The organism is Mesorhizobium sp. M1078 (assembly GCF_040318615.1).
Taxonomy (GTDB): domain Bacteria; phylum Pseudomonadota; class Alphaproteobacteria; order Rhizobiales; family Rhizobiaceae; genus Mesorhizobium.
The window spans coordinates 1-57,671 of record NZ_JAMYMP010000035.1; the positions used below are offsets into that span (position 1 = coordinate 1).

Consider the following 57,671-nt stretch of genomic DNA (forward strand, 5'->3'; position numbering starts at 1 on the left):
ATCGTCTCGGCCCAGCCGTCATCAACAAGCGATTCGTGTGTCATCGCAGTGTAGAATCACACCCGATTCCGCAGGGCAATACCTATCTTAGCGCCTATGCCCTGAAGGGGGAGATTAGCTGCTAAGCCGCCGCCGTTCCGGCTCGCTATCCAGCCACGCCACATCCTCCGCCGACAGCTTGATATCCAGCGCCTTCAAACTGTCCTCCAACTCGTCCAGCGTGCGCGGGCCGATCAACGGCACCGACGGAAAAGGCTGCGCCAGCACATAGGCGAGCGCGATGTGGATCGGACTTTTGCCCAGGCGCTGCGCCAGCTCGATGGCACGGTCGCGGCGGCCGAAATTTTTCTCCGAGTACCAGACCCGCACTAGCTCCTCATTGTCCTGCTTGTCGCGGCCGGCGCGGTCGGTGAAGAAGCCGCGGCCCTGGCTCGACCAGGCGAAGTTGGGCATCTGCCTTTTCGTCAGCCAGGATTTCCAGTCGTCGGTGGACGAGGTGATGCAGCCGGCCCAGATCGGTTCCAGCATCTCGGCCAGCGAGAAATTGTTGGAGAGCACGCCGGGCTTCTGCTTGCCGGTGCGCTCGGCATAGGCAATCGCCTCGTCCATGCGCGCCATCGTCCAGTTCGAGCCGCCGAACGGGCCACGGATGCGGCCGGCCTTGACCTCGGCGTCCATCGCATCGACGAATTCGCCGACCGGCACATCCGGGTTGTCGCGGTGCATGAAATAGAGGTCGACATGGTCGGTCTGCAGCCGGTCCAACGACTGGGCGAGCTGCTTGCCGATGACATCGGGATAGCAGAGCGGCGAGTGGGCGCCCTTGGCGATGATCACCGACTGCTCGCGCACGCCGCGATTCCTGAGCCACTGGCCAAGCAGCGTTTCGGTGTAGCCGGCGCCGTAGACATAGCCGGTGTCGAACAGATTGCCGCCGGCCTCGAAGAAGGCGTCGAGCAGGATTGCGCCCGACGAGAAGGTGCGGAAATCCTCGAAGCCGAGCGCCACCACGGAGGTCGGCTTCGACAGGCCCGGAATCTTGCGCTTGCCGATGGCGGTGCCGCCGGTGCGCAGCGGCCGGCCCGAAAGGGTGTTCGTTCGCTTAGCCGGCTTTTCGATCTCATATTCGAGCCCGACGGCAGCGCGCCATTTGTCGAGCACACGCAGCGTGCCGAGACTGTCGGCCCAGCCCATGCCCGGCCAGGCGAATTCCTGTTTGCCGGCCAGGATCGCCTCGCCGGCGGCGTCGACCTCGAAGGAATAGAGATGGCGGGTTTCGTTGACGCTGATGGTCTCGCGCGTGTCGTCGGCGAGAGTTACATCGATCCGGCCAGGGCCGCCATCGCGGTTGCCGCCGCCGGCGAACCAGAAATCCGGCACCTCGATGCGGCCCTTGGTGCCGAGGATGCGCAGGACATTGTCCTGTTTCAGCGAGATGCTGCAGGACACCTCGGCGACGACGCCACCGGGGAAATGCAGCAGCGCCGAGGCCCACTCGTCGACGCCGGACTTGCCGAGATGGGCGGTGCCGACAACCTTGTCCGGCTCGGCAAAGGGTTTTCCAGTCGCAGCCCCGGCAATCAGCCGCACCATCGAGACGGGATAGCCGCCGACATCTAGGATGCCGCCGCCGGCGAGATCGTTGGCGTAGAGCCTGTGCTCGGGCATGGAGCCCGGCATGGCGAAGCCGAAGCTCGACTTGATCAGCCTGACATCGCCAATGACGCCCGACTTGATCAGATCGACCAGCTTCGCCGTCTGCGGGTGAAGCCGGTACATGAACGCTTCGCCGAGGAAGGTGCCGGCCTTGCGCGCAGCATGGATCATGGCGTCGGCCTCGAAGGCGGTCAGCGCCAGCGGCTTTTCGCACAGCACATGCTTGCCGGCTTCCGCCGCCTTGATTGCCCATTCGGCATGGCCGGGATGCGGGATGGCGATATAGACGGCGTCGACCTCGGGGTCAGCGAGCAGCGCGTCGTAACCGTCGAGGATGCGGGCGCCGGGAAACGTCTCGGCCAGGCCTGCCTTGCCGGGATTGCGGGCGCCGAGCGCCACGATCGTGCCGGTGCGCGAGCCTGCCACGCCGCGGGCGAACGCTTTGGCGATGTCGCCGGGCCCGAGTACCCCCCAGCGGATGGGCGCGGTTGCAGTCATGGTCATTCTCCTTGCATAGCTGGAAGGTCAGCGCAGCCGCTGGCCGTTTTCATCGAACAGATAGGATTTGCGGATGGACACGGTGATCGCCTGGGTGTCGGGGACCTTTGCCGCGTCGCGCTGGATCACCAGGTCTTCGCCATGGGCGGTCCTGGCATAGATGAAGCTGGTGCCGCCGAGATGCTCGACCACGTCGATGCCGACGGTGAGGTCGGCGTCGCCTTCGCCGCCATTGCCGAAATGTTCGGGCCGCACGCCGACAATGACCTTGGCTCCTGTTTGCGGCACGGCGCCGGTCAACGGTTGCATAATGCGGGTCATTTCCTCGCCCACCAGCTCGACGGTGACGCTGCTCGTGTTGCGCCCGACGACGCGGCCCTTGATGAAATTCATCTTCGGCGAGCCTACAAAGCCGGCGACGAACTGGTTGTCGGGATTGTCGTAGAGATCGAGCGGCCTGCCGATCTGCTCGACATGGCCGCCGCGCAGCACGACGATCCGGTCGGCCAGCGTCATCGCCTCGGTCTGGTCGTGGGTGACATAGATCATCGTTGTGCCGAGTTCCTTGTGCAGGCGCGAGATCTCGACCCGCATCTGGACGCGCAGCTCGGCGTCGAGATTGCTCAACGGCTCGTCGAACAGGAAGACTTGCGGTTCGCGCACGATGGCGCGGCCGATGGCAACGCGCTGGCGCTGGCCGCCGGACAATTGCCTCGGCCGCCGCGCCATCAACTCTGTGATGCGCAGGATTTCGGAGGCCCGCTTCACCCGCCGCTCGGTGTCCTCCTTGGGGTTGCCGGTCATCCTGAGGCCAAAGCTCAGATTCTGCTCCACGCTCATGTGCGGGTAGAGCGCGTAGGACTGGAACACCATGGCGATGCCGCGCTCGGCCGGCTCGACATCGTTCATCACCTTGCCGCCAATGGCGATCTCGCCGCCGCTGATATCCTCCAGCCCGGCGATCATCCTGAGCAGCGTCGATTTTCCACAACCCGACGGGCCGACAAAGACGACGAACTCGCCATCGGCGATATCGATATTGGCGTCATGGATAATCTCATAGACGCCGAAGCGTTTTACGACATTGGTGAGGGTGACTGCCGCCATATCGCTGTTGTCCCTACTTGACGGCGCCGGCGGCGATGCCGGCGATGAAATGGCGCTGCAGCAGAACGAAGACGACCAGCATCGGCACGGTCAGCATGACGGCGCCGGCCATGATGCCGCCCCATGAGACCTTGGTCAGGCCGATCAGCGTGCCGAGCGCCACAGGGGCCGTCATCGCGCCGGGCTGGCTGTTGATCAAAAGCGGCCAGAGATAATTGTTCCACGAGGCGAGGAACAGGATGATGGCGAGCGCCGCCAGCATCGGCCGCGCCAGCGGCAAAGCGACGAACAGGAAGATACGCCATTCCTTGACGCCCTCGACACGTGCCGCGTCGAAAAGGTCGGCCGGCATCATCGAGAAAGCCTGGCGCATGAACAGCACGCCCAGCGAATTGAACAAGGGTGGCACGATCAGCGCAATCCAGGTGTTGGCGAGCTGGAAGTCGCGCGCCACCATGATGAATTGCGGGATCAGCACCACCGCATAGGGCAGCGTGATGGTGCCGAGGATGATCGCCACCACCGCGCCCTTGCCGAAGAACTGATAGCGGGCGAGCGCCCAGCCGGCCATCGAGGTCAGCAGCACCGAGAAGAAGGTGTAGGTCACCGCCACCGCCACCGAAATACCGATAGCGCCGACGAAATTGGTGTCGCGCTGCAGGTTGTTGAAATTGTCGACGAAATTGCCGTGCGGCAGAAGCTCGATGCCGGGGCTGAAAATGCCGTTGTCGGGCATGGTCGAAAACACCACCATCATCCACAGCGGAAACAGCCAGATCACCGCCAGCGGCGTCAGGACCAGATGCAGCAGGACGCTGCGGCCGAGCCGTCGTTGCGAGAGCGAACTCATTTCGCCTCCCCTCTCATTTGGGCTCTCGTGTCAGCCACAGTTGCACCAGCGTGATGGCGATTGCCAGCCCCGCCATGGTGTAGGCGACGGCCGAGGCGTAGCCGAAATTGAGCGAGCGAAAACCCTGGCGGTAGAGCAGCAGGCCAAGCGTCTCGGTGCCGCCGCCGGGGCCGCCGCGCTCGGTGATCAGGAACGGCTCGGTGAACAGCTGCATGGTGCCGATGATCGACAGCACGGCGCAAAACACGATGACCGGCTTGAGCAGCGGCAGCGTTATGTAGAAGAACTGCTTGAGCTTGCTGACGCGGTCGAGCGTCGCTGCTTCATAGACATCCTCGGGGATCGACTGCAGGCCGGCGAGCAGGATGATGGCGTTGTAGCCGGCCCAGCGCCAGGTTACCGCGATCATGATCAGCGCCATGGCCGGTGTGACGTTGGAGAACCAGTCGATCTTGGACAGGCCGACGCCGGCGAGCAGCTTGTTGATGATGCCGAAATCGAGATTGAACATCAGCCGGAACACGGCGGAATAGGCGACCTCGCCGACCACCACCGGAGCGAAGAAGGCGAAGCGGTAGAGGCCACGTGCTTTCAGCAGCGGCGAGTTCAGCAGCACCGCCATGACGATCGCCAGCGAGATCATCACCGGCACCTGGATGACGAGGATGAGCAGCGTGTTCTTCAGCGCGTTGAAGAAAGCGGGGTCGCCGATCAGGCGGCCCCAGTTGAACGTCGGCGCAAAGCGCCAGGGCACCGTGCGCGTCGCCTGGAAGGAAATCATGAACGAGGAGATGATCGGCCACACCCAGAAGATGGCGAAGATCAGGAGGTAGGGCGTGAGGAAGCGATAGGCCGTGGCGTTCTGGTAGCGCATGGTTCCTCCTCCTTCCTCTTTCCCGGCTGATATCCGGCGTGTTGTTAGCCGGCGGACGCCGCCGGCAATTGGCGATCTGTTGGGCGAGAGCGTCCCTTTCCCCGCCACTATACGGGGAGAGGATGCCGGCAGGCAGGTGAGGGGCAGCGCCAACGGTCCGGCAAATTGCCCTATATCTGGCCCGCCAGCATCACCGCCTTGGTCACTTGATCGGCAGTCCCGTCGCCGAAGCGATCTGGCTGGCGGCGTCGTCGAGGGCGGCCTTGGCATCGGGATAGCCGCCGCCGAGATATTTGGTCTGCACGGCGCGCATGATGATTTCGGCGTCGCTCTGGAACGGCGTGCCGCGGCTCGGCACCACCTTGGGCAGCGTGGCGAGAATGTCCTTCCACACTGCCTGGCCGCCCCAATAGGGCAGGCCTTGCGAGACATAGGGATCGTCGAGCGCCGAGATCAGTGACGGCACCAGGCCGAAATCCCTGAGCATGGTGATCTGGCCTTCATTGGTCTCGAGCGTGTATTTCAGATAGGCGTAGGCGGCCTCCTTGTTCTTCGAGGCTGAGGTGATGGCGAGCGACGAGCCTCCGAGATTGGCGGCGCGCGGGCCGTCGGCGGTCAGGCTCGGCATCAGATAGACACCCCATTTGCCGTTTTCGCCGGCGGATTCGGTGCGGATGGTGCCCTCATACCAGCCGCCATAGACCTGGGTGGCGACGGTGCCGGCGGTGTTGTTGGTGATCTTGGTGCCCCAGTCGGCCGACGAGATGATGCCGGCGTCCTTCATGTCCTTGATCTTGGCCAGCGTGTCGACGCATTTCGGCTGGTTGACGGTGATCGACTGCCCATCGGCGGCGAAATAGCCGCAGCCCTGTTCGTTGGAAATCATGCGGAAGAATTCGGTGTCGCCGTTGAAATCGGCATTGGTCATGGTGACGCCGGGATTGGCGGCCTGGACCTTCTTGCCGGCGGCGATGAAATCGTCCCAGGTCTTGATCGAGGCCGGATCGACCCCGGCCTTCTCGTAGAAGTCGCGGCGGTAGAAGGCGGCGACTGGGCCGGAATCCCACGGCATGGCATAGGCCTTGTCGCCGACCTCCAATTCGGTGCGCTTGAAATCCGGGAATTTCTTCTGGTCGTCGGCGGTGTAGCCCAGCGTGTGCAAATCGACGAAGCAATCGGGGAACTGGCTCCAGTAGTTCTCGGCCTCGCCGTTTTCGATCGAGACGATATCGGGCAGGCCGACGCCGCCGGCCGCACAGCCGGCGATCGACTTGTCATAGGTCGGCTGGTTGCCGAGATCCTGAACGGTGACCTTGACGTCGGGATACTGCTTGTTGAAGCCGGCCACCGTCGCCTTCAGCGACGAAGCGGCGATATTCCAGCTCCAGATCGTGATTTCGCCGGACTGCGCCAAAGCCGGGCCTGAGCCCAGGCCAAGCGCCAGCGCGGCACAGATCAGTGTCGTGCGCATTGAAATCCTCCCATTTCATTTGCTCTCTCTTCGCGAGCATGGCTAGACTAGGCGGCGCGGAAGGCTTGTCCCTGACAACGGGAATAAAAGATGGGCGGAAAGTAAGATGCCGGAACGGCCGTTTTACCAGCCTGGCGCCAGCAGCGTCGAAGGCCTGCCGATGGCTTTGCAGATGTTTCACAACCATCCGCTGGTGATGCTGAAGCCGCACTGGCATGCCCAGGTCGAGGTCAATTTCATCGTCCGCGGCAGCGTGCATTACCGCATGAACGAGCACGAGATCTCGCTGTCGGCCGGCGACATGTGCCTGTTCTGGGGCGGGCTGCCGCACCAGATGGACGATCTCTCCGACGACGCCATCTATGCCGGCGCGCATCTGCCGCTGGTGCATTTCTTCCGCCTGCATCTGCCGACGGATGTCCGCCACAGGCTGATGACCGGCGCCACGCTGGTGACATCGGCGACCGACCAGGCCGACCATCACAATTTCGAGCGCTGGAACCGCTATTTCCGCTCGGGCGATGCGGCGATAACCGAGCACGCCGTGAACGAGCTGCTGCTGCGGTTGGAGCGGGTGCGCTTCGAGCCCTACCGGCTGGTGCCGGAAACCGCCATCGGCCAGGAACCCGGCGGCCCGTTCGACCAGCAATCGCTGCGCAATGTCGGTCGCATGTGCGACTTCATCGCCGAGAATTTCCTCTACGACATAGACTGCGTCGACATCGCGGCGGCGGCCGACATCCATCCCAAATACGCCATGAGCATTTTCAAGAAATCGACCGGCATGACGCTCAACGAATATATGAATCTGCTGCGGCTGAGCTACGCGCAGGCGCTGCTGATGCATGAAGACGCCAATGTGCTGCGCGTCGCCATGGATTCAGGCTTCGGCTCGCTCAGCGCCTTCAACAAATCCTTCCGCAAGCTGGCAGGGATGTCGCCCTCGGATTTTCGCCGGGGTGCGGTGGGCCGATAGGTTCAACGGTCATCTTGATCAACCCGCAGCCGTTCCGGGTGGAAACATGTGCAAGGCTAATCGCGACCGCCTTTGTCGGATGCGATCATCAACTTGGAGAAAGTTGTCAGCGACTTGGCGTTTCATGAGCGCCTTCCCCCACTCCGTCGCTGCTTCGCTCGACGGAGTGGGGTCGACCTGGCTCTGGCGTTGTCATTTCAAGCCGGGACCGGTGCCCTCCGCCCGAGGAAACCCGACAATTACCGCCAGCCCAGGCCGGCGATCCTCCAGCGCAATCGTTGCACCATGCAGGTCGGCGATGGCCCGCACAAGGCTGAGGCCCAGGCCGCTGCCGGGCGTGGTGCGGCTGGAGTCCAGCCGGTAGAGCCGCTGGAACACTTTTTCGCGCTCCTGCGCCGGGATGCCGGGGCCATTGTCGGCGACCTCAGCCAGAATGCGGTCGCCTTGCCGCCGCACCGATAGAAGGATTGCCGTGCCATCGGGGCAATGCCGCAGCGCGTTCTCAACCAGATTGGCAAACAATTGCGTCAGCAGGTCGCGGTCGCCGTGGACCAGGCATGGGGTGCCGTGGACGATCGTGGCCGACAGCGACTTGCCGTCATCCTCGGCGACACCGGCGTAGATTTCGGCAATGGCATCGATGACGCCGGTGAGGTCGAGATCGACAAAGCGCGACTTGCGGGCGCCGGCCTCGATCTGGGCAATACGCAACAGCGCATCGAAAGTATCGTTGATCTGCAGGCTTTCCCCACGTGCCTCCGCCAGCTCATCGGCAACGGCCTCACCCCGCGCGGTCCTGTCGGCCGCAGCTTCCAAAATCATCTGCAGCCGGTTGAGCGGCGTCTTCAGATCATGCGCGATGTCGGCGCTGACCTGGCGCATGCCGTCCACCAGCGCCGCCAGCCGCTCCAGCGCGGCGTTGACCTGGCGCGAGACGCCGTCAATGTCGTCGCCATTGCCGAGCAGTGGAATGCGGGCGTCGAGCCGGCCGTTGGAGACATCGTCCATGGTGGTGGCAATGCCGTCGAGGCGACGCTGCACACGCGACGCCAGCAAGGCGCCGCCAGCCACCGCCAGCCCTGAAATGATCAGGGTGGCCCAGCCGAAGCTCATCAAAACGATGCGTTCCAGCTCCTCAGTTTCGGAGAGCGAGAAGGCGATTGTCAGGCTGTTGGGCCCGACCGAACCGGTCCAGGCGCGGTACATAGTGTCCGGCGCAACGCCTGGCAGGGAAGCGGCAAAATCCGAAAAGCCATCGGGAAGGTCGGCGGCGGTGAAATTCCCGGCCAGGCGATTGCCGGCGGGATCGGTGAGCGAGAACAGCTGTTCCTTGCTCGGGCTGAGCGCGGCGTGGCTGTCGACTGCCGAAACCAGATCCTCCCGGTCGTTTCCGGCATAGGTCACCGCCACGACCGAATAGGTCTCCTTGACCGACTGGTCGAGCTGCTCGGCAAGATCCGCGCTCATCAGCTGGTAGACGATGGCGCCTGACAGGATGAAGGCGAGCACGAACAGCAAGGCGAAGGTCAGGGCCAGCCGAAACGGCGTGCTGCGCAGCAGGCGAGAGCCTGTCTCAGTCATAGTGCGTTTCAGTCATGGCAAGCTTCAGTCATGGCAAGTTTCTGTCATGCCGCGCCTCAGTCGTGAACACTGTAGCCAGTGTTGCGCACGGTGTGGATCAACGCGGTTTCGAACGGCCTGTCGATCTTGGCGCGCAGCCGGCTGATATGGGTTTCGACGACGCTGGTCTTGGGGTCGAAGTGAAAATCCCAGACCCGTTCCAGAAGCATGGTGCGGGTGATGACGCGGCCCTCGCCGCGCATCAGCACTTCGAGCAGGCTGAATTCGCGCGGCTGCAGGTCGATCGCCTGGCCCTGCCTGGTGACGCGGCGCTGGATCAGGTCCATTTCGAGGTCTGCGATGCGCAGCGTCGTCTTCAGCTCCTGCACCGCAGGGCGACGGCCGAGCGCGTTGATGCGGGCGAGCAGTTCGGAAAAGGCGAATGGCTTGACGAGATAGTCGTCGCCGCCGGCCTCGAGCCCTTCAACCCTGTCGTCGACGCCGCCGACCGAGGTCAGAAAGATCGCCGGCGTGCGCACGCCCGCCGCCCGCACCGCCTTGATCATCGACAGGCCGTCGAGGCCGGGCAGCATGCGGTCGACGACGATCACGTCATAGGCGTCGCGTGTCGCGGCAAACAGCGCGTCATGCCCGTCGCGCAGCAGATCGCAGACATGCCCGGCTTCGCTCAGGCCCTTGACGACATAGTCTGCGGTCCTGGGGTCATCCTCAACAAGGAGAAGTCGCATCTCTGTTCCGGTCTGTTGCCGAGGCTTTGCCAGAGCGGCATGCTAGCACCGGCGGCGGTCCGTTCCTAGAATATCCGCCGGCGCCTGGTCGCTCGTGGTCGTTGCACATGTCCATAAGTGTCATCCGACCGGATCGCGCGCAGGGACAAGCATCCTGCGCAGCACGGCGTCTTTCAGAATAAAATGATGGAAGAGTGCCGCACCGGCATGAATGCAGATCAGAACGATGAATACCGGCTTTGCCCAAGTATGGACATCGCCCAAGGCAATCGTGGTGGTTTGCAGACGGACGCCCAAATTGTCGACCAGATTGTCGGTGATCAAGGTGCCGACGACGCTGATCAGCACCACCGCCAGCCAATAGGCATGGCACATAACGCTTCTGCGCGAATTGCAGCGCCAGCGCGACGACAAGGATGCCGGTCATGATCAGCGAGGTGACGGTCAGTCCGAAGCCAAGATTGACGGCCAGATAGTCGGCCGCCGTCTCGCTAGTGGGTGGCGAGACACCGGCGCTATGAGCCCCTGCCGGGGTGCAGGAACTATGATGAGCTACGCTCCCCCCAAGCCGGCAGCGAAGGCGTTCGACCAGCACAAGCGCCTGCTCGTCATACAAGTGGCGGCAGCCCTCGCCGTCATGCTGTTGCTGTTCACCAAGCCCTTTCTCGTCGAAGGCTCGGACGGGCACGAATACATTGAGGCGCTGGGCATCGGCTTCGTGCTGGTCTGCTTCCTTGGCCGTCTGTGGAGCATTCTCTATGTCGGCGGAAGGAAGAACGACGAGCTGGTCACCATCGGCCCGTTCTCGATGAGCCGGAACCCGCTCTACTTCTTTTCCACGGTCGGCGCGGCGGGCGTCGGGTTGATGTACGGCTCGGTGCTGGTGGCGGCGGCGCTGGCTCTGGTGAGCTACCTGGTGTTCCGGGTGACGGTGCGCAAGGAAGCCGAGTTCCTGTTTGGAAAGTTCGGCCCCGCCTACAGCGTCTATGCCGAACGCACGCCGCCTTTCTGGCCGAACCCGCTGCTGTTTCACGATCAAGCCGAACGCCGGTTCTCGACAAAGGCGTTGCGGCGGACATTCACGGAGGGCTCTATTTCCTGGCGCTGTTCCCGGCCATCGAGACGATTGAGCAGTTGCGGATCAGCGGCATGCTGCCGGTGTTTTTCACCCTCTACTGACCGGAGCGCCGTGCCGCGCGGCGCACGCTGTAGAGCAGGATGACGAGGCAGCCGGGCAGAAGCAGGACGCCGCCGGCAAGCGGCGGCAACGCCAGCAGCTTCACTGCCGCGGCAATCGCTACGATCAACAGCAGCGCCAGCGTCGCAAGGCTGCCGTCGTCGATGAACATGCCGACGAGCTCCTTTAGAATGAGGCGGACGACGTTCATCGAGCAACTCCTTGTGCAGCCTTGGGGTAGCTGGCGCGCAACCAGCGCACCATGGCGAAGCACGCGACGGCGATGATTGCGAAGATGGCCAGCAGCGCCAGATCGGCGCCCGGCCAGTCGGTGCCCAGGCCTTCGCCGGTCCAGAAAATGCCGAAGCTTGTCAACATCAGGCCGACGGCGAATTTGAGCGCGTTTTCCGGCACCCGCGCCAGCGGCCTGTGCACCGCAAGGCCGATGATCGTTACCAGGACGAAGGCTGCCAACGCGCCAAGGCTGGCATAGAAGGTCTGTGCATGCGCGGCGCCGACGGCAATGACGATGAACACCACCTCGACACCTTCGAGCAGCACCGCCTTGAAGGCCGCGAGCCCGGCCAGATAATCGGCGCGGCGGTCATTGGCCTGCTGCTGCAAAGCGGCGGTTTCCTTTGAAAAGGCCGCGTCCTCGTCATGCAGGGCGATGACGCCGACACTGCGCAAAATGGCCTTTCTCAACCAGCGCATGCCAAACAGGACTAGGAGCACGCCGACGACGAACTGCAGCACCGCAATGGGAATCAGCGCCAGCAGCGGTCCGAAGGCCAGCACCAGAGCCGCCAGCACCGCCACCGCCAGCGCCGCGCCTGTCAGCGCTGGCCGCCAGCTGCGGGTGACGCCTACCGCCAGCACGATGGTGAAGGCCTCGACCACTTCGACGAAGGAGGCAAGGAACGAGGCGGTCACGGTGGAAAGTATGGGCGTCAGGCCGTTCATGAAGGTTTCCTGTCTGCGGGAATCACTAGCCTGAGAAGGATACAGCGCTCCGGCGGAAGGGAGAACGCGCCGGCATCGTCGCCATGGTCTATCTGTTGCGTCAACATCGGTGGCCCGGTCGCCGGCGTCGCTACGAGCTGCTCGGCGTCGGCGACAATTTCAAGCCGATCGTGCTAGGCCTTGTCATTGTGCTCGCCGTCATTCTGGATGCCTATCGGGAAAAGCTGTTGAGGGTGATCCGATAAAGCGCGTCGCGCTTTTTGGTTTTTGTTTTATGGATGTCATTTTCCCAGATCCGCCGGACACTCCGGGCGACATGCACTAGGGGACAAGAAATGACGACGATTGCCGATGTCGCGCGCCATGCCGGAGTGTCGGTCGCAACCGTCTCGCATGTGATGAACCGCACGCGCCATGTCGAGCCGGAGACGGCCGAGCGCGTGCATTCGGCCATCGCCGCCTTGCGCTACAGTCCGAACACGCTGGCGCGCAGCCTGAGGCGCGGCGAGACCAAGACCATTGGCCTGCTGCTGCCGGACAATTCCAATCCGTTCTTCGCCGGCGTGGCACGCCAGATCGAGGATGCCGGCTTCCTTGCCGGCTATACGGTGATCCTGTGCAACTCCGACGGCAGCGCCGAGAAGGAGGAGCGCTACCTCCAGGTGCTGATGGCCAAGCAGATCGACGGGCTGATCTTTGCCGGCTCGTCCGATCATGCGCGGGTGTTCTCCAGCCTTCTGCCCGGCGTCCCGGCGGTGCTGATCGACCGCGAGATCCATTCGGTCAATGTCGATTCCGTGCTGGTCGATCACGATTATGGCGGCTATCTCGCCGGCCGCTATCTGGCCGGGCTCGGTCACGAGAAGATCGGCGTCATCGGCGGCCCGCGCGATTCCAGCTCCAGCCCCGCCCGCCTGCGCGGCTTCGCCAGGGCGCTGCAGGAAGCCGGCCTCGACCTGCCGCCGGCCTCGGTGGTGGATTCCGACTACCACTTCGCCGGCGGCCGCATGGCGATGGAGCGGCTGATGGCGCAGGCGCCGGGGATCACGGCGCTGTTTGCCTGTAACGATCTGATGGCCATGGGCGCGCTGACAGTGCTGCGCGGGCGCGGATTGCGGGTCCCCGGCGACATGTCGATGATCGGCTTCGACGACATACCCTATGCCGTCACCACCTGGCCGCCACTGACGACGATCGCACAGCCGGTCGAGAAGATCGGCACGCGGGCGGTCAGCCTGCTGCTCGAGCGGGTTGCCGAACCGGCGGCGCATTCGCGCCGCGAAGTGCTCACCCCGGTGCTCGTCGAACGGGAGAGCTGCGCGCCGTTGCGCGGCTGAAGCCCCTCAGGCGGCTGCCGGCTGCAGCGCTGCCCTGAGCAGCATGCCGAAGAGGTCGCGCGGCTCGTCGGGATCGGCGAGCAGGTCGAGCTCCTCGTAGAGGCCGGTGGCCTGAAGCTGGTCTCTGATATAGCGCAGTGCGGAAAAATCCTCGGTGGCGAAGCCGACGGAATCGAACAAGGTGATCTGTTCCGCCGTCTTGCGGCCTTCCGCCTTGCCGGTCATCACCTGCCACAACTCGGTCACCGGATGGTCGGCGTGGAGCTGCTGGATTTCGCCCTCGATGCGCGTCTGCGGCGAGAACTCGACGAAGATGTCGGAGCGCAAAAGGATGTCGCGGTGCAGTTCCGTCTTGCCGGGGCAGTCGCCGCCGACCGCGTTGATGTGCACGCCGGAACCGACCATGTTGTCGGTCAGAATGGTGGCGGACAGCTTGTCGGCGGTCACCGTGGTGATGATGTCGACTCCTTCCACAGCATCCTGGCCGGTGGCGCAGATGGTGATGTCAAAGCCTTTGCCGGCGAGGTTGCGGGCGCATTTTTCCGAAGCCGAGCGGTCGATGTCGTAGAGCCGCAGCCGGTCGATGCCGAGCAGCGCTTTGAAGGCGACAGCCTGGAATTCGGACTGGGCGCCATTGCCGATGATGGCCATCGAGCGCGCGCCTTTCGGCGCCAGATATTTGGCCGCGACAGCGGAGGTCGCCGCGGTGCGCAGCGCCGTCAGGATCGTCATTTCGGTGAGCAGCATCGGATAGCCGGAGCCGACATCGGCGAGCACGCCGAAGGCGGTGACGGTCTGGCGCCCCTCGCGCATGTTCTTGGGATGGCCGTTGACATATTTGAAGCCGTATAGCCGGCCGTCGCTGGTCGGCATCAGTTCGATGACGCCGTCATGGCTGTGCGAGGCGATGCGCGGCGTCTTGTCGAACAGCTCCCAGCGGCGAAAATCCTCCTCGATATAGGCGGCGAGTTCGGTGAGGAACCGCTCGACGCCGATGGTCAGCACCAGCTTCATCATGCGGTCGACGCTGACGAAGGGGACGATGGCAAGGCGGGAAGGCTGGGTCATGCAATGCTTCCGGAATGGCTGCGGGTCGGGCGGTCCATGATGCGCCGGCCCATCAGGCTGGCGGCGAGGTCGACAATCAGCGTGGCGGTGCGGCCGCGCTCGTCGAGGAACGGGTTGAGCTCGACCAGATCGAGGCTGGAGACCAGGCCGCTGTCGGACAGCATCTCCATCACCAGATGCGCCTCGCGGAAGGTGGCGCCGCCGGGCACGGTGGTGCCGACGGCCGGCGCGATGGAGGGGTCGAGGAAGTCGACGTCGAGGCTGACATGCAGCAGGCCGTTTTCCTTTTCGACGATGGCCAGGAAGGCGCGCAGCAAAGGTGCAACGCCGTGCTCGTCAATGGTGCGCATGTCGTGCACGGTAACCCCCGCTTCGCTCAGCGCCCGGCGCTCCGCCGGATCGACGCTGCGCAGGCCCATGACGCAGATGTGGGCAGGGTCGACGGCGACAGGCAGGTCCGGGAAATAACCGTTGAAGCCCGGCCGGCCGCTGGCATAGGCGAGCGGCACGCCGTGCAGATTGCCGCTGACGGTGGTATCGAGCGTGTGGAAATCGGGATGTGCGTCGAGCCACAGCACGAAGAGCGGCCGGCCGCGTTCGGCGGCGCGGCGGGCTATGCCCGACACCGTGCCGGCCGATATCGCGTGGTCGCCGCCAAGGAAGATCGGCATGGCGTCTCGCGAAGCCGCATAGGCGGTCTCGGCAATTGCCGCCGTCCAGGCGGAAATCTCCGGCAGGGCCTTCAGCGCGAGATTGCCGTGGACGATTGCGCGCACGGCGGCCGGTTGCACCGCGCCCCAGTCCTCGACCTCGTGGCCGAGTTCCGACAGCACCGAGACAAGCCCGGCCGTGCGCAGCGCGCTCGGCCCCATCTCGCATCCCATCCTGCCGGCGCCGTCCTGCACCGGCGCGCCAACGATCCTGCAGCGCATGGTTTTTGGTGTCCTTGCAAATTGATTGGGCAATTGATGCGTGGAATGAACCATCCTGGACCGGCAGTTTGAACAGGCGAAATTGGCATTTCGAGAAGAATGATTTATCAATTCGATAAGTCAGTTTGGTCAAAGTGGATAGAATGATGGACTTGCTCGACGAAAGGCTGGTCACGCTGCTCAGGCATGATGCCCGGCGCAGCATCTCCGATCTCGCGGTCGATCTCGGGGTGTCGCGCGCCACGGTCAGGGCGCGCATGGAGCGACTGGAAAAAACGGGCGAGATCATCGGCTACACGGTGGTGCTGCGCGCCGACGCCGTCGACCAGCGGATACGCGGCGTGATGATGATCGAGATCGAGGGCCATGCCGCCGACCGCGTGGTCCGGGCGCTCGGCGGTCTCGCTGAGGTTTCGACCATTCACACCACCAATGGCCGCTGGGACCTGGTGGTCGAACTCGGCACGGCCTCGCTCACCGATTTCGACGCGGTTCTGCGCCGAATCCGGCTAATCCCGGGGATAACCGGCAGCGAGACAAGTCTGCTGCTGGCAACGCCGAGGACGACAAGGGCGCGGCTGGCTTAGCCGCCGTTCCGGCCGGCGTGTTCACGCAAAGCTTTGGGCGGAACTGGCGAATGGGTCGCCTGGCTGACGAATCTCATTGGGGCCGCAGCTATCCTCCACATGACGGAGGAAGCCGGCATGACGCGAGATTGCACCAGCTTCAACGGTGCAAGGACCGGACGCTTGCCACAGGCCAAGGCTGATGGCAGGATAAAAGGCCGCAACGTGCGGCCTCTGGCGGCCGTTGTGTTTCGATGGATTATGAAGCATTTTCCCAAGGTGCGGGTTCTCCTCACAATGTGCGGCAGCCTCGTTTCGCCTTGGTCGCCCTTGATTTTTCGCAATGTGCGCTTTGCCTGCCTCAGGCCGCAGGGCATTTAATTCCACGGGGTCAAGCCTCATGACAGAGATTTGTGCTCGGGCCGTCTATCGTCGGCGAAGACAAGGCATGGCGCCACAATCAGCGCCCCTGGCATTCGTGACCTGGTGAAGAATGCCGTTGCGTACCTCTCGCCCCCATGTTTCAAAACAGGTCGATAGACCCGTGAGAATGGTTTCGAAGCCTGCGGGGTTGCCCACGGTCCGGCGAGAATTCTAAAAGACGTTCACAATGACACAGCACGCAAAAGACGCACGAATTCTCATGTACAGCCACGACACGTTCGGGCTCGGCCATTTGCAGCGTTGCCGAACGATCGCTCATTCGCTGGTCGGGGATTTCCGCGGACTTCAGGTGCTAATCATTTCGGGCGCCACCATCGCCGGCGCCTTCGACTACCGCGCCCGCGTCGACTTCGTGAAGATCCCCAGCGTCATCAAGTTGCGCAACGGCGAATACACCTCGCTGGAAAAGGACATCGATCTGCATGAGACGCTCAGGATGCGGCAGTCGATTATTCGCCACACAGCCGAGAGCTTCCGGCCGGATATCTTCATCGTCGACAAGGAACCGCTGGGGCTGCGCGGAGAGATCGAGGATACGCTGTCCTACCTCAAGACGCGGGGCACCACGCTCGTGCTTGGCCTGCGCGAGGTGATGGACGCGCCGCATTTGCTCGAAGCGGAGTGGGCACGCAGGGATGTGATGCGCAAGATTGGCCTGTTCTACGACAAGGTCTGGGTCTATGGCCCGCCGGATTTCTACGATCCGTTGACCGGCCTGGACGTGCCGCCGGCGGTCAGGGCAAAGATGAAGTTCGTCGGTTTCCTGCAACGGAGCCTGCAGCAGAACCAATTGCCCGGCCACCGGCCCGAGGGCGACTATATCCTGGTTACCACCGGTGGCGGTGGTGACGGCGCCGACCTGATCCACAACGTCATCGAGGCCTATCAGCAGGATCCGCGATTGCAGCACAGGGCGCTGATCGTGCTTGGGCCTTACATGCCGGCGCGCAAGCGCAACAAGCTGGTCAGGAAAGGGGCCAAGATCCCCTATGTCAAGATCATCGAATTCGACAACCGCATGGAAGAGCTGATTGCCGGCGCCAAGGCGGTGGTGGCGATGGGCGGTTACAACACCTATTGCGAGATACTGTCTTTCGACAAGCCGGCGCTGATCGTGCCGCGCGTCACGCCGCGCGAGGAACAGCTGATCCGGGCACGGCGCGCAGCCGAACTCGGCCTCATCGAGATACTTTTGCCCGAGGAGGCCGAGGATGCCCAGCGGTTTGCCGATGTGCTGCAGGTTTTGCCGGGCCGGCCCCGCCCATCGCAGAGCAATGCGCATCTGACTCTGGAAGGGCTGCCTCATATTTCCGAAATCGTCGCGGAACTGCTCGACCGCCGGGCCGGCCATCACCTTTCGGTCATTGAAGGCATGAACTGAGTTGCAACACCGCAAGATCGTCGTGGTTCTGAAGGGCTATCCGCGGCTGTCGGAAACCTTCATCGCACAGGAACTGCTCGGTCTCGAGCGTGCGGGGTTCGACCTGATACTTTTCGCGCTCAGGCGGCCGACCGACGCAAAACGTCATCCCGTGCATGACGAGATCAAGGCCCCCGTCCATTATCTGCCGGAATATCTGCACAGAGAGCCGCTGCGCGTGGTTCGATCGCTGTTTGCCTGTCTGCCGCGGCCTGGCTTCTGGCGCGCGCTCAAATCGCTCGCTGCCGATATCCGCCGCGACTTTACGCGCAATCGCGCGCGCCGCTTCGGGCAAGCGCTGGTGCTGGCGGCCGAATGGCCGCAAGATGCCGGATGGCTGCATGCCCATTTCGCGCACACGCCGGCATCGGTGACGCGCTATGCCAGCCAGCTTCGTGGCTTGCCCTGGAGCTGCTCAGCCCATGCCAAGGACATCTGGACGTCGGCGGACTGGGATCTGGCCGGCAAGCTTTCCTCGGCGCGCTGGACGGTCACGTGCACGAAAACCGGCTTCGACCATCTGAAAAAACTCGCCAACGGCAGTTCGTCCGTGCATCTGAGCTATCATGGGCTCGACCTTGACCGCTTCGGCAGTTTCGGCGAGGCGCGAAAACAGCGTGACGGCTCGGCGCCGGCCGAACCGGTCATGATCTTGAGTGTCGGACGCGCCGTTGAAAAGAAAGGCTATGATACGTTGCTGGAGGCTCTTGCCCTCTTGCCTGGCGATCTGGCGTGGTGTTTCGAGCATATCGGTGGCGGCGAGGAACTAAAACGGCTGAAGGCGCTGGCGCAAAGGCTCGGACTGGAGGGTCGCGTCTCCTGGAAAGGCGCGCTGGCGCAGGAGGAGGTGCTTGAGCACTACCGCAGCGCCGACATCTTCGCTTTGGCCTGTAGGATCACCGCGGATGGCGACAGGGACGGCCTGCCGAATGTTCTGGTGGAGGCGGCCAGCCAGCGGCTTGCCTGCGTGTCGACCGATATTTCCGGCGTGCCGGAGCTTTTGTCGTCGGATGAAACCGGGCTGCTGATTCCCTCGGAAAACCCGACTGCCCTGGCACAGGCGCTGGAGCGCCTGATCCGCGATCCCGTCCTCCGCGCCCGTCTCGGCGACGCCGCGGAGCGGCGCGTGCGAAGCAATTTCGATCATGTGGCAGGCATTGGACAGCTCAAGGAACTGTTCGAGCGGGAGTGGCGGGTCGCCGAATGAAGCGGCTGCGCGCTTTCTTCTATGTTCAGCACCTGCTCGGCATCGGCCATCTCGCGCGCGCCAGCCGCATTGCGGCGGCTCTGGTCGATGACGGGTTCGACGTCACCGTCGTGACCGGCGGAGCGCCGATCGCGGGATTTCCGGGATCGGGCGTAAAATCCGTGACCCTGCCGCCTGTCACCTCCGGTGACGAAGGATTTTCCGGACTTGTCGACCTGCAGGGCAAAGCCGTCGACGATGATTTCAAGACGCGGCGCTCAGACATGCTGCTGCAGGCTTTCCGGGATTACAGGCCCGACATCGTCATTATCGAGGCGTTTCCCTTTGGACGCCGGCAGATGCGTTTCGAACTCCTGCCGCTGATCGAGGCCATCGAAGCGACATCGCCCAGACCGCTGCTGGCGGCGTCCGTCCGCGACATCCTTCAGGAGCGCGTGAAGCCGAGCCGAAACGAAGAAACGGTCGATATCGTCAACAGGCATTTCGATCTTGTCATGGTCCATGGCGATCCGGCTTTCGCAACCATCGACAAGACATTTCCGCTGGCTGGGGCGATCAGGGCCGAGGTCGCCTACACAGGGCTCGTTGCCGCGCCGCCGGCGCAAGCGGCCTCAGAGCGCTTCGACGTTCTGGTGTCGGTTGGCGGCGGGGCGGCCGGAAAGAGCCTTGTCAGATCCACCGTCGCGGCGGCGCGAAGTGCCGATAACGCCTGGACATGGTGTTTGATCACCGGCCCAAACCTGCCGAAGGACGAGTTCGACGCGATTTCACGCGATGCCTCCCCACGCCTGTCCATCTTCCGGTTCCGCGAGGATTTCGCCAGCCTGCTGACCGGCGCCCGCCTGTCGGTCTCGCAGGCGGGTTACAACACGGTCTGCGATGTGATGCGCGCGGGGTGTCGCTCGCTGCTCGTTCCATTTGCAGCCGGCGGGGAAACCGAGCAGACGCGTCGCGCTCTGATGCTCGAAGAGCTCGGTCTTGCAACGGTGCTGACGGAACAGGACCTGACGCCTGAAGGTCTGGCGCATGCGATCGAGCAGGCGCTTGCGGGACCGCCGCCAGCCGCGCATCGTCTCGATCTGGAAGGGGCGCGGCGCTCGGCGCAAATCCTGTGCGAACGCTTCAAACAGTTCCAATCAGCATGAAGCGCGTATATTTTTTTGTCGGCAGTTCACCGGAGAACCTGATCTGCCGCAGCGCCGCCATGGCTTCGAAGGCTGCAAGTGACGCCACGCAGTTGATGTGCGTCGGCTCGCTGAAATAATCGTTCGACTGCAGCAGCACGTTCGTGCCCCGCGGAAGCAGGGCAAGCCAGGCGCTGAGGTCGGCTATGTGTTCGCAGCTCGTATTGACCACCAAGTCGGGCCCGCCGGCGGCATAGTCGAGTGCGTACATATCTGCCGTCAGCGCTTGAAACCGGTCGCCGGCTTGCCGGTTGAGTGTCCGGGCGACCGCGCCGACTTCGGGATCAATGTCGATGCTGTCGATCGCCGCGATGTCGAAGCGGGTGTCGTTGAAAAGCATCGCCGGCAATACGCCGTACCATCCACCCAGAACCCATATGCGCTCGAACCGGCCGCCGCAGCTTTCGAAAAGCCTGTCGAGCGCCCACATCTTGCAGGCGACCTGTTTGTGGTTGAAGGCGTTCGCGATATTGGCCTGCGGATGCTTGGCGATGACGCGCGCCAGCCCGGCCACGAGAGGGTGGTCGACATAGGCGGCAATTCCCCGCGTGAGGTCCAGGGCTTGCTCATGCCCATCCATGCCGGCATTGCGTGGTTGCGTGACATCCATCATATTCGTCTTCTATGTTGGGATTTCGGGCGACACAACGCAATCTTGCCTCTTGCCTGTTCGACTTGCGGACGCGACTGTGCCGCAAGCCGTTTCGCCATTGCCCGGAGGAGGCCGATTGAATTTGTCCGGACCATCGGCGCCCATCCGCTTGGCGCGCAGCTGCCGCTTTGAGCTCGTCGTTGGCGGCGAAGACATGGCCGATACACCATTTGCCAGCAGGTGCCTTTACATTCCGCATCCTTCAAACTGACAATCGCATATGGAAACCAGCCTAGCCCGCTATATCTGGACGCACACCAGGAAGCAGCAGCTCTGGATATTGATGATCGTCGTGCTTTCGATGGTCCCGTATTTCATGTCGTTCGACCTGCCGAAGCTGATCGTCAACGGCCCGATCCAGGGCAAGGGGTTCGAGCAACCGGGCGCGACCCTGCCATTCATGCGGTTGCACTATAACCTGCCGTTCATCGGCGAGGTCCAGTTCTTCTCCGGTTTTCAACTGGACCGCACCTCGACCCTGCTTGCGCTCAGCCTTGTGTTCCTCTTGCTGGTCGTCATCAACGGCTTGTTCAAGCTCTACATCAACACTTACAAGGGCCGGCTCGGCGAACGCATGCTGCGGCGTATTCGTTTCGATCTGGTCGATCGTGTGCTGCGGTTTCCGCCGGTTTACTTCAAGCGGGTGAAATCCGCCGAAGTGGCGACCATGGTGAAGGACGAGGTGGAGCCGCTGGGCGGCTTCATTGGCGATGCCTTCCTGCAGCCGGTGCTGCTCGGCGGCCAGGCGCTGACGGCCATGCTGTTCATCATGGTCCAGAACGTCTGGCTCGGAATGATAGCGGTCGTGATCGTGGCGATCCAGATCGTGCTTATCCCGCGAATGCGGCGGCGGCTGCTCGTGCTCGGGCGCCAGCGGCAGTTGACGGCGCGCGCGCTTTCAGGCCGGGTTGGCGAAATCGTCGACGGCATCGGCGCGGTTCACGTCCACGATACGTCGAACTACGAGCGCGCCGACATAGCAGCCCGGCTCGGGCTCATCTTCAAAATCCGCTTCGATCTTTACCAATGGAAATTCATGGTAAAGTTCCTCAACAATTTTCTCGCGCAGCTCACGCCCTTTCTGTTCTACATGATCGGTGGCTATCTGGTCATCCAGGGGCGGTTGGATGTCGGCCAGCTCGTGGCCGTGATCGGCGCTTACAAGGACTTGCCCGGACCGATGAAGGAACTGATCGACTGGGATCAGGACCGGCAGGATGTCCAGGTCAAATATCAGCAGGTCGTCGAACAGTTCACCGTCGAGAATATCATCGCGCCGGAAATCGGAGCACTGACGGTCGACGATCCCGATCCGATGACCAAGCCGCTGTCGGCGGTCAGCCTGTCGATAGCAGACGATGGCGGCGCAATGCTCCTCAATCGCATCTCGCTCGAGGTCAAGCCGGGTGAGACGGTGGCGCTGGTCAGCACCGCAACAGGGGGAGCGGAGGCGCTTGCGGAAGCCTTTGCGCGGCTGACCTGGCCGGACAGCGGAAGGATCGTTTCGGGCTCCGATGACTTGCTCGATCTCCCCGAAGCCGTGACCGGCCGGCGCATGTCCTACGCTTCGTCGGATGTTTTCCTGTTCCAGGCAAGCCTGCGCGACAATTTGCTCTACGGGTTGAAGCATGCGCCGCTGACATCGGTGACATATGACGGCGCCGCGGCGGACCAGCACCGTTGGAATATCGACGAGGCGCGCCGGTCGGGCAATCCGGATCTCGATATCCGCAGCGACTGGATCAACTATGCCTCCGCCGGCGCCACCGGCCCGCACGACCTCTTTGAAGCCGTGCGCCGGGTGCTCGACGCGGTTCTTCTGTCGCGCGACATTCTGGATCTAGGCTTGCGCTCTTCGGCCGACCTCAAGCGCCACACGAAGCTTGCCGGGCGGATCGTCGAATTGCGTGCGGCGCTGCGAACCCGGTTGGAGGAAGAAGGCCTGAGCGCGCTGGTGGTTCCTTTTGAACCGGGCGCCTACAACAAGGAAGCGACGATCGGCCAGAACCTGCTCTTCGGCGCTGCGGCCGGCCCCGAACTGGCTCACAAGGCACTGGCGTCCAATCCCTATTTTGCTTCCGTGCTGAAGCAAGCCGGCCTCGACCGCACGCTCTACGAAATGGGCATGGAGATCGCCGAACAGGCGATCGAGCTGTTTGCCGACCTGCCGCCCGAACACCAGTTCTTCCAGCAGCTCGCCTTCATGAGCGCCGAGGAGATACCCGCCTACGAAACCTTGCTGCAACGGCTCAAGAATCGCCCCTACGATGCGGTTTCGGAGAACGACCGCGCCATGATGGTCACCTTAAGCTTTGCCTATATCGAGCCCCGGCATCGCTTCGGCCTGTTGACCGACGAGCTGATGAGCAAGATCATCGCTGCACGCAACCAGTTCTATGAAAACCTGCCGGCCGAGCTGGAGAAAGCTGTCGAACGGTTTGACCCTGCCAAATACATCGCCGCGGCCACCGTCATGGACAACGTCCTGTTCGGGCGTGTCGGCAACAACCATCCCGACGCGCCGGACCGCATTCGCTCCATCGTCTATGATATTCTTGACGAACTGGGGCTTTATGCCGAGCTTCTGGATGTCGGCCTGGACTTCAACGTCGGCGCCGCCGGCAGGCGGCTGACCGGCGGACAGCGACAGAAGCTCGATGTTGCCCGCGCCTTGCTCAAGCGTCCCGATTTCCTCATTCTCAATCGGCCGCTGTCGGCGCTCGACCAGCGCGTGCAGGACAAGGTGTTGCGGAATGTGCTCGACGAAGCCAGACGCGACGGCCATTCGCCGGCAATTGTGTGGGTGGTGACGAATCCGGCAATGGCGGCGATGTTCGATCGGGTTGTGGTCTTTGACTCAGGCCAATTGGTGGAAGACGGAACACACGAGACACTCTTGGCGGGAAACGGTATCTTCAAGGAACTTGTGTCATAGTCTGGCAAACGCGAATTCAGGAAGGTTTGCGACAATGCTGCTCAAGGATGAAGTTGGAATGCTGCAACGCGTTCCCTTGTTCTCTGGCATCGAGCCGACAAAGCTCAAGCTGCTCGCGTTCACGTCCGATCGCGTGAACTACAGTGCCGGCCAGATTCTTTTCCGGCAGGGCGACGAGGCAGACGCCGCCTATGTCATCCTTTCGGGCAGCGCGGATATTCTGGTCGATTCCGACAATGGGCCGATCAAAGTTGCCGAATTGCTGCCAAATTCGATCGTTGGCGAGATTGCCATATTGTGCAACAGCTCCCGTACTGCCACCGTCAAAGCGGCAAGTGAGCTGGAGGCCTTGAGAATCCGCAAGGACCATTTCCTGAGGCTTATGAAGGAGTTTCCCGAAATGACCATCGAGATATTGCGGGTTCTTGCCGATAGGCTAAGCAGTACGACCGCGGACCTGATCGACGCACGAACGGCCGAGAGCGATTCACAGTTGCACTGAAGCGGCGAGCCGCTCTGTTTCTTTGTTTTGATGCAGTTTCCGGAACCGTGTCACACCTTTCCTGGAACGACTCTGGCAGCAGTTGGTTGGCTACGATGGGCGAAAGGGTGCATGGACGACGATTTCTTCCTTGTCAGGTTTTGGGGCGTGCGCGGCAGCATTGCGGTGTCGGGGCCAGAATTTGCTCGCTATGGCGGCAACACGATCTGCATCGAGATGCAATGCGGCAAGCATACGCTTCTGTTCGACGCGGGCTCCGGCTTGCGGCCTGCCGGCAGGACGCTTCGGGCGGCGGGCGTCACCGATTTCGACCTGTTTTTCACCCATTGCCACTACGACCACGTCATCGGGCTGCCGGCTTTCAAGCCTATTTATGAACGAGGCATCAAAGTTACGCTTTGGTCCGGGCATCTGGCTGGACGCATGACGACGCGGCAGATGGTCGATGAATTCATTCGGCCGCCATGGTTTCCGGTGACACTCGGTGTCTGCAAGGCGAGCCTCGACTGCCGCGATTTCGCATCCGGAGACCTGCTTCGGCCACGCGAAGGAGTTGTTGTACGAACCGGTAGTCTTACCCATCCGGGCGGCTGCATCGGCTACCGTGTCGAATGGGGGGGCCGCGTCGTGGCGGTCATCACAGACACCGAGCACGAGCCGGGCAAACTCGACCAGGCGGTGCTCGGCCTGATCAGAGATGCCGACCTCGTCATCTACGACTGCACCTACACCGAGGAGGAAATGGAGCGCTACCGCGGCAACGGGCACTCGACATGGCAACAGGGCGTCAAGCTCTGCGAGGCGGCCGGCGCGCGCGGGCTTGCGCTGTTTCACCACGATCCGGCACGCACCGACGATGAGCTGGACGAGATGGAGAAACTGGCCAAGGACAGATTTTCCGGCGCTTTTGCGGCGCGGGATGGCCAGACGCTCACATTTCCAGTCTTGCACAAAAAGCGCTGAGCTATTTTCCGGCGCTGCGTTCTGTCAGTGTGCTGATCGGAAGCCATGCGCAGGCTTCTGCCCGCGCGGTGATCGTGAACAGCCGTTCGAGGAAAAGCCAAGCCGATTCATCATGGACGAGATGGTGGGTGAGCAGGCCGACCGGTTCGCCGCCGTCGAATGCACGCTGCAATTGCGCGACGATGGCCTGAACCAACAGACCATGATCGCGGCAGCCGCGCGTGCCATGCCAATCCATGATGTCGACATTGCTGTTGATGACCGCCAGGGAAGCCGGCCTTGACGGCCCGAACACCGACAATGTCGCAAATCCTATCGATCCGAGGTCGGGTACCAGGCCGGCGTCGATCCGGTTCCAGGGCGGCACCAGCATCGGAACCGCACGTGCGCCGTGCAGGCCGGTTACACGCGACAGTCCGCCGGCCAGCTCATCCAGCACCACCTCGCGTGGCCGATGCGCGCCGAGCTCCTGCTTTTTTTGACCCTCGGGGGCATGATTTCGGTGCGCCCAGCCATGAATGACAACCGTGGCATGCGGCGCCGCGTCAAGCCGGACGACTAGCTTCCCGTCGGTCTGGGCCGGAATGACGGCCAGAGTGACCGGAACCGCGAAGTCACCGGTGAGGTCGAGCAACCGATCGAGCGCCGGCGTAGGATCCACGGCGTCATCGTCGCGCAGCCAGAACTCTGCCTTGCGGCCCGCCCGTTGCCGGTGCGCCAGCTCGTCCACCAGGGGCTGCCAAATCGGGTCGGATGTCATGACAACGGGATCATCTTGAGAAGTTCCGCCAGACGGGCCTTTGCAGCACCGAGAGAGCGTTCTTCGAGAACGAAACGTCTGGCCTCTGCAGCCATGATGGTTCTTTCGTCATTGTTGGCCAGAAGCCTTGCAATTGCGGAAGCGAACGCCGCTACATCGCCTGGCGGGGTGAGAAACCCGGTCTGGCCATGCCGCACGACCTCCGGCACGCCGGCAACGTCCTGAGCCACCACCGGAAGGCCGGCGGCCTGTGCTTCAAGATAGGCAATGCCATAGGCCTCGCCGTAACCCGGCCAGACGTAGATTCCCCCGCGATAGAGGACATCCGGCACGGCGACCGGCTCAATCGCGCCAAGCCATTCGATACGGTCGGCGGGCAAGCCGGCGAATTGCGCCTTTACCTCGTCACGGGCAGGTCCGTCCCCGACGACCGACAGCGTCCAGGGGAGGTGGCCGATCAACCCGAGCGCCTGCGCCAGCATGCGATAGCTCAAGACCTTGTCGCCCGGGCGCATCATGGCGACGGTCACGAGGCGCGTCGGATAATCCAGTACCGGCATTTCGTAGAATGCCGATGTGTCGATGAAGGGTGAAAGCATACCGAGAGCGGCGTGGGGAACAGCATCCGCCAGCCCCTGGCGATCCCTTTGCGTGAAGCAGATGTTCAGCGCCGCCTGCTCTATGGCTCGCGCCACCAATGCCTGGCTATCGGCCCACGAACCGGCGTTGCGCCGTTCGGAATAGGAGGCTTCGGCCGTCACATAGGGGACGGCAAAGGCCAACGCCAGCTCGGGCCCGATCAGGTCGGGCGCCTTGTAGTAGGGATGATAGGAGAACCAGAGATCGGGCTTGCCGTCGCGGTCCCAAAGCCTTGTCAGTCGCGCGGCTTCGTCCCGGGCCTCGATCATGAGCGCATCGAAACTTTTCGGTTCCGGCTGGCGTAGATAGAAGCGCAACTCCGATGCCAGTTCGACGCTATGCCCGCCATGCTGCAGCGCCTGGACCAGCATCCGTGCCATCTGGCGGTCGCCGGAGACAACGGGATGATTGGGCGACTTCAGCGGGGCGTAGAAGGCAATTCGCATCGCGCGATCCTATCATCGCAAAGCCTGCCCAAGTCAATTTCGAGGCATGATCGACTTCACCTTCAAGCGTTGGAATGTGCTATCTGATGCTTATGGAAACAGCTGTCGCGTCCGACCCGTTCGTCGCTTCTTTGCCGGTCTTCGCAAAGTTCGAAAGCGTTGCCGATATCGACAACTATCGGCCTCTCCCCGATGGCTGGGCGCTGGCCACCGCCGACATCGTCGGCTCGACCAAGGCGATCGAAGCCGGGCGCTACAAAACCGTCAATATGGCCGGCGCCAGCGTCATTTCGGCGCTGCTCAATGCACTGGGCCGGCAAGATCTTCCCTTCGTCTTCGGCGGCGACGGCGCGCTCGTGGCGTTTCCCGGCTCGGCGCTGGAGATCGCCCGTAACGCGCTGGCTTCTGTCCAGAGATGGGTGGCGGACGAACTGGACCTGACCTTGCGTGCCGCAATCGTGCCGATAAAGGACATAAGAGCGCAAGGCCTCGACGTTCGCGTGGCGAGGTTCCAGGCCTCCGAAGCAGCCTTCTATGCCATGTTCGCCGGCGGCGGCGGCAGTTGGGCGGAAGCCGAAATGAAAGCCGGGCGCTACCGCGTCGACCCCGCCCCGGCCGGCGCGCGGCCGGATCTGACCGGCCTCTCCTGCCGCTGGAACCCGATCGAAGCCCGGCATGGCGAAATTGTCTCGATCATAGCCGTGCCCGGGGCATCGCGCGACTTGCGTGGTTTCCAGTTTCTGGCTTCCGACATCATCGCCCTTGCCGGCAGGCAGGAGCGCGATGGCCACCCGGTGCCGGTGGACGGTCCGGCCTATAGTCTCTTGCCCGCCGGTCTCGATGTCGAGGCACGGGCCACGGCGCCGCCGGGGCGGCGGTGGCTGGCCAAGCTGTGGGTGATCTTCCTGATGACGCTTACGGCCGTCACCGACAAATTGGGCTGGACGATCGGCGGTTTCGACCCGAAGGTCTACAAACGCGAGGTGGCCAGCAATTCGGATTTCCGCAAGTTCGACGACGGCTTGAAGATGACCATCGACGTCGACGCGGATGTGTTGCAGCGGATCGAGAACCGGCTGAAACAAGCGGAAGAGGCCGGCATCTGCAACTATGGCCTGCACCGCCAGAAGTCGGCCTTGATGACATGCCTCGTCATCTCGCCGCTGCAGCGCGATCATGTTCACTTCATCGATGGCGCCGCCGGCGGCTATGCAATGGCTGCCGCAAGCCTGAAGGCGAAGGCGCCGGTCTGATGACGGCTTGGGGAATCGATTTTCCGCAATGCGCCGCGGCCATGGTTCTTGGGACCCGGCGAGCCCAACGGTGCCTGAGCCGACCAATTATTTGCGCGATGTCAGGATCGGGATTGCACTTCGCCGGCAGCCTCGCCACATAGTGTTGCAGGTGATTTGTGCGGTCGACGTCTGCTTGCTTCCTGCAAGGACAGTCATTCGGGATATTCTTCGCCGGCTTCTGCCCCCGAAGCCGGCTTCATTGACTTCGAGAATTTTGCGGATCAAAGGAGATGGCTCGTCTTCGACGGGTTTCGAGATAGCATGAGCACAGCGCAAGCAGAAATTTCCAACATTCTCATGGATAAGGTTGCCGATTGGCTGACCCAATCGGCGCTGGCGGGCGACGACCTGGAAACATTGGTCAAGGGTTTTTGTGAACGGCTGGCTGCTGCCGGCCTGCCGCTGAAGCGGGTGCATTTGAGCTTCTCGATGCTGCATCCGCTTTATGACGCGCTCGGTTTCACCTGGATTCGCGGCCAAGGCCTGGAAGTGGAAGGCTTCCGGAGTGAGAACGGCGTCCATTCCGACAGATTCCTGACCAGCCCATACTACCATCTGCTCAGCAACAAGCTCGACCATCTGCGGCGCCGGCTCGAGCCGTCGGTGCGGTCGGAGTTTCCTGTTTTCGATGAGCTCAGGCTTATGGGCGTCACCGATTACATGGCTTTCGTCCATCCCTTCAACGGCGATACAAGTCAGGGCATGTTGGGGTCCTGGTCCACCGACAGTGCTTCAGGCTTCAGCGACAGCATGATTTCGGCGCTGCTGCGGATCCAGAACCATCTCGCCATCGCAAGCAAGATGGCGGTGCTCACCAAGCTCGCCGACAACATGATGACCACGTATCTCGGCGGTGACGCCGGCAGGCGCGTGCTGGACGGCCAGATCAAGCGCGGCGAGGGCGACACAATCCGGGCCGCGCTGGTGATGGGCGATATGCGCGGGTCGACAAGGCTCGCCGAAACCTCCGGCCGCGAAGTCTATATCGATACGCTGAACCAGTTTTTCGATGCCATCGCAGCACCTTTCAATCGCAAAGGCGGGCAGATCATGAGTTTCCTGGGGGATGGATTCATTGCCGTCTACCCCTGCGAAAGGCACCGGGCGCAGTCAGAGATCGCCTGCCAGGCTGCTCTTACGGCTGCGCACAAGGCCAGCATGCGCATGATGGAGCTCAATCTGCGCAGAAAAGAGCAAGGACTGGGCGACATAAAATTTGGTATCGGCCTGCATGTCGGCAATGTGATGTTCGGCAATGTCGGGCTTACCGACCGACTCACATTCTCCGTCTTCGGCTCGGCTGTAAACGAGGTCCAGCGTCTCCAGACCCTGACTAAGAAATATCCGCACAGCGTTCTCGCCAGCAAGGACTTCGCCGGCTATTGCGGGGCCAACAGCTGGCTGACGCTCGGCGAGGAGGAACTGGCGGGCAGCAAGCAGAAGCTGACGGTGCTTTCACCCGATCTGTCGGGTGCTCTCGCACTCGATGAAGACGCTGCGCTGCAGCCGTTTCACGATCGGATATCGGACGCCGAGCAGGTCATGCTGCTTCATCGCGATGCCGCGCGGCTGTCGGCGGGCGACCGGAGGAAGCTCCAGTAGTCACCACCATCCGATCTGGACGCCCTGGTATGCTGTCCGGCCGCCGGTCGCCGGAGAATTCGTTTCGAATCCAAGTTGCTCTGCGCTGACAATGCGCTAGTCTTGCTTTTTGGGGCCGGTCGGGAGGCGCCAGATTGGGGCTGGTGTGGGAATGGATGCAGGCGTTGATCTGCTGCGGATCGAGGATGTTGGCATCTCTTTTGCCATTGTCGGGGGACCGTTGCATGCCGTCAGGCGGGCAAATCTTCGCGTCCTGCCCGGCAAGGTCACCGCACTTGTCGGTGAGTCCGGTTCCGGAAAATCGGTTCTCAGCCAGGCCGTGATGGGCATCTTGCCGAACACGGCCCATGTTCGCGGCCGTATCCTGTTTTCCGATCCCAAAAAGCCCGGCACGACGCAGGATATCCTGCAGATGCCGCGAGACGGACCCGAAATCCGGGCGTTGAGAGGCAGCCGCATCGGCAAGATCTTTCAGGAGCCGATGACATCGCTGTCGCCGCTGCACACGATCGGCAACCAGGTCAGCGAATCCCTGCAGATTCATACGCACATGGATCGGACGGAGCGCAAGGCACGGACCGAGGAAATGCTCGGCCTCGTCGGGTTTCCCAATCCCAAGCGCGCCTACGACATGTATCCATTTGAACTTTCGGGAGGATTGCGGCAACGCGCTATGATCGCCATGGCGCTTATCTGCCGGCCCGCTCTGTTGATCGCCGACGAGCCGACGACGGCGTTGGACGTCACCATCCAGGCGCAAATCCTGCAATTGCTTCGTGGACTCCAGACCAAGCTCAACATGGCAATGCTGCTGATCACGCACGACCTCGGCGTGGTCGCCAATGTCGCCGACGAGGTGGTCGTCATGTACCATGGCGAGATCATGGAAGCAGGCCCTGTGGAGGCAATATTCCGCCGGCCAGGCCACCCTTACCTGAAGGGCCTCATGGCAGCCGTTCCGCATTTCGACCTGAAGCCTGGCGAAAGACTGAAGGCGCTCCGCGAGGTGCCGGTGAATGTCGGGACCCTGCTGGGCAAGCAGACGGCGCCGGAAGCGAAGGGGCCGGACGACATTCTGCTGTCGGTCAGGGATCTGAAAAAGGTCTACACCATCCGCAACTCCGGATGGTTCAGCGGGAGCCATCAGACCTCTGTTCGCGCCGTGGACGGCGTCAGCTTCGACATCAGGCGAGGTGAGTGCCTGGGCCTGGTTGGCGAAAGCGGTTGCGGCAAAACCACCGTCAGCAAGATCCTGATGCGGGCCGTCACCCCTACCGGCGGCTCCGTGATCTTCAACGGCCGCGACGGACCGATCGACGTCCTGGAAGCCGAGGGAGACGCCCTGCGCTTGCTGCGGGCGAAACTCCAGATGGTTTTCCAGGATCCGGTCTCGTCGCTTTCGCCTCGCATGACGGTGGAAAACATCTTGAGCGAGCCGCTGGAAATCCATCAACGTGGCAATGCCGCGTCCCGGCTAGCCACGGTCAAGAGCCTGATGCAGGCAATCGGGCTCGATCCGCGCTTCATCCAGCGTTATCCCCACAGCTTCTCCGGCGGGCAGCGTCAGCGTATCGGCATTGCGCGCGCCTTGGCGCTGGGGCCTGAACTGCTGATCTGCGACGAGCCGGTTTCGGCGCTCGATGTCTCCGTGCAGGCGCAGATCCTGAACCTTCTGAAGGACCTGCAGAAGGAACTGGGCCTGACCTACCTGTTCATATCCCACAATCTGGCGGTGGTGGACTACATGGCGGACCGCATCGCGGTGATGTGCGGCGGGCGTATCGTCGAGCTTGCACCGCGCGAAATTCTGCTCAGGAAACCGATCCACCCCTACACGCGCTCGCTGCTCGCCGCAGTCCCCTTCCCCGATCTCGACCGGCCGATGGATTTTAAGACGCTGAAGCTCGGCGGCGCTTCCGACACCAGCGCATGGGGCCCGCAATTCCGCGACGAGGGCGAAGAGGATATGCTGTCGCCGCTCGATCTCGGCGGCGGCCATCTCGTGCTGGCCCGACGTTCGGCCGATGTCAGCGAGTTACGCCATTGATCAGCCGCCGCACTGTCCTTGGTCTCATGGCTTCGGCATTTCTGCCGGGCACGGCGCGCGCCGGCGATCTGGAGCCGGATTTTCTTCAGCCGCAGCTGAAAGCCAGGGCTCTGCCGCCACTCGCGGAGCGCCTGCCCAAAAGCCCGCGCGCGTTGAACCTCGCGGCGATGGGCCGGCAGCCCGGCCAGTATGGCGGCACGCTGCGTACGATCATCGGCAGCCAGAAAGATATCCGGATGATGACGATCTACGGGTATTCCCGGCTGGTCGGTTATGACGAAAAACTTAACTTGCATGCCGACATTCTCGAAAGTTTCGACGTAGCGGATGATCGCATCTTCACTTTCAAGATACGGGAAGGCCATAAATGGTCCGACGGCAGCCTGCTGACGCCGGAGGATTTTCGCTATTGCTGGGAAGATGTCTGGCTGAACGATGAGCTTTCGCAAGGGGGGCTCGCCCCGACCCTGCTGGCGGACGGCCAGCCGCCGCGCTTCGAGATCGTCGATCCGCTGACGGTGCGCTACAGTTGGGACGCGCCCAATCCCGACTTCCTGCCCAAGCTCGCTGCTGCCGCGCCGATATCGCTCGTTCTGCCGGCCGCCTATCTCAAGCAGTTCCACAAGAAATACCAGGATCCATTCCGGCTCGCCGGCCTGATGAAGGAGAACCGGGCCAAGAAATGGACGCTCCTGCATATCCGCATGTCGCGGCAGTATCGCCCAGAGAACCCGGAATTGCCGACGCTCGATCCCTGGCGGAACCGGACCAAGCCGCCAGCCGAGCAGTTTATCTTCGAGCGCAACCCGTTCTTTCATCGAATAGACGAGAATGGCCGGCAACTGCCCTATGTCGACCAGATCATCATGAATGTCAGCTCGTCGGCGATCATCTCGGCCAAGACCGGTGCGGGGGAGAGCGACCTGCAATGCATGGGAATTGACTTCAGCGATTACTCGTTCCTGAAGGATGCGGAGAAGCGCTACCCGGTGAAGATGCATCTATGGAAACGCACTCAGGGCTCGCGGCTGGCGCTGCTGCCCAATCTGAATTGTGCCGACCCGGTGTGGCGTGCCCTTTTGAGAGACGTGCGCGTGCGCCGCGCACTTTCGCTTGCTGTAGACAGGCGTGAGATCAACATGGCCGTGTTCTATGGATTGGCGCAGGAAAGTGCCGATACGGTGTTGCCGGAGAGCCCGCTCTACCGGCCGGAATACGCGAAAGCCTGGATCGCCCATGATCCCGACAAGGCCAATGCCCTGCTAGACGAGGTCGGGCTTCAGGCCCGTGACGATGACGGCGTGCGGATGCTTCCGGATGGACGCCCGGCGCAGATCATCGTGGAAACGGCCGGCGAAAGCACGCTGGAAACCGACGCGCTCGAACTTATCACCGATCACTGGCGCAAGATCGGCATCGCTTTGTTCATCCGGACTTCGCAGCGCGACATCTTCCGCAGCCGCGCGCTTGGCGGCCAGATCATGATGTCGATGTGGTCGGGCATCGACAATGGCGTGCCGACCGCCGACATGAATCCGTACCAACTGGCCCCCACCATCGACGACCAATTGCAGTGGCCGCTCTGGGGTGCTCACTATCTGTCCCATGGCAAGATGGGTGAGGCGCCCGATCTTCCTGAAGTGGTCGAGTTGATGGCTTTGCTCAAGCGATGGAACGGATCGACCGAAGCCAGCGAGCGCGCCGAAATCTGGAACTCCATGCTGTCGATCTACACCGATCAGGTGTTTTCAATAGGCACGGTGAACGCAACGCATCAGCCGATTCTGGTATCCTCGCGGCTGCGCAACCTGCCTGACAAGGCACTTTTCGGCTATGACCCGACCTCCTATTTCGGTGTCTACATGCCGGACACATTCTGGCTTGGAGGCTCCTGAGCGTGCTTCGATATCTTGTCTGGCGCATCGCCGTGATGGTTCCAACGCTGCTGGTCATATCGGCGCTGGTGTTCACCATCATCGAACTTCCACCGGGCGACTATTTCGACAGCTATGTCGCTGAGCTTCGGGCCCAGGGCGAAGCGGTGGATTCCGACCGCATCCAGATGATGCGCAAGGAATATGGTTTCGACCAGCCGCCGGTCATTCGCTACTTCTACTGGGTGGGCGGGATGCTGCACGGCGATTTCGGCTATTCCTTCGAATATGAGCTGCCGGTTCGCGACGTCGTGGGCGACCGAATGTGGCTGACCGTGCTGGTTTCCTTCGTCACGATCATCTTCACCTGGCTCATCGCCTTTCCGATCGGCATGTACTCCGCCACGCATCAATACAGCTGGGGCGACTACGGCCTGACTTTCTTCGGCCTTCTCGGCCTTGCCATTCCGAATTTCATGCTGGCGCTGATCCTGATGTATTTCGCCAACATCTGGTTCGGCACGTCCATCGGCCACCTCATGGACCAGCAATATCTCGGCGAGCCGATGAGCTGGGCCAAGGCGAAGTCGATCCTCGCCCATCTCTGGATCCCGGTCCTGATCATCGGCACCGGCGGCACGGCGAGCATGATCCGGCGGCTGCGCGCCAATCTGCTCGACGAACTGCACAAGCAATATGTCGTTACGGCGCGCGCCAAGGGCCTGCATCCGTTCAAGGCGCTGGTCAAATATCCGCTGCGCATGGCGCTCAATTTCTTCATTTCCGACATCGGCTCGATCCTGCCGGCCATCATCTCCGGCGCTGAGATCACGGCTATCGTTTTGTCTTTGGAAACGACCGGGCCGATGCTGATCAAGGCGCTGCAAAGCCAGGATATGTATCTGGCAGGGTCATTCCTGATGTTCCTTGCCTTCCTGACGGTTATCGGCGTGCTGATTTCCGACCTGGCGCTGGCGCTGCTTGATCCACGAATTCGTTTGCAGGGTGGCAGCACCAAATGAAGCAGGACTCGCCGCTGCCCGCTCCGGGTGCTCCACTGCAACACTACATTTCCGGCGCGCCCTTCGACCTGCAGTCGGTCGAGGCGATGACGCCGGAGCAATCGAAGGTCTTTCAGGCATCGCAGTTGCGGCTGATGTGGTGGAAATTCCGCAAACACCGGCTTGCGCTTATATCCGGCATATTCCTGGCAGTGCTGTATTTAGGGATACTGATCTGCGAGTTCCTGGCGCCCTACAATCTGCACTCGCGCAACATGGACTACATCTATGCGCCGCCGCAGCACGTGCACCTGTTCCACAATGGCGAGTTCGTCGGGCCGTTCGTCTATGGCCGCCAGATGACGCTGGATATGGACACGCTCAAGCGGAACTACATCGAGAAGCACGACGATGTTCAGCGGCTCCGTTTCTTCTGCCAGGGCGACACTTATCGGTTCTGGGGCCTGATCGAAGGTGACAGGCATTTTGTCTGTCCTGCCGAGAACGGCCAACTCTTTCTGGCCGGCACCGACAGGCTGGGGCGCGACGTGCTCTCACGCATGATCTATGGCGCACGCATTTCACTGACTATCGGCCTCGTCGGCATCAGTTTCAGCTTCCTGCTCGGCATCGTCATCGGCGGGCTGGCCGGCTATCACGGCGGTATCTTCGACCTGATCGTCCAACGGATAATCGAAGTCCTGCAATCGATTCCCAGCATTCCGCTATGGCTGGCCCTGGCGGCGATCATGCCGATAACCTGGAGTCCGATCCTGATCTATTTCGGCATCACCGTCATCCTCGGGCTGCTCGACTGGACCGGACTGGCGCGGGCCGTGCGTTCAAAGCTTCTGGCCTTGCGCGAGGAGGATTACGTTCTGGCGGCGCAGTTGATGGGCGCCGGAAGCAGCCGCATCATCAGGCGGCATCTCATTCCCGGCTTCATGTCGCATCTGATCGCGACGGCGACGCTCTCCATCCCTGGCATGATCCTGGGCGAAACGGCGCTGAGCTTCCTCGGGCTCGGCCTGAGGGCGCCGATAACCAGCTGGGGCATCCTGCTCACCGAGGCGCGCAGCGTCAGCGTGATCGCGTTCTATCCATGGCTGCTTTTGCCGATGCTGCCGGTCATCCTCGTTGTCATGTCGTTCAACTTCCTCGGCGACGGCTTGCGGGACGCTGCAGACCCCTACAAGTGATATCGCTGTTCCACCGCGCGGCCTGCCGAACACTCCACCCGGTATGACGCTTGTCGGCGGCCGGTTGCGTTATTGCAGGGTTCGTCGTTCGCCTTTATATGCAGCAAGCCTCGATCGGGGCTGCTGGTTCAGGACACAAAATCGCATATGAGTCGCCTCGATAATTTCATCAGCAGGATGACCGCGCAGCGCGACATTCTCAATCGAATCTGCCCCGAGGTGGCGAAGATGGAGGGGCTTGTGCTTGAGCTCGGCCTCGGCAATGGCCGGACATTCCACCATCTGCGCGAGCTTCTGCCCGGGCGCCGGATCGTGGTGTTCGACCGCGAAGTTGGCGCGCACACTAGCTCAATTCCCGAAGCTGAAAACCTCGTGCTCGGCGAAATACGCGAGACGGGCCGCAAGTTCATTGGCATCGAAGCCGCCCTTGTTCATGCCGACATTGGCACCGGCTATGACGATCGCGATGCAGTGACCGCTACCTGGCTTCCCGATCTGATTGCGAGCCTGCTTCGCGTCGGCGGCTTCGCGGTCAGTGGCACGCCGCTCGATCACCCGCTGCTGCAACACCTCCCGGCGCCCACTTCGGAGCCCGCCGACCGTTATTTCCTCTGCAAGCGCGTGTGAGCGGCAGAGAACTCTTCAGGGGATCGTATAAACCGCAATCTCCCGCTCGATGCCGCGCAGCGAGACCTCGTGCGGCACGGGCGTCAGCGCGTTCCTGTGCAACAGATCGGCGGTGAGATTATCGTCGACCACCGCACGCGTGGCGAAGATCGCCTGTGCGTTGGCGAGGTTCTGGACCCGCGAAGCAATGTTGACCGTCTGGCCGAAATAATCCTGCCGCTCGTTCATGGACACGGCTATGCAGGGGCCGGCGTGAACACCGATCTTGAGCAGAAGGTCCTCGCGCCCGCTTTTGTCATTGAGCGCCCGCATGGCGTCGCGCATCCGCAGCGCCGCGGCAATCGCACGGTCAGGCGTCGCGAAGGTCGCCATCACCGCATCGCCGATCGTCTTCACAACCGCGCCTGCCTCCGCCGCGACGATCTCGTGCAGAACCTGGAAGTGCTCGCGTACGAGATCGAAGGCTGAAAGATCGCCCACCCGCTCGTAAAGCTCGGTCGATCCGCGCAGATCGGTGAACAGGAAGGTCAGGCTGGTGATCTTCAGGCGCTGGTTGATGTCGAGCGTATCCGTGCGATAGAGATCCCGGAACGTCTGGTTGGTGAGCAGGCGCTTGGCGGTCACGAAGGGCCGGCGCTTGCCCAGGAAATCATGCAATACCGGGCAGGCGATGAAGACCGTCGGCAGCACGCGCGTGTCGGTCCTGTTTTCCAGCGAAATGCGCAATGGGCCGGGTTGCATCTCCAGCGTCTGGCTCTGGACATGGTCCCGGTCGAAGGCCAGAGAGAGGTTTCGCCGCTCTTTTGCCGGTTCGCCCTTCGCGTCGATGAACTGGGCCGAATGCGTGACCGGCTCGAAGACGATGATGAATTGGGGCGGAAGCTGGATGTGCAGAACCGCCTTTTCACCGGGCGCAAGCTCGATATCTTCCAGCGAGAACGCTTCCATCTTTTCCGCCAGATCCTCGTCCGGCAGATCGGCCCCGGACGCCCAGTAGATCTGGCGGTAATATTCCACCAACGGCAGTTCGTGTGGATTGTGGGCGGCAATCCTGCGCACGCGGGGACTGACGGTGAATGTCACCTCGACCATCTCGTCGAGGGTCGGCGAATAGCCCTGGGAGCACAGCGCGCAGGTGTATTCGTCCTTCTGCATGGTTTTCAGCGTGGCGTTGGTGTCGAGCACGCCGCCACAGCCGGGGCACAGAACATTCCAGGAAATGTCGAAGATGCCCACCCGCGCCGCATGGAGAAAGGCGCTTATGGTGCGTTCCTCGTCGAGGCCATGCTTGCTGGCGAAGGCCAGCGCATTGATGCGGCAAAGTTCGCGGTCCTTGCCCTCGGCGATGGTTTGCCGGATTGCGTCGATTGCCTGCGGATCGACATCGGTCGATTGCCGCAGAAGCGAGAACAGATCCTGAGCTTCGGTCATCGTGCAGGCTCCGGAAATTGCGCCGCTAGAGCATGATGCCGAAAGGTGTGAAGCGGTTTTCGGACGACATCATGCTCTTCCTGATTCAGAGGCGGATTCAGATTTCAGGTCGGACAGACCTGAAATCATCCGGCTCTAGGCGTGTTGGCCGGACCGATCTTCGACCCGAACGCTCCATCATACTGCGAAATGGACCGGACGGCCATTCGAATGGACAAGCCTGGTGACAGGTCAATTTCCATTTGTTGAATTCCAAACTATGATAGCCCATGGGGCATTCATCTCTGGGGTTTTCTCCATGCCGACACGCGACAACCCGCCATTTCCGGCGGCCCTGCGCCTTTTCTCGGCGGGGGTCATCATCGTCCTGATCGTCGGGGCCGGCCTGTTTTTCGCGCCTGCGCTGGTCAAGCCGCGCTGGCCCTGGGCCGTCACGCCGTTCAATGCCCGCTTCCTCGGCGGCTTCTACACCGCCGAAATGGCAGTGATGGCGTCGCTGCTGGTCTGGAATCGCTGGTCGCCCGGCAGGCTCGTGCTGGTCATGGCCTTCATCTTCACCGTCATCGTGTCGGCGGCTTCGTTCATCAATCTCGGTTATTTCAACTTCGAGCGCAAAGCCCCCTGGCTCTGGTTTCTGGTCTATCTTGCGTCAGCCGCGGTATCCGGGCTGTTCCTGTGGCGGGCAAGGGCCCGCCCTTCTGCAAAAGGCGTGATCTTGAACCCCGCATGGCGCGCCTACCTACCGGTGGAAATGACGATCCTCGGGGCCTACGGCGTCGGCCTGTTGCTGTTTCCCCTGACATTCGGTGGCTTCTGGCCATGGCCGATCGATGCCTTCCACGCCCAGGTCTACAGCGCCATCTTCCTCGCGGGTGCAGGCGGCACCTATCTCGTCTGGAGAAGTGCGCCGCGTGAGGAATTGCTGGTGCTCGGCCTGGCGCAGTTTCTGGTTGGCCTGCTTGCCGTCCTTGGCCTCGTCATCACCGACGCCGCCGTGCACCGGATCGACTGGACGGCGGCCGGGACATTGTGCTGGCTTGCCCTTTTCGGCTGGATCGGCATCAGCGGTATCCTCAAGCTCTGCGCCGCCCCCCGGCATTTTGCCCCGCAATCGGCATAGGTCTCAGAGACGGCTGGATTTTCAGGTGACGTCCGGTGCATCGTGCCGGGCATATTGCCTCTGTCCTTTGTTCTGACGCAATTCCGGACGGAAAACCGCTCACACTTTTCCTGGAATTGCTGTAGCCGGAAAAGCCATGACCAGCACGCCACCCCTAGAGAAAATCCAGCCGCAGCTCCGGGCCGTCCGGCCAAGCGATGCCGAGGCGCTTTGCGCTATCTTCAATATGCCGGGCTTCCGCTGGGGCACGCTCAGGATGCCGTTCGAGATGGTGGAGCAGGTGGAGCGGCGCATCGCCAAGTCCGGCCCGGAAACCACCTGGATCGTTGCCGAGTTGGACGGCAAGGTTGTCGGCCACGGCAGCCTGGTCGCGCAGGGTTCGCCGCGCCGCTCGCATATCGGCGAGATCAATATCGGCCTTGACGATGGTTTTGTCGGCAGAGGCATCGGCTCTGCCATCCTAGGCGCGCTGCTTGACGTGGCCGACAACTGGCGCGCCCTGAAGCGGGTCGAATTGAGCGTCTATGCCGACAACGAACCGGCCATCCGTCTCTACACAAGCCACGGCTTCGAGGTCGAAGGCCGGCATGTGAAGGCCGGTTTTACCGACGGGCAATACCACGACCTCCTGAGCATGGCCCGGCTGCGGTTCTGATGACCACCGTCCCTGCCCTTGCCCCTCCGGTGGACATTTTGGCCGTGCTGTCGCTGCTCTGCCCGGAGGTCGTGCGTGACATCGAGCAGAACTGGAATGCACCGGTTTCCGATTATGCCCGCCATCTGTGGCGGCCGGTGGCAAGGCCTGGATCGGCCCCGTCGATTGCTGCCCGCTCGATCCTGCGCGACGTCCTGCAGCAGCGCCTCGGTGCGATCATGCAGCCCGAAGCGATCGACAAGGCCCTCGACGAATTCGACCACAGACCGGTTATCCAGTCCGGCCTGCACTGCCTGCTTCTGATGGATCGCATCACCTTCGATGCCCTGCTGCTTGCCTGGCTCGGCGCGGTCGAAAACGGGCTGTCGGCTTTTTTCGGCTTCATGGGAACGACGATGACCATGGAGACAACCGGCCGGGAGGGGCCGGGATGGCTCGATGTCGGCGACGACAAGGTCAATTTGTTTGGCATGGGGCGCCACAAACTGTGCCGCAAAAGCGCCTGCGCGGCCGGTCCCGTCACCCTCAACGGGCGCGCGCTCGAAACGGTGGGCAATGAAACGGATGCCAGAAGCTGGCTGGGCACGCTGCTTGCCAGCCAGGACAAGGTGTTTGCAACAGCCGCCGATGCGCTGACAGAACTCAACGAGCATCTGGTCGCCGATTGGGATCGTTCCGGCATGGCCCGGCCGGTTTTCATCGATGATAGGCTGGCCGCGACTGTCGTGGCGCGGCATCTGGAAGATGAAGGCAGTCTTCTTTCCAGGCTGCTCCTCGAGCCCGCAAGGCGCCGGCGTCTCGACCATGCCTTGCAAGAAGCCGCATCGGGCCCATTTGGCAGGTTCCTGCCCAATGCCACGGCCTATTTCTGGGGCATCCGCGAGCAGCGCGTGCGCAAGCTCGTCCTCGAGAACGGGCGGCTGATCGAGCCTGACAGGCCGCATGGTCTTTCCATCCCGTTCGAGCGGCCGCATCTCCAGCAGGCACTGCTGGACGGCATGCTTTTGCCGGACTTGTTCCTGATGTTCCTTGCCCTTGCCATATTGCCGCGCGTGCGGGTTGTGGGCGGCCTGAGACAGATTGGCTATGTCGCGCTTTTTCACTCGATCCTGCTGGCTGCGCTTGATGAAAACGCGCCAGAAGAGCGCGATCTGGCCGCCGAGCTGCAGGTTCGGGAAAATGCCTGGGGCATGCGGGTCATCAATGAACAAATCTCGGTCCGCGAGCAGCTTGCCGGACTGCCGGAAGGGGCGCTGTTCCCGGACCTGCTGCGGCAATACCGGTTGCGGACATTTGCCGAGACGACCGATGACCTGAAACCGGTTCGCGAAAACGCCCGATGGCGCAAGATCGGCCGGGCCTCAGGCCTCTGATCCGGCCGGGCTTTAGCCCGTCATTGCACCACGCCGGCCTTGCGGAGCCCCCCGACCATGAGTTCGAAATCGGCAGGGTTCTTGTAAGGCAAGACTTTGCGACGGTGTTCCAGCGAATAGGCGGGATTGACGCGAAGCAGGTCCTGCCATGCCGCATGGGCCTGCTCCAAACGGCCCAGATGGCCGTAGCATGCCGCCAGAAGCGCACGCGAGACGTCGGTGACAGCGTTGCGAGCCAGCCGTTGCAGCAGGAGGTCGACGGCCTCTTCGTACCTTCCCAGTTGAAACGATGCCAAAGCCTGGAAGTGCAGAAGCACATCCGGAAAGTATGGATTCAAGGTCTTTCCCCGGGCGAAACTCTCTAGCGCCTCCGCGGGTCTACCCGAATAATACAGCGCCTCGCCGCGGGCGACGTGCGCTTCGGCGAAGTTCGGATTGAGGGCTATCGCGCGCTCGACCTCGCCGATGGCCTCATCGTGCCGCCGTGTGTAAAGCTTGGCCGATGCCAGCGCCCAGTGCGCCCAGGGATCGCTGTCATCCAGCGTTACCGCTCGCGTTGCTGCCTCTTCCGCTTGCGCCATCGAGTCCGACGCACCCCACCTGTTGAGGTAATCGAGCCCGTACGTGAGGGCTAGGAAAGCGTGGGCAGAGGCAAATTTCGGGTCCAGTTCGATGGCCCGCTGCAAGAGCTCGCGGGCCGCGACGTTCGTGTCCTTCGTCAGCCGGTGCCACAGCTCTCGGCCCCGCAGGAAACAGTCATACGCCTCCGGGTTGCGCTGGTGTTCGGGCGCCAGCCGCAGACGGTCATCCTCGGTCAGATTGAGCGCCAGCGCACCGACGATGTGCTGCGTCACGTCATCCTGCACGGCGAATATGTCGGTCAGATCGCGATCGAACCGCTCCGCCCAAAGATGGCCGTCTGAGATTGCATCGATGAGCTGCGCGGTGATGCGTACCTTGTTCCCCGACTTGCGTACGCTTCCTTCAAGGACATAGCGCACGCCGAGCTTCGTGCCGACATCCTGCACATGGACGTTCTGGCCCTTGAAGATGAACGACGAATTGCGAGCGATGACGAAGAGCTGTGACAGTTTGGACAGCGCCGTGATGATGTCTTCGGAGATGCCGTCGGCGAAGTAGTCCTGTTCGGCATCACCGCTCATATTGGCGAACGGCAGCACGGCGATCGACAGTTTCGGCGGCGCTGCCGCAGCCGGAGGGCTCGTCGGGGTTTGCGAGGTCGCGGCCACCTTGGCCCCGGCGCCGACTTGCAGCGAATACACTCGGATCGGCTCGGCGATGTTCTTGAGCTGTGTGCTGCCGAGATCGCTGACCGAGAGGTCAAGCCTGGCCTTGACCTGGCGATAGGCATCCTCGGACAGGCAGATGGCGCCGGGCGCCGCAACGCCCTCCAGACGCGAGGCGATGTTGACGCCGTCACCCATCAGGTCGCCATCGCTCTCTTCGACCACGTCGCCCAGATGGATGCCTATCCTGAACTCGATGCGGCGCTCCTGCGGTACGCCGGCATTGCGCTCAACCATACCGTTTTGAATCTCAACGGCGCAGCGCACGGCATCGACCACACTGCGAAACTCAACCAGTGCCCCATCTCCGGTACGCTTGATAACCCGCCCGTGGTGCACTGCAATGATCGGATCGATCAGGTCGCTGCGCAGTGCCCGCAACCGCGCCAAGGTACGATCTTCGTCCGCGCTCGCGAGCCGGCTGTATCCGACCACATCTGCAGCCAGGATTGCGGCCAGCTTACGGTTCTCGCTCATGGGTCGCCTCCTCATCTCCATCATAGCAGGAAGACGGCGGGACGAGGGAATTTTCGCAAATCACGGCCACGCGGCCGCCCGTATCGGCAGTGCTCCACCGCCGAACCCAGACCGATGCCCATTTGCGCTGCCGCTTGCCGGTTGACGACTATCGGTTCATCCTTGTGAATACCCCGGCCGTGACGAGCGTGGCGAGATCACGCGTCATGGCCCAAGGTCAAAGAGATAGAGCATGATGTCGTCCGAAAACCGCTTCACACTCTTCGGCATCATGCTCTGGTGAGGTGTCCATGAACTGCTCGGGCTGCGGTTTCGAGATCGAGGGCGGTTACGCCTTCTGTCCGAAGTGTGGCCGCCGCCAGCCCGTGCCATGCGCCAGTTGCGGCTACGCCTGCGCACCTGATTTCGAATTCTGTCCTAAATGTGGGGCAAGCGTCGGTGCGTCCGCAAAAGCTGCCGAACGGCCTGCTCCGACACCAAGCCGCACCATTGCGCAGCCCTCTCGAGCTCCGTCGCCGAACATCGAAAGCGAAGAGGGGCCGCATTCCGTCTCCGACGCCGATCGACGAACGGTAACGGTGCTGTTCGCCGATCTCTGCGGCTTCACGACACTCAGCGAGCAGCTCGACCCCGAGGTCATGCAGGCGCTGCAGAACGAACTGTTCAAGGAATTGACGGCGGCCGTGCAAGGCTTTGGTGGTTTCGTCGACAAATTCATCGGCGACGCTCTGCTCGCCTTGTTCGGTGCGCCGGTCGCGCATGAGGACGATCCGGAACGTGCGCTTCGAGCCGCTCTCGACATGATCGCCCGGACGGCGCGGCTCGGTGAAAGCACCCGCCACTCCGGCTCGCCGCTGCTGCTCCACATAGGCATAAACACGGGTCCGGTCGTTACTGGCGGATTGGGCATCGGCACCGCCAAATCTTATTCGGTGACCGGCGACACGGTGAATACGGCGCAACGCCTGCAATCGCTGGCTGCACCGGGTGAGGTGCTGGTGGGCGAACTCACGCACAGGCTGACCCGGCATGCCTTCTCGTACGAGTCGCTGGGCGATGTCGTGTTTCGCGGCAAGGCTGGCAGTGTGCTCGTCCACCGACTGGATGCACCGCTTGCGGCGCCGCGTGCAGCGCGCGGGCTCGAGGCGCTCGGCCTCAGTGCGCCCATAATAGGTCGTGATGCGGAGCTCAACAGAATGCTGGCGAGCCTTGACTTGGCGTGCGGCGGCTCGGCCCAGCTTGTCCGCATCGTCGGCGAAGCCGGTATCGGGAAGTCGCGGTTGGTGAAGGAGTTCGTCGCCCGCGTCGGCGACGAGGATCGTTTTCGCAACGTCGCCGTGCGGCAGGCCACGTGCTCACCGCTGGGTGAACAATCATTTGGCGCCCTGGGTGCAGTGGTGCGCAGCGCTGCCGGGATGATGCAAAACGACAATGGGGACGAAATGCGGGGCAAGCTCGCAGCCTTGCTTGCCGATCTCGGCCTGCAGGGCGAGGAGGCGAAGCGGCTGATGCCTTTGCTCTACCATGTGCTTGGCCTCGGCGACCCCGATGCCACCTTGCAGCATGTCGAGCCCGAGCAGCTGCGGCGGCAAATTCTCTACGCGGTCCGCACAATCATGGAATGGCGGCTTGTGTTGTCGCCGCTGTTGATTGTCGTCGAAGACCTGCACTGGGCCGACTCCGTCTCGCTCGAGGCACTGCGTTTCGTGATGGACAGACTGGAACGCACGCGGCTGATGTTGCTGGTCACGCATCGTCCGGCGTCGGACAACGACCAACTCGACTCAAGTCGGGTCAGCCACACAGCGCTCAGGCTTTCGCCGCTCGACAGCGATGACGGACGCCGCCTGGTGGCGGCGCTTTTCGGCGAGAACTGGGTAAACGCCGCAGGAGGGCTTCTCGACCAGATCCTCGAGCGCGCGGGCGGCAACCCGCTTTTCTTGGAGGAGATCGTTCGCGGCCTTATCGATCGCGGTGTATTGGTGCGCGAGGGCCAGCAATGGCGGACCGTGGCAGGCGAAGTCGCAACCGGCATCCCCGCCACGATCCAGGCAATGTTGCTTGCTCGCGTCGACCGGCTGCCGCAAGGGGTGCGCCGGTTGGCCCAGGAAGCCGCGGTAATCGGCCCGCGCTTCGATGCCACGCTTCTGAAAGCCGTGGCAGCCGACCCCGGCCGACTGGAAGCGGGCTGCGAACTGCTTTGCGATGCGGAAATCATCGAGGAAGTTGCCGGATCAGGCTCGGTCTCGTCGCAAAGCTACCGCTTTACACAAACATTGCTGCAGGACGTGATCTACCAGAATCTGCTCCTGCAACGCCGGACCGACATCCACGGCCGGGTAGGTGCCGCCCTGGAGCAACTGTGCGGCGACAAGCCGGAACGGTTCGAGGATCTGGCCGTGCTCGGTCACCATTTCGCTCAGAGCGCCGAGCGGGAGAGGGGCGCGCATTACCTGCAGGCGGCGGGAGATCGCGCTCGCATGATATACGCCAATGACGACGCCCTTCGTTTCTACGAGCGAGCACTGACTGCGTTGGGCGCGATCGGGCAAACACCGCTCAAACTGGCAATTGCAGAGCGCATTGCCGATTTGAGCGGCCCGGCAGGCCGCCGCGAGATTGCACACCGCCACTACGAGGCGGTGCTGCAGGCCTATCGCGAGTCAGCCGATCGTGTCGCGGCGGCGCGCGTTTTGCGCAAGATCGGTCGGCTGTTTTGGGACGTGGGCAAGCGGGACGACGCGGAATCGCGCTACGCTGAAGCGGCAGCGCTCCTCGATGGAGCGGATGCCCCGATCGAGCAGGCGCATCTCTGGCAAGAACGTGGCCGACAGGCGTTCCGCAGCGGAGATCACACTCTCGCGGCAAAATGGGCAGACGCGGCGCTGGATTGCGTACGCTCTCTGACAACGGAACATGTCTCCGATGATGCCACCCTCGTGACCGCCGAGGCACTTAATACCAAGGCTGTTGCGCTGGCTCGCCTTGGGCGAAACCATGAAGCCGTGCGTGAGGTTGAGCGCAGCATTGAATTGGCCGAAGCCGCCGGTCTGCTGGGCGCGGCCTGCCGCGGCTACACCAATCTCGGCGTGCTCTACACGACCATCGATCCGGCAAAGGCGATGGAGGTCTGTCGGCGCGGTCTTGAAGTGGCGCGCCGCATTGGTGATCTGGGTTTCCAGGCGCGCCTCCTCGCCAATCTGGCGGTGGCTTGTTGTACTTTCACGGATCGCTGTCCAACGGAGGGCGTGCCTGCTGCCGAGAAGGCCATCGAGATTGACCGGGCGCTCGACCAGCGCGAGCACCTGCCAGTGCCGTTGATCGTGCTTGGGCAGATCCACCAGTGCAACGGCCATCCGGAACTGGCGGTTGGCTTGTTCCACGAAGCACTGGACGTAGCCCGCGAAACGGGCGAGCCCCAACTGCTGTTTCCGTGCTATGATGGACTCGCAACGCTTAATCTCGACCTCGACAATCTGGCCGAGGCCGAACGCTACTTTTCCCTGGCGCAGGGTATATGCGCCCAGCACGGGCTCGACCCGGAAGCGCTTGTGGTGCTGCCTTTTCTCGACTAGCCGGGATAGGGGGTTGGACATGTCCGCGCCTAGTGGATTGATACCGCTTCAACCGGGCGACCGGGCGCCGAACCTGATACTCGACGCCATTACCCAGGAAGGCAAGATTGCGCTTGACGACTTTCGCGGGCAAAAACCGGTGCTGGTCGGCCTGTTTCGAGGTCTGCATTGTGCGTTTTGCCGGCGCCACATCGCCGCCCAGGCGCGGCTCGATCCAGAGCTGCGCGAAAAGGGCGTGGAGAGCCTGACGGTGGTCAACACGCCGATCGAACGGGCGCGTCTCTATTTCCGCTACCATCCGATGCCGAATCTGCTCGCTGCCTCCGACCCGGAACGCGCTTCACACCGTGCTTTTGGGCTTCCCAATCTCGAATTCACCCAAAACGAGACGAACTGGCCGTACAAGGTATCGATGGCAGCGGCACAGGATATGCGGGTCGACATACCCGGCGAATTGCCCGGTCCCATGGATCCTATGACGGCCAGCGCAATCCTTGACAAGAAGGACCACTACGAACTGACCGAAGCCGACGAGCAGATGATCGCAACGGGACACGGACAACTGATCGGTCAGTTCCTGCTGGACCGGCAGGGAATCGTCCGCTGGAGTTTCACGGAGGTTCCAGAGGGTGGGCGATACATGTTTGGGGCGCCAAACCCGAAGGAACTGATGTCAGCCGTGTCGCAAGTCGCCCAATAATGAACTGACACGTTCACCGTTCATTCGAGCACGGCCTCGACAGTGGCAATAAAGTCATCGAGCGAGCGGTCGCCGCGAATCTCGATGCGCGGAAGGTCGATGAGATCGCTATCGAGGTCCGCCGGCCCGTGCCTGCGGCCGAAGCCTACTCGATAGCCGCACTCCCTGGCCAGCCGGCCAAGCCGTCGGTCGGTGACGGAGAAGGGTGCCGCGAACGCCCTGGTTGGCCGGCCGGTCCAGCGTTCGATGAACAGACGAGAGCGCAGGAGCTCGGCGGCCAGGTCAGCGCTCGACAGACCATCGATGGCGCGATGCGTCGCCATGTGGCTGCCGAAGAAGGCGCCTTCGGCAGCGAGGCGTCGCACCGTCCCGGCGCCCATAAGCGGCGTCGGCGGACCGATGTCGGTGTCCCACTGTGCACTTTCGCCCACCAGGTCCGTCACCAGGAACACCTCCGCGGTCAGGTCGTTGGCGCGCAAGATCGGCCAGGCATGGTCGGCGAAGTTCTGGAAGCCGTCATCGAAGGTGATGAGCACCGGGCGGCCAACGAAAGGCTGACGGTTGGCGATGAATGCTTCCAGCTGCTCGGAGCCAATGGCGTGAAAGCCATTGGCGCGCACCCATGCCATCTGGCTGGCGAATGCGGCGGGCGTGAGCCGAAAACGAGCGAGCGCGGCCGGACCTTCATCGGCAACGCCGTGATACATGAGGACAGGGATATGCCGGCGCTGCTCGTTACGTGCGACGTCGCGGCGCAAGGCTCGCGCCCCACCCCAGACGATATTTCGCGCGACACCGATTTCGATGGGCGCGCGGATCGGCACATGATCGATCACCGTGTCCGTCGCCACCTCGTCCGGCGACAGGCGGCGGAAGCGGTCTATCCGGTAGAGCTCGGTCTGGATCGATTGCTCGAGCACGAGGCCTTCGGTCGCTGCCAGCGTCTCGGAGATCGCCTGGGCACCGAATGTGTTCCAGTCGAAGCCCGTCTTTTCGACATTGTCACGCAGCACGAATGCGTGTGCGCTGATGAAACTACCGCCAGGCGCCAACGCCTCGGCAAATTTCTTGGCGATGCGCCGCAACTCGGCGAGATCGTCCAGATAGTAGAGCACCTCCGAACAGACGATCAGATCCATCTCACCCGGCAGCGTGTCGGCAGCGAAATCGAGTACGCCGAACTCGACATTCGCCTGATTGTTGCATCGGGCGCGGGCTCGCTCGATGGCTATAGCGGAGATGTCGGTTGCGGTCAGATGGCCCACGCGCGGCGCCAGCTGCCGCGTGAAATGGCCCTCCGCACAGGCCAATTCAAGCGCCCGGCCGATGGGACCGGCAGGCAGGATCTCGATCTGCCGCTCATATTTTTCCTGCTCATAGAGCGAGCTGTAGTTCCAGGGATCCTCGGTCGCGAAATAGCTGTTCCAGAACGCCGTGCGATCCTTGTCGTGCTTGTCCGCGACCCGTGCGCGGCGCGGCGTAACAGGCTCTGACGGTTCAGCGTTCGACCGAACCAGGTCATGCGCCTGTGCGGCCAATTGCGCGAGTTTGCCGAAGTGGCTGTCCTGATCGGGCTCGCTTCCCGCCATGGCAAACGATACCTCGGCTGCAGGCGTGTTTGACGTGGTCGCGCCGGCGCCCTTTTGCGGTGCAGGCGATCCTCCCGCAAGCCGCTCAGCAGGCACTACATCCAGGATCAATTCAATCCAATGATCGCTCGTCACCGTCCCGAGTGCACCGAACTGCACTACAGCCTCGATCCGGCCATCCAGCATCAGATGGGCATAGATCTGATCGATGCCTTCCGGCAGTTCGGTCGCGGTCGGATTGCGAGCGTCGACGCGAATTCCGAGCGTTCGCGCCAGCCTGCGCGGCGTGGCAAGATCGTCGGGTTCGAGAAGCATTTGCTCAAGCTGGTACTGGACGCGGCGAGCCGCTGCGGGATTGTCCCAGATCTTGCCGAGTTCGATGATCAACGCGGTGGTTGCGCTGCCGAACCTCGCCCATCCGGCAGCCAATTGCGCCGGCACCGACAGGCTTCCTGCCATGAGGCCATCGAAGATTACCTTGGCAATCTCATGCGCCCACTTGCGTCCCGCCGGGAGTGCGCGCAGGGGCTGCGGGTCGATCAAGCGCGAGCCTGAGCCGCATTCGGACGCGGCGTTCCGCAACGCCAGCCAAGCAAGCGCTTCGGATGCGGTGCCGCCTTTCGCCGAAATTGAACCCGAGGGATTGTGCGCCACGCCGTCTTACCTGCGCCTGGTTCTGAGGGAGAACAAGTGTCCCGCAACGCGCTTACATCGCCGGTCTGGAAAAAGCAAAAGGCGCCCCGAAAGGCGCCTCTTCATCGCTTGATTCCCCTCGAGGAAACTGGAGCGGGTGAAGCGATTCGAACGCTCGACCCCAACCTTGGCAAGGTTGTGCTCTACCCCTGAGCTACACCCGCTCACACGGCCCTCGGGGCCGCAAGCCGGGCCTATATGGCTGAAGAGCGCGGCGATTGCAACAGGGAAATGACGGGCTTTTTGGTCGCGGCAAATCGTCTGGCCACAGCATCCGGGCCGGGCATGGTGGTTCATGGACCTCGCGCATGACGGTCTTGTCTCGGTGGCATCATTGGCCGTAAACGGCTTTGCCCGAAGGCCAGACAGACAGCGAAGACCAACTGGGGAAGATCATGCCGAAGACCGAAGCCGAGCTTTTCGCCTTTCTTGCCGATCTCGGCATATCAGTGTCGACCGTGCGCCATCCGCCGCTCTATACGGTGGCCGATTCGCAGTCGCTGCGCGGCGAGATACCGGGCGGGCACACGAAAAATCTGTTTCTCAAGGACAAGAAGGACAATTTCTTCCTGGTCAGCGTCGGCGAGGAGGCGGTCGTCGACCTGAAGCAGATTCACACGATCATCGGCGCCGCCGGCCGGGTGTCGTTCGGCAAGCCGGAGATGCTGATGGAACTGCTCGGCGTCATCCCGGGCGCCGTCACCGTGTTCGGGCTGATCAACGACACCGAAAGACGGGTCAAGGTGGCGCTCGACCAGGATTTGATGGCACATGCGACAGTCAACGCGCATCCGCTGACCAATGAGGCGACGACGTCAATCGCGTCCGCGGACCTCATCAGATTCGTCGAGGCAACCGGACATGATGCTGCTATCTTGAAAGTCTCGGCTTGATCGCCACATGGATGGCGAAAACTGACCTCTAGTTAAGGACGTCGCGCTGCTCCGCTGGGCGCGACCGGAAGGGCGACGACATGAGCGACAACAACAATCCGTTTGGCGGCCAATTCGGCGGCAATTCGGGCCAATACACCACTTCCGCGCAATATGGCGGCGCCGAGCCGGCCAAGTCGGCACTTGGCTCGACACCCGGCGCAGCACCTGCCGCTGGCGAGCTGATCAAGGACACCACGACCGCCACTTTCGCCGCCGACGTTATCCAGGATTCGCGCAAACAGCCGGTACTGGTCGATTTCTGGGCGCCGTGGTGCGGGCCCTGCAAGCAGCTCACGCCGCTTCTGGAAAAGGCGATCAAGGCCGCCGGCGGCAAGGTCAAGCTGGTCAAGATGAACATTGACGATCATCCCTCGATCGCCGGCCAGCTCGGCATCCAATCGATCCCGGCGGTCATCGCCTTCAAGGACGGCCAGCCTGTCGACGGCTTCATGGGCGCCATCCCCGAGAGCCAGATTGCCGAGTTCATCACCAAGGTCGGCGGCAAGGGCAATGGCGCGCCGCCGGTGGCCGAAGCACTGGCCGCGGCGGCGGAAGCGCATGCGGCGGGCGATGCGCAGACCGCAGCCGACATTTACGACGCCATCCTGGCGCAAGCGCCGGAGACGATCGAGGCGATTGCCGGGCTGGGCGAGCTTCTGTTCGAGGCCGGCGACAGCGACGGCGCCGAGGCGCTGCTGGCAACGGCGCCGGAGGCCAAGAAAAATGCGCCGGCACTTGCCGCGCTGCGTGCCAAGATGACGCTGGCTGCAGAAGCGGCAGCACTTGGCAATCCAGCTGAATTCGAGCAGCGACTGGCCGCCAATCCCGGCGACCACCAGGCGCGTTTCGACCTCGCCATGATCCAGAACGCCAGGGGCGAGCGCCATGCGGCGGCCGACAATCTTCTGGCGATTATAAAAGCCGACCGGACGTGGAACGAGGACGGCGCCAGGGCGCAGCTGCTGAAACTGTTCGAGGCCTGGGGCATGACCGACGAGGCGACGCTGGCGGCACGGCGCAAATTGTCGTCGCTGCTGTTTTCCTGAGCCGTTTGCCGGCCAAATTGCCGGGGCGTGGCTGTCGGGCCTTGCGGTCGGCGGCCGCCGCGCCAGATTAGGCCGATAACATCGCGCCCGAAGCGGGTCGGAGGAGTGAAGGTGCAGGTCGGAAACGCATTTTACCGGGTCGGCAAGGATCTGCCGGCAACCATTCCGGTGTTTCCGCTTGCCGGCGCGCTGCTGCTGCCGGGCGGGCGCATGCCGCTCAACATTTTCGAGCCGCGCTATCTGCAGATGGTGGATGAGGCGATCGTCGGCGCGCGGCTGATCGGCATCGTCCAGCCCAGCCTCAATGGCGCGTTGCGCGCCGACGGCGAGCCGGAACTGTGCAATGTCGGCTGCGCCGGGCGCATCATCTCGATGGCCGAGAGCGGCGACGGCCGCTATCTGATTTCGCTGCAGGGCGTCTGCCGTTTCCGCATCACCAGCGAATTGCCGGTGAAGACGCCGTTCCGGCAATGCAAGCTGGCGCCGTTCCTCACCGATCTCGCCGAAGACCAGGCGGCAAGCGAGATCGACCGGCCGGCGCTGTTGAAAGCGTTTCGCGCCTATCTGCAGGCCAACGATCTCGAAGCCGATTGGGAAAGCGTCAGCCGCGCCGAGAACACCATGCTGGTCAATGCGCTGTCGATGATGGCGCCCTACGGACCGGCCGAGAAACAGGCGCTGCTGGAGGCGCCCGACCTGAAAGCCCGCGCGGAGACGCTGATCGCGATCACCGAAATGGCGCTGGCGCGCGAGAATGAGGACTTTGGCTCCAGCCTGCAATAGGGCTGAGCCGATGGCTGAAGGGGGATCCAATGGCTGCGGATGGGCGTGACGGCAAGTCGGTCAATGTCGATCCAAAATTGCTGGAGCTGCTGGCCTGCCCGCTGACCAAGGGGCCGCTGGCCTGGGACCCGGTGCGCGGCGAGTTGATCTCGCGGCTTGCCAAGCTCGCTTATCCCGTGCGCGACGGCATCCCGATCATGCTGCCCTCGGAGGCGCGGACTATTTCGGCGGAAGACGTGCTGTCGCCGCCGCGATTGGGTGGGCCGGGCTGAAGGGCCAGGGGTGGTTCAAACGGACCTCAGCCTAAGAAGCCATTCTGTTGGCGATCCTTCGCGCCCCCCTCTGCCCTTGCCGGCATTAATGTCATGGGCTCCCGACCGCCCTGCACTTGCCTACTGAAAATTCCGCCCCTTGGGCATGACCCTTTCAGCTTTGTCCGAGAGGGTGGCAATGTCGGGCCGGGCAGCCGGCGTCATCTCTTCCAGCAGCACCGTCAGCCACGGCGTCAAATCCTCGATCTTTTCGGCGACGATGTGGATGACGTCGGATTCCGACTGCAGCTTGCCGGTGACCTTGACGAAGCGCGCGCCCATGACGATGGGCCGGAAACGGGTAAAGGTCCGCTCCCAGAAAATGACGTTGGCGACGGCCTTGTCGTCTTCCAGCGTCAGGAAGATCGCATTGCCCTTGCCGGGCCGCTGCCGCACCAGCACCAGGCCGGCGACCGAGACCCGCCTGCCGTCGCGCACCGAGCCGAGATTGGCATTGGGAATGACGCCGGCGCGGTCGAGCCGCTCGCGCAGGAAGGCGACCGGATGCGCCTTCAGCGACAGGCCGAGCGCGCGGTAGTCGTGGATGACGTGCTCGCCGAGCGGCATTGTCGGCAGTTTTGTCTCGGGCTCGAGTTCGCGCAACCGGATCGCCGGCTGGTCGAACAGCGGCAGCCGTTCGGCGGCGCTCTTGCCATCCAGCGCGCGCACCGCCCACAAGGCTTCACGACGATCGAGGCCGAGCGAGCGGAAGGCGTCAGCCTGCGCCAGTCTTTCGATTTCGCCGACATCGAGGCCCGAGCGCAGCCACACATCCCTGACGCTTGTATAGCCGGCGCCGCGCCGCGCGGTGAAAGCTTCCATACGCTTCTCGGCCAAGCCCTTGATCTGACGGAAGCCAAGCCGGACGGCGTACCGGGTCTTGATGACACCGCGCATTTCGGCATGGCGCCCCAGGATGCGGCCCGGATCGAATTGGGCTTTCTCCAGGGTGCAGTCCCAGTCGGAAAAATTGACGTCGACGTCGCGGATATCGACGCCATGGTCGCGCGCGTCGCGCACCAGCTGGGCCGGCTGGTAAAACCCCATCGGCTGCGAATTCAGGATCGCGGCGCAGAACACGTCGGGATAAAAGGTCTTGAACCAGCAGGAGGCATAGACGAGCAAAGCGAAGGAGGCGGCGTGGCTTTCGGGAAAGCCGTATTCGCCGAAGCCTTCGATCTGCTTGAAGCAGCGCTCGGCGAAGTCCTTGGTGTATCCCTTGCCGACCATGCCGTCGATCATGCGCTGGCGGTAATTGCCGATGGTGCCGGTGCGCTTGAAGGTGGCCATGGCGCGGCGTAGTTCGTCGGCTTCGCCGGGTTTGAAACCACCGGCGACGATTGCAATATTCATCGCCTGTTCCTGAAACAGCGGCACGCCGAGTGTCTTCTTGAGAATAGCCTCCAGCTCTGGCTTTTGATATTCAGCCGCTTCCTTGCCCTGCCGACGGCGCAGATAGGGGTGCACCATGTCGCCCTGGATCGGGCCGGGCCGCACGATCGCCACCTCGATGACCAAGTCGTAGAATTCGCGCGGGCGTAGACGCGGCAGCATCGACATCTGCGCGCGCGATTCGATCTGGAAGACGCCGAGCGTGTCGGCGCGGCAGATCATGTCGTACACGTCGTTCTCTTCCGGCGGCAGGGTGGCCAGCACATAGGGTCGGCCGTAATCATCCCGGGCCTTCGGATAATGGTCGGTGAGCAAGGTGAAGGCGCGCTTCAGGCAGGTCAGCATGCCAAGCGCTAGAATATCCACCTTCAGGATCTTCACCGCGTCGAGATCGTCCTTATCCCACTCGACCATCTTGCGCGCCTCCATCGCCGTCTTGACGATGGGGACGATCTCGTCGAGCCGGTCGCGGGTAATGACGAAGCCGCCGACATGCTGCGACAGATGCCGGGGAAAGCCCATGATCTCGTTGGCGTGGGCGATCACGTGACGGGTCGAGGTCTCGTTGCGGTCGAGGCCGCCGGCATGCGCCTCCTTCTCGCCGAGCTCCGAGGTCGACCAGCCCCAGATCGAACTGGAGAGCGCAATGCGGACATCGTCCGACAGGCCCATGGCCTTGGCCACCTCGCGCAGCGCCGAGCGGCCGCGATAGCTGATGACGGCGGCCGCCAGCGCGGTGCGCTTGGCGCTGTATTTGGAGTAGATGTACTGGATCACCTCCTCGCGCCGCTCATGCTCGAAATCGACGTCGATGTCGGGCGGCTCGTTGCGCTCCTCGGAAATGAAGCGCTCGAACAACGTGTCGATGCGCTCGGGGCCGACCTCGGTGATGCCGATGCAGTAGCAGACGATCGAGTTGGCGGCCGAGCCTCTGCCCTGGCACAGAATGCCCTCATTGCGGGCGAACTGGACGATGTCGTAAACGGTCAGGAAATAGCGCGCATAATTCAGACGCTCGATCAGAGCGAGCTCCTCACTGATGCGCTGCAAGACGGAAGCGGGGACGCCCGCCGGATAGCGCGTGGCGGCCCCCTCCCTGGCCAGACGCTCTAGCTCGGCCTGCGGCCCAAGCCCTGATTGCGTCGGCTCGTCGGGATAATTGTACTGGAGGTCGCTGAGCGAGAAGGTCAGTTCGCCGGCAAAGCGCAGCGTCTCGGCCAGCGCCCGTGGATGGCGGCGGAAGAGACGGGCCATTTCCAGCGGCGGCTTCAGATGGCGCTCGGCGTTGGCCGTCAGCTCCAGCCCGACCTCGGCGACCGGCAAATTGAGGCGGATGGCGGTGAGCACATCTTGCAGCGAGCGGCGCTCGGCGCTGTGATAAAGCACGTCGTTGGTCGCCATCAGCGGCACGCCGGCGATGTCCGCCATGCCCGCCGCCTGCTCGATGCGGAAACGGTCATTGCCGCGATAATCCGGCGCCATGCCTAGCCGCAAATTAGCGCCGAAACGGTCTTTCAGTTGACGGACCAATGCCAGGGGATCGTCGGCATTCGCCGAGAGATCCGGCAGCACCGCCAGCGACAGCAGGTCGCCCCATTCGAGCAGGTCGCTGCGCTGGAGAAGGGTCGCGCCCTTCTCGTTTTCATCGCGCAAATTGGCTTGCGTCAGCATGCGGCAGAGATGGCCCCAGCCCTTGCGGTTCTGCGGATAGGCGAGAATGTCCGGCGTGCCGTCGCCGAACACCAGGCGGCAACCGGGGTGATAGGCGAGCTTCTCGACCTTGGCCTGCTGCCAGGCGCGCACGACGCCGGCCACCGTGTTGCGGTCTGCCAGTCCGATCGAGGAAAAGCCGAGGAATTTGGCCGCCACCACCAGCTCCTCCGGCTTGGAGGCGCCGCGCAGGAAGGAGAAGTTCGACTGGATGCCGAATTCCGCATAGGGGATGACGGTCAGCGCATTCATGCGAAGACCCCATGCATGAACCAGCGCGGCGGCAGCTGCGGGTTGCCATAGAGGCCTTGCCGGTAGAGCCAGTAGCGGCGGCCTTCGGCATCCTCGATCCGGAAATAGTCACGCGTCGATGTGACCGGATCGCTTGACGTTTCACGCCACCATTCCGGTGCGATGCGCTCCGGCCCTTCGGCACGCGCGACCCGGTAGAGCGCGCGGCGCCAGCGGAAATTCATCGGCGGCCCCTCCGGCATTTCGGTGGCCGGCACCTCGATCGGCTCGGGCGAACGGAACAGCCGGATCGGCCGTTCCGGCGGGAAGATGGTTGCGCGCGGCGCGTCTTTCGAGCCGGGCTTCCTGGGCGGTGTTTTGCGTTGTGGCGCTTCCGAGAACGGGATGGTGGCGACGGCGCGCTCCGGCAGATGGCTCTCGAGGGCGACCGGCTTCAGCACCGCACTGTCCCCGAGCCTGGCGCGGATGCGGTCGGCAAAGAGTGCCATGTCGGCGTCGTCATCCTCGGCCTCGCCGGTCAAATCGGCTTGCTGCATGTCGAAGTCGGCGGCCGCCAGCACCGAAAGCCGAACCAGGTCGAAGCCGTAGCCGGCATCGATGTCCTGTTCGAGCGCGGCCAGCCGCTCATGGAACAGGCGCTGGATCAGCTTCGGTTCGCGCAGCGGACGCGAGGTGCCGACAGCGATGCGGCTGACGGCGCCGTCGACGCGAAACAACAGCAGCGCCAGCATCCTTGCGCCTTCGCCGCGGCGTTCGAGATCGGCCTTCAGCGTCACCGCCAGCAAGAGCACCAGCCGTTCGATCTCGGCGGTCAGCACGACCGGCTCGGCCAGGTGGCGTTCGACTGAAAGGGGCGCCACCGGCAGGCGCGGCGATACCGCCTCGTCGAGGCGGCCGAGCGCCTGGTCAAGACGCAACAGCAAGGTCGCGCCGAAACGGCGGGCGAGCGGCGCGCGCGGCGCTGCCATGACCGCGCCGGCGGTGCGCAGACCGACGCTTTCCAGGCTGGCGCGGATATCGGCCTCGATGCGCAGTGCGGCCAGCGGCAAGGGGGCGAGCAGCGCTTCTTCCTCGCCGGAGACAACGATGCGGTCGCCGCAAAAGCGCGCTGCCGCCCAGGCTGCACCCGGCGTCGCGGCCAACCCGGCGCGGACATCGAAACCCTGCTGGAAAAACCGCGCAAGGATGTCGTCCAGCATGGCGCGCTCGCCGCCGAACAGGTGGGTACAGCCGGTGACGTCGAGATAAAGCCCGTCGACGCCGTCAAGCGCCACCAGCGGCGTATAGCGGTCGCACCAGTCGGCGAGGCCTTCGAGCAGCCGGCGGTCGGCCTCCGGATCGGCCTCGACAATGTCGATCGAGGGATGCATGGCACGGGCGTCGGCAATGCCCATGCCAGGCTTCAGATGCAGCGCCTCAGCCCGCTCGTCGAGGGCCGATATGCGCTGGGCGTTGCGGTCGCGATGGCTGATCACGAGCGGTGGGTGAGATGGCGGCAGATGATCCGAAGGCCGGGAACGCCACGACCGTCCCAGGCGCTGGCGCAGGATCCGTTCGGCCGCCAGATGCGGGAACCACAGCGACAGAATTCTCTGCCCGTTTTTCGCGGGGCTTTCTTTCTTCGAATGCGTGTTCATCGGGGTTCCACTCCAGTGTGAATTGTCCAGGCAGAGCGGTGCGGCTCTTGCCGATGCTGACGGTGAAGGCAGGCCGGCCGATCGAGCCGGCGAGCGACCCGGCG

The 57,671-nt window shown here is 62.8% G+C and carries 46 protein-coding genes, 1 tRNA gene and 2 pseudogenes (1 of these 49 running past the window's edge); 27 read left to right on the plus strand and 22 right to left on the minus strand.

What is annotated here, in order from left to right:
* Positions 1–114: 114 nt before the first annotated feature.
* From NKH38_RS27920 to NKH38_RS27940, 5 genes are all read right to left on the minus strand, one after another.
* Entirely contained in the window at positions 115–2,154 is a 2,040-nt protein-coding gene (locus NKH38_RS27920; RefSeq protein ID WP_352764714.1) for an aldo/keto reductase, read from the minus strand.
* A 27-nt stretch (positions 2,155–2,181) separates the two neighbouring features.
* A complete protein-coding gene (locus NKH38_RS27925; RefSeq protein WP_352764716.1) occupies positions 2,182–3,261 on the minus strand; it encodes an ABC transporter ATP-binding protein in 1,080 nt (359 codons plus the stop codon).
* 13 nt (positions 3,262–3,274) lie between these two features.
* Positions 3,275–4,111: a carbohydrate ABC transporter permease gene (locus NKH38_RS27930; RefSeq protein ID WP_023672164.1), complete on the minus strand. Its 837-nt coding sequence runs from the start codon at positions 4,109–4,111 to the stop codon at positions 3,275–3,277.
* Between the two features lie 13 nt (positions 4,112–4,124).
* Complete coding sequence (locus NKH38_RS27935; protein WP_023745911.1) at positions 4,125–4,985, minus strand: carbohydrate ABC transporter permease; 861 nt, start codon at positions 4,983–4,985, stop codon at positions 4,125–4,127.
* A 202-nt stretch (positions 4,986–5,187) separates the two neighbouring features.
* Complete coding sequence (locus NKH38_RS27940) at positions 5,188–6,456, minus strand: ABC transporter substrate-binding protein (RefSeq protein WP_023672162.1); 1,269 nt, start codon at positions 6,454–6,456, stop codon at positions 5,188–5,190.
* A 106-nt stretch (positions 6,457–6,562) separates the two neighbouring features.
* Here NKH38_RS27940 and NKH38_RS27945 point away from each other — a divergent pair, with 106 nt between their 5' ends.
* On the plus strand, positions 6,563–7,432 hold the full coding sequence (locus tag NKH38_RS27945) for a helix-turn-helix domain-containing protein (protein ID WP_023672161.1): 870 nt from the start codon (positions 6,563–6,565) through the stop codon (positions 7,430–7,432).
* 192 nt (positions 7,433–7,624) lie between these two features.
* Here NKH38_RS27945 and NKH38_RS27950 read toward each other — a convergent pair whose 3' ends face one another.
* The 3 genes and pseudogenes from NKH38_RS27950 to NKH38_RS27960 all read right to left on the minus strand — a co-directional run.
* Positions 7,625–9,013, minus strand: coding sequence for a HAMP domain-containing sensor histidine kinase (locus tag NKH38_RS27950; protein WP_023692904.1), 1,389 nt, complete (start codon positions 9,011–9,013; stop codon positions 7,625–7,627).
* 56 nt (positions 9,014–9,069) lie between these two features.
* Positions 9,070–9,741, minus strand: a complete 672-nt coding sequence (locus tag NKH38_RS27955; protein ID WP_023672160.1) for a winged helix-turn-helix domain-containing protein — start codon at positions 9,739–9,741, stop codon at positions 9,070–9,072.
* A gap of 120 nt (positions 9,742–9,861) precedes the next feature.
* A pseudogene (locus tag NKH38_RS27960) lies at positions 9,862–10,231 on the minus strand (hypothetical protein); the annotation flags it as partial.
* 57 nt (positions 10,232–10,288) lie between these two features.
* On the opposite strand from NKH38_RS27960, the gene NKH38_RS27965 reads away from it, so the two are divergent.
* Positions 10,289–10,963 (plus strand): methyltransferase family protein, encoded by a 675-nt coding sequence (locus NKH38_RS27965; RefSeq protein ID WP_352764721.1) that lies wholly within the window; start codon positions 10,289–10,291, stop codon positions 10,961–10,963.
* Here the strand turns inward: NKH38_RS27965 and NKH38_RS27970 are convergent.
* Together NKH38_RS27970 and NKH38_RS27975 are read right to left on the minus strand one after the other, a co-directional pair.
* A complete protein-coding gene (locus NKH38_RS27970; RefSeq protein ID WP_023672157.1) occupies positions 10,914–11,129 on the minus strand; it encodes a hypothetical protein in 216 nt (71 codons plus the stop codon). The two genes, NKH38_RS27965 and NKH38_RS27970, sit on opposite strands and share 50 nt — an antisense overlap.
* Entirely contained in the window at positions 11,126–11,881 is a 756-nt protein-coding gene (locus NKH38_RS27975; protein ID WP_352764723.1) for a COG4280 domain-containing protein, read from the minus strand. The genes NKH38_RS27970 and NKH38_RS27975 overlap by 4 nt, the downstream gene beginning before the upstream one ends.
* 59 nt (positions 11,882–11,940) lie before the next feature.
* Between NKH38_RS27975 and NKH38_RS33480 the strand changes: the two are divergent.
* Positions 11,941–12,126 (plus strand): annotated as a pseudogene (locus NKH38_RS33480) (ABC transporter permease); the annotation flags it as partial.
* Between the two features lie 90 nt (positions 12,127–12,216).
* Entirely contained in the window at positions 12,217–13,218 is a 1,002-nt protein-coding gene (locus NKH38_RS27985) for a LacI family DNA-binding transcriptional regulator (protein WP_023692902.1), read from the plus strand.
* A gap of 6 nt (positions 13,219–13,224) precedes the next feature.
* On the opposite strand, the gene ocd is transcribed toward NKH38_RS27985, so the two are convergent.
* Both ocd and rocF read right to left on the minus strand, forming a co-directional pair.
* Positions 13,225–14,286 carry an ornithine cyclodeaminase gene (gene ocd, locus NKH38_RS27990; protein WP_023692901.1) on the minus strand — a complete coding sequence of 354 codons (1,062 nt, stop codon included), beginning with the start codon at positions 14,284–14,286 and terminating at the stop codon, positions 13,225–13,227.
* Entirely contained in the window at positions 14,283–15,218 is a 936-nt protein-coding gene (rocF, locus tag NKH38_RS27995; RefSeq protein ID WP_352764725.1) for an arginase, read from the minus strand. Before rocF ends, ocd begins: the two co-directional genes overlap by 4 nt.
* Before the next feature lie 146 nt (positions 15,219–15,364).
* On the opposite strand from rocF, the gene NKH38_RS28000 reads away from it, so the two are divergent.
* From NKH38_RS28000 to NKH38_RS28015, 4 genes are all read left to right on the plus strand, one after another.
* On the plus strand, positions 15,365–15,805 hold the full coding sequence (locus tag NKH38_RS28000) for an Lrp/AsnC family transcriptional regulator (protein WP_023685065.1): 441 nt from the start codon (positions 15,365–15,367) through the stop codon (positions 15,803–15,805).
* 589 nt (positions 15,806–16,394) lie between these two features.
* A complete protein-coding gene (locus NKH38_RS28005) occupies positions 16,395–17,609 on the plus strand; it encodes a glycosyltransferase family protein (RefSeq protein ID WP_352764729.1) in 1,215 nt (404 codons plus the stop codon).
* Position 17,610: 1 nt separating this feature from the next.
* Entirely contained in the window at positions 17,611–18,855 is a 1,245-nt protein-coding gene (locus NKH38_RS28010; RefSeq protein WP_023730304.1) for a glycosyltransferase, read from the plus strand.
* Positions 18,852–20,000, plus strand: a complete 1,149-nt coding sequence (locus NKH38_RS28015; RefSeq protein WP_023730303.1) for a glycosyltransferase family protein — start codon at positions 18,852–18,854, stop codon at positions 19,998–20,000. The genes NKH38_RS28010 and NKH38_RS28015 overlap by 4 nt, the downstream gene beginning before the upstream one ends.
* On the opposite strand, the gene NKH38_RS28020 is transcribed toward NKH38_RS28015, so the two are convergent.
* The gene (locus NKH38_RS28020) at positions 19,978–20,649 is read right to left on the minus strand and encodes a class I SAM-dependent methyltransferase (RefSeq protein WP_352764769.1); all 672 of its coding nucleotides are present in this window, start codon (positions 20,647–20,649) and stop codon (positions 19,978–19,980) included. The genes NKH38_RS28015 and NKH38_RS28020 overlap by 23 nt on opposite strands.
* Positions 20,650–20,911: 262 nt before the next feature.
* Here NKH38_RS28020 and NKH38_RS28025 point away from each other — a divergent pair, with 262 nt between their 5' ends.
* From NKH38_RS28025 to NKH38_RS28035, 3 genes are all read left to right on the plus strand, one after another.
* Positions 20,912–23,626 (plus strand): ABC transporter transmembrane domain-containing protein, encoded by a 2,715-nt coding sequence (locus tag NKH38_RS28025; protein ID WP_023710306.1) that lies wholly within the window; start codon positions 20,912–20,914, stop codon positions 23,624–23,626.
* A 34-nt stretch (positions 23,627–23,660) separates the two neighbouring features.
* The gene (locus NKH38_RS28030) at positions 23,661–24,128 is read left to right on the plus strand and encodes a cyclic nucleotide-binding domain-containing protein (RefSeq protein WP_023672144.1); all 468 of its coding nucleotides are present in this window, start codon (positions 23,661–23,663) and stop codon (positions 24,126–24,128) included.
* A gap of 111 nt (positions 24,129–24,239) precedes the next feature.
* A complete protein-coding gene (locus NKH38_RS28035) occupies positions 24,240–25,091 on the plus strand; it encodes an MBL fold metallo-hydrolase (RefSeq protein ID WP_352764735.1) in 852 nt (283 codons plus the stop codon).
* A 1-nt stretch (position 25,092) separates the two neighbouring features.
* On the opposite strand, the gene NKH38_RS28040 is transcribed toward NKH38_RS28035, so the two are convergent.
* Complete coding sequence (locus NKH38_RS28040) at positions 25,093–25,851, minus strand: polysaccharide deacetylase family protein (protein WP_352764738.1); 759 nt, start codon at positions 25,849–25,851, stop codon at positions 25,093–25,095.
* Entirely contained in the window at positions 25,848–26,936 is a 1,089-nt protein-coding gene (locus NKH38_RS28045; protein ID WP_023732840.1) for a glycosyltransferase family 4 protein, read from the minus strand. Before NKH38_RS28045 ends, NKH38_RS28040 begins: the two co-directional genes overlap by 4 nt.
* 74 nt (positions 26,937–27,010) lie before the next feature.
* On the opposite strand from NKH38_RS28045, the gene NKH38_RS28050 reads away from it, so the two are divergent.
* The 7 genes from NKH38_RS28050 (at position 27,011) to NKH38_RS28080 (ending at position 36,581) form a co-directional block, all read left to right on the plus strand.
* A complete protein-coding gene (locus NKH38_RS28050) occupies positions 27,011–28,189 on the plus strand; it encodes a DUF3095 domain-containing protein (RefSeq protein WP_031196755.1) in 1,179 nt (392 codons plus the stop codon).
* 303 nt (positions 28,190–28,492) lie between these two features.
* Complete coding sequence (locus tag NKH38_RS28055) at positions 28,493–29,833, plus strand: adenylate/guanylate cyclase domain-containing protein (protein ID WP_352764742.1); 1,341 nt, start codon at positions 28,493–28,495, stop codon at positions 29,831–29,833.
* Between the two features lie 151 nt (positions 29,834–29,984).
* A complete protein-coding gene (locus tag NKH38_RS28060; protein ID WP_023672138.1) occupies positions 29,985–31,880 on the plus strand; it encodes an ABC transporter ATP-binding protein in 1,896 nt (631 codons plus the stop codon).
* A complete protein-coding gene (locus tag NKH38_RS28065) occupies positions 31,877–33,775 on the plus strand; it encodes an ABC transporter substrate-binding protein (RefSeq protein ID WP_352764747.1) in 1,899 nt (632 codons plus the stop codon). Before NKH38_RS28060 ends, NKH38_RS28065 begins: the two co-directional genes overlap by 4 nt.
* A gap of 2 nt (positions 33,776–33,777) precedes the next feature.
* Entirely contained in the window at positions 33,778–34,776 is a 999-nt protein-coding gene (locus NKH38_RS28070; protein ID WP_023672136.1) for an ABC transporter permease, read from the plus strand.
* A complete protein-coding gene (locus NKH38_RS28075; protein ID WP_352764750.1) occupies positions 34,773–35,954 on the plus strand; it encodes an ABC transporter permease in 1,182 nt (393 codons plus the stop codon). The genes NKH38_RS28070 and NKH38_RS28075 overlap by 4 nt, the downstream gene beginning before the upstream one ends.
* 147 nt (positions 35,955–36,101) lie before the next feature.
* A complete protein-coding gene (locus NKH38_RS28080; RefSeq protein ID WP_023672134.1) occupies positions 36,102–36,581 on the plus strand; it encodes a class I SAM-dependent methyltransferase in 480 nt (159 codons plus the stop codon).
* 15 nt (positions 36,582–36,596) lie between these two features.
* Here the strand turns inward: NKH38_RS28080 and NKH38_RS28085 are convergent, their stop codons facing one another.
* A complete protein-coding gene (locus NKH38_RS28085) occupies positions 36,597–38,012 on the minus strand; it encodes an adenylate/guanylate cyclase domain-containing protein (protein WP_023685078.1) in 1,416 nt (471 codons plus the stop codon).
* Positions 38,013–38,310: 298 nt separating this feature from the next.
* Between NKH38_RS28085 and NKH38_RS28090 the strand changes: the two genes are divergently transcribed.
* The 3 genes from NKH38_RS28090 (at position 38,311) to NKH38_RS28100 (ending at position 41,160) form a co-directional block, all read left to right on the plus strand.
* Positions 38,311–39,132, plus strand: a complete 822-nt coding sequence (locus NKH38_RS28090) for a hypothetical protein (RefSeq protein ID WP_352764752.1) — start codon at positions 38,311–38,313, stop codon at positions 39,130–39,132.
* Positions 39,133–39,268: 136 nt separating this feature from the next.
* Positions 39,269–39,787, plus strand: a complete 519-nt coding sequence (locus NKH38_RS28095) for a GNAT family N-acetyltransferase (RefSeq protein WP_023698122.1) — start codon at positions 39,269–39,271, stop codon at positions 39,785–39,787.
* A complete protein-coding gene (locus NKH38_RS28100) occupies positions 39,787–41,160 on the plus strand; it encodes a hypothetical protein (protein ID WP_352764753.1) in 1,374 nt (457 codons plus the stop codon). The genes NKH38_RS28095 and NKH38_RS28100 overlap by 1 nt, the downstream gene beginning before the upstream one ends.
* Positions 41,161–41,180: 20 nt before the next feature.
* Here NKH38_RS28100 and NKH38_RS28105 read toward each other — a convergent pair whose 3' ends face one another.
* On the minus strand, positions 41,181–42,944 hold the full coding sequence (locus NKH38_RS28105; RefSeq protein ID WP_352764756.1) for an adenylate/guanylate cyclase domain-containing protein: 1,764 nt from the start codon (positions 42,942–42,944) through the stop codon (positions 41,181–41,183).
* A 290-nt stretch (positions 42,945–43,234) separates the two neighbouring features.
* Here NKH38_RS28105 and NKH38_RS28110 point away from each other — a divergent pair, with 290 nt between their 5' ends.
* Together NKH38_RS28110 and NKH38_RS28115 are read left to right on the plus strand one after the other, a co-directional pair.
* The gene (locus tag NKH38_RS28110) at positions 43,235–46,519 is read left to right on the plus strand and encodes an adenylate/guanylate cyclase domain-containing protein (RefSeq protein ID WP_023730291.1); all 3,285 of its coding nucleotides are present in this window, start codon (positions 43,235–43,237) and stop codon (positions 46,517–46,519) included.
* 19 nt (positions 46,520–46,538) lie between these two features.
* Positions 46,539–47,219 carry a redoxin domain-containing protein gene (locus NKH38_RS28115; RefSeq protein ID WP_023730290.1) on the plus strand — a complete coding sequence of 227 codons (681 nt, stop codon included), beginning with the start codon at positions 46,539–46,541 and terminating at the stop codon, positions 47,217–47,219.
* 20 nt (positions 47,220–47,239) lie between these two features.
* Here the strand turns inward: NKH38_RS28115 and NKH38_RS28120 are convergent, their stop codons facing one another.
* Both NKH38_RS28120 and NKH38_RS28125 read right to left on the minus strand, forming a co-directional pair.
* Positions 47,240–49,462, minus strand: coding sequence for an SAM-dependent methyltransferase (locus NKH38_RS28120; protein WP_352764760.1), 2,223 nt, complete (start codon positions 49,460–49,462; stop codon positions 47,240–47,242).
* A gap of 128 nt (positions 49,463–49,590) precedes the next feature.
* Positions 49,591–49,665 (minus strand) — tRNA-Gly (locus NKH38_RS28125).
* Between the two features lie 231 nt (positions 49,666–49,896).
* Here NKH38_RS28125 and NKH38_RS28130 point away from each other — a divergent pair.
* The 4 genes from NKH38_RS28130 (at position 49,897) to NKH38_RS28145 (ending at position 52,537) form a co-directional block, all read left to right on the plus strand.
* A complete protein-coding gene (locus NKH38_RS28130) occupies positions 49,897–50,394 on the plus strand; it encodes a prolyl-tRNA synthetase associated domain-containing protein (protein ID WP_023730288.1) in 498 nt (165 codons plus the stop codon).
* An 80-nt stretch (positions 50,395–50,474) separates the two neighbouring features.
* Positions 50,475–51,482, plus strand: coding sequence for a thioredoxin (gene trxA, locus NKH38_RS28135; protein WP_023730287.1), 1,008 nt, complete (start codon positions 50,475–50,477; stop codon positions 51,480–51,482).
* A gap of 111 nt (positions 51,483–51,593) precedes the next feature.
* On the plus strand, positions 51,594–52,265 hold the full coding sequence (locus NKH38_RS28140; protein WP_023730286.1) for an LON peptidase substrate-binding domain-containing protein: 672 nt from the start codon (positions 51,594–51,596) through the stop codon (positions 52,263–52,265).
* Positions 52,266–52,294: 29 nt separating this feature from the next.
* The gene (locus NKH38_RS28145) at positions 52,295–52,537 is read left to right on the plus strand and encodes a Trm112 family protein (protein ID WP_023672122.1); all 243 of its coding nucleotides are present in this window, start codon (positions 52,295–52,297) and stop codon (positions 52,535–52,537) included.
* Between the two features lie 120 nt (positions 52,538–52,657).
* Here NKH38_RS28145 and NKH38_RS28150 read toward each other — a convergent pair whose 3' ends face one another.
* The 3 genes in view from NKH38_RS28150 to NKH38_RS28160 are tightly spaced (each overlapping or abutting the next) and all read right to left on the minus strand, a layout consistent with a single transcriptional unit that may run on beyond the window.
* Positions 52,658–55,930: an error-prone DNA polymerase gene (locus NKH38_RS28150; RefSeq protein WP_352764764.1), complete on the minus strand. Its 3,273-nt coding sequence runs from the start codon at positions 55,928–55,930 to the stop codon at positions 52,658–52,660.
* Positions 55,927–57,405: a DUF6504 family protein gene (locus tag NKH38_RS28155; RefSeq protein WP_023730284.1), complete on the minus strand. Its 1,479-nt coding sequence runs from the start codon at positions 57,403–57,405 to the stop codon at positions 55,927–55,929. The genes NKH38_RS28150 and NKH38_RS28155 overlap by 4 nt, the downstream gene beginning before the upstream one ends.
* Positions 57,347–57,671, minus strand: partial view of an ImuA family protein gene (locus NKH38_RS28160; protein ID WP_023730283.1) — the 3' end only. The gene runs 728 nt beyond the window's last position; only the last 325 of its 1,053 coding nucleotides appear in the window; its start codon lies beyond the right edge, outside the window; it ends in the stop codon at positions 57,347–57,349. Before NKH38_RS28160 ends, NKH38_RS28155 begins: the two co-directional genes overlap by 59 nt.

Excerpts from the sequence above, each read along its gene's own strand:
- NKH38_RS28040 (WP_352764738.1), bottom strand. The coding sequence starts at position 25,851 with ATGACATCCGACCCGATTTGGCAGCCCCTGGTGGACGAGCTGGCGCAC.
- NKH38_RS28130 (WP_023730288.1), top strand. The coding sequence starts at position 49,897 with ATGCCGAAGACCGAAGCCGAGCTTTTCGCCTTTCTTGCCGATCTCGGC.
- NKH38_RS27965 (WP_352764721.1), top strand. The coding sequence starts at position 10,289 with ATGAGCTACGCTCCCCCCAAGCCGGCAGCGAAGGCGTTCGACCAGCAC.
- NKH38_RS28085 (WP_023685078.1), bottom strand. The coding sequence starts at position 38,012 with ATGACCGAAGCTCAGGATCTGTTCTCGCTTCTGCGGCAATCGACCGAT.
- NKH38_RS27985 (WP_023692902.1), top strand. The coding sequence starts at position 12,217 with ATGACGACGATTGCCGATGTCGCGCGCCATGCCGGAGTGTCGGTCGCA.
- ocd (WP_023692901.1), bottom strand. The coding sequence starts at position 14,286 with ATGACCCAGCCTTCCCGCCTTGCCATCGTCCCCTTCGTCAGCGTCGAC.
- NKH38_RS28095 (WP_023698122.1), top strand. The coding sequence starts at position 39,269 with ATGACCAGCACGCCACCCCTAGAGAAAATCCAGCCGCAGCTCCGGGCC.
- NKH38_RS28090 (WP_352764752.1), top strand. The coding sequence starts at position 38,311 with ATGCCGACACGCGACAACCCGCCATTTCCGGCGGCCCTGCGCCTTTTC.
- NKH38_RS28050 (WP_031196755.1), top strand. The coding sequence starts at position 27,011 with ATGTGCTATCTGATGCTTATGGAAACAGCTGTCGCGTCCGACCCGTTC.
- NKH38_RS27955 (WP_023672160.1), bottom strand. The coding sequence starts at position 9,741 with ATGCGACTTCTCCTTGTTGAGGATGACCCCAGGACCGCAGACTATGTC.
- NKH38_RS28115 (WP_023730290.1), top strand. The coding sequence starts at position 46,539 with ATGTCCGCGCCTAGTGGATTGATACCGCTTCAACCGGGCGACCGGGCG.
- rocF (WP_352764725.1), bottom strand. The coding sequence starts at position 15,218 with ATGCGCTGCAGGATCGTTGGCGCGCCGGTGCAGGACGGCGCCGGCAGG.
- NKH38_RS28145 (WP_023672122.1), top strand. The coding sequence starts at position 52,295 with ATGGCTGCGGATGGGCGTGACGGCAAGTCGGTCAATGTCGATCCAAAA.
- NKH38_RS28030 (WP_023672144.1), top strand. The coding sequence starts at position 23,661 with ATGCTGCTCAAGGATGAAGTTGGAATGCTGCAACGCGTTCCCTTGTTC.
- NKH38_RS27925 (WP_352764716.1), bottom strand. The coding sequence starts at position 3,261 with ATGGCGGCAGTCACCCTCACCAATGTCGTAAAACGCTTCGGCGTCTAT.
- NKH38_RS28150 (WP_352764764.1), bottom strand. The coding sequence starts at position 55,930 with ATGAATGCGCTGACCGTCATCCCCTATGCGGAATTCGGCATCCAGTCG.
- NKH38_RS27930 (WP_023672164.1), bottom strand. The coding sequence starts at position 4,111 with ATGAGTTCGCTCTCGCAACGACGGCTCGGCCGCAGCGTCCTGCTGCAT.
- NKH38_RS27940 (WP_023672162.1), bottom strand. The coding sequence starts at position 6,456 with ATGCGCACGACACTGATCTGTGCCGCGCTGGCGCTTGGCCTGGGCTCA.
- NKH38_RS27945 (WP_023672161.1), top strand. The coding sequence starts at position 6,563 with ATGCCGGAACGGCCGTTTTACCAGCCTGGCGCCAGCAGCGTCGAAGGC.
- NKH38_RS27920 (WP_352764714.1), bottom strand. The coding sequence starts at position 2,154 with ATGACTGCAACCGCGCCCATCCGCTGGGGGGTACTCGGGCCCGGCGAC.
- NKH38_RS28005 (WP_352764729.1), top strand. The coding sequence starts at position 16,395 with ATGACACAGCACGCAAAAGACGCACGAATTCTCATGTACAGCCACGAC.
- NKH38_RS28020 (WP_352764769.1), bottom strand. The coding sequence starts at position 20,649 with ATGGATGTCACGCAACCACGCAATGCCGGCATGGATGGGCATGAGCAA.
- NKH38_RS28110 (WP_023730291.1), top strand. The coding sequence starts at position 43,235 with ATGAACTGCTCGGGCTGCGGTTTCGAGATCGAGGGCGGTTACGCCTTC.
- NKH38_RS28100 (WP_352764753.1), top strand. The coding sequence starts at position 39,787 with ATGACCACCGTCCCTGCCCTTGCCCCTCCGGTGGACATTTTGGCCGTG.
- NKH38_RS28015 (WP_023730303.1), top strand. The coding sequence starts at position 18,852 with ATGAAGCGGCTGCGCGCTTTCTTCTATGTTCAGCACCTGCTCGGCATC.
- NKH38_RS27950 (WP_023692904.1), bottom strand. The coding sequence starts at position 9,013 with ATGACTGAGACAGGCTCTCGCCTGCTGCGCAGCACGCCGTTTCGGCTG.
- NKH38_RS28035 (WP_352764735.1), top strand. The coding sequence starts at position 24,240 with ATGGACGACGATTTCTTCCTTGTCAGGTTTTGGGGCGTGCGCGGCAGC.
- NKH38_RS28000 (WP_023685065.1), top strand. The coding sequence starts at position 15,365 with ATGGACTTGCTCGACGAAAGGCTGGTCACGCTGCTCAGGCATGATGCC.
- trxA (WP_023730287.1), top strand. The coding sequence starts at position 50,475 with ATGAGCGACAACAACAATCCGTTTGGCGGCCAATTCGGCGGCAATTCG.
- NKH38_RS28045 (WP_023732840.1), bottom strand. The coding sequence starts at position 26,936 with ATGCGAATTGCCTTCTACGCCCCGCTGAAGTCGCCCAATCATCCCGTT.
- NKH38_RS27975 (WP_352764723.1), bottom strand. The coding sequence starts at position 11,881 with ATGAACGGCCTGACGCCCATACTTTCCACCGTGACCGCCTCGTTCCTT.
- NKH38_RS28060 (WP_023672138.1), top strand. The coding sequence starts at position 29,985 with ATGGATGCAGGCGTTGATCTGCTGCGGATCGAGGATGTTGGCATCTCT.
- NKH38_RS28080 (WP_023672134.1), top strand. The coding sequence starts at position 36,102 with ATGAGTCGCCTCGATAATTTCATCAGCAGGATGACCGCGCAGCGCGAC.
- NKH38_RS28025 (WP_023710306.1), top strand. The coding sequence starts at position 20,912 with ATGGAAACCAGCCTAGCCCGCTATATCTGGACGCACACCAGGAAGCAG.
- NKH38_RS28055 (WP_352764742.1), top strand. The coding sequence starts at position 28,493 with ATGAGCACAGCGCAAGCAGAAATTTCCAACATTCTCATGGATAAGGTT.
- NKH38_RS28105 (WP_352764756.1), bottom strand. The coding sequence starts at position 42,944 with ATGAGCGAGAACCGTAAGCTGGCCGCAATCCTGGCTGCAGATGTGGTC.
- NKH38_RS28075 (WP_352764750.1), top strand. The coding sequence starts at position 34,773 with ATGAAGCAGGACTCGCCGCTGCCCGCTCCGGGTGCTCCACTGCAACAC.
- NKH38_RS27935 (WP_023745911.1), bottom strand. The coding sequence starts at position 4,985 with ATGCGCTACCAGAACGCCACGGCCTATCGCTTCCTCACGCCCTACCTC.
- NKH38_RS27970 (WP_023672157.1), bottom strand. The coding sequence starts at position 11,129 with ATGAACGTCGTCCGCCTCATTCTAAAGGAGCTCGTCGGCATGTTCATC.